56 protein-coding genes and 2 pseudogenes (2 of these 58 cut by a window edge) are annotated in these 57,671 nt (G+C 42.2%); 19 read left to right on the plus strand and 39 right to left on the minus strand.

The window, feature by feature from the left end; all coding sequences use genetic code 11:
- Positions 1–840, plus strand: the final stretch of a protein-coding gene (locus BN3769_RS12810; RefSeq protein WP_068471226.1) for a ribonucleoside-diphosphate reductase subunit alpha. The gene continues 1,539 nt to the left of window position 1, outside the view; 840 of the gene's 2,379 nt are visible here — the last part of the coding sequence; its start codon lies off the left edge, out of view; it ends in the stop codon at positions 838–840.
- A 72-nt stretch (positions 841–912) separates the two neighbouring features.
- On the opposite strand, the gene BN3769_RS12815 is transcribed toward BN3769_RS12810, so the two are convergent.
- Complete coding sequence (locus tag BN3769_RS12815; protein ID WP_068471228.1) at positions 913–2,805, minus strand: hypothetical protein; 1,893 nt, start codon at positions 2,803–2,805, stop codon at positions 913–915.
- A 380-nt stretch (positions 2,806–3,185) separates the two neighbouring features.
- The gene (locus tag BN3769_RS12825) at positions 3,186–3,698 is read right to left on the minus strand and encodes an outer membrane beta-barrel protein (protein ID WP_255354203.1); all 513 of its coding nucleotides are present in this window, start codon (positions 3,696–3,698) and stop codon (positions 3,186–3,188) included.
- 53 nt (positions 3,699–3,751) lie between these two features.
- On the opposite strand from BN3769_RS12825, the gene BN3769_RS14555 reads away from it, so the two are divergent.
- The 3 genes and pseudogenes from BN3769_RS14555 to BN3769_RS12840 all read left to right on the plus strand — a co-directional run.
- Entirely contained in the window at positions 3,752–4,105 is a 354-nt protein-coding gene (locus BN3769_RS14555; protein WP_195155583.1) for a polymorphic toxin type 50 domain-containing protein, read from the plus strand.
- A complete protein-coding gene (locus BN3769_RS12835) occupies positions 4,102–4,434 on the plus strand; it encodes a MafI2 family immunity protein (protein ID WP_068471235.1) in 333 nt (110 codons plus the stop codon). Before BN3769_RS14555 ends, BN3769_RS12835 begins: the two co-directional genes overlap by 4 nt.
- A 422-nt stretch (positions 4,435–4,856) precedes the next feature.
- Positions 4,857–5,021 (plus strand): annotated as a pseudogene (locus BN3769_RS12840) (helix-turn-helix domain-containing protein); the annotation flags it as partial.
- Positions 5,022–5,169: 148 nt separating this feature from the next.
- On the opposite strand, the gene BN3769_RS12845 reads toward BN3769_RS12840, so the two are convergent.
- The 11 genes from BN3769_RS12845 to BN3769_RS12900 form a co-directional block, all read right to left on the minus strand.
- Positions 5,170–5,823: a hypothetical protein gene (locus BN3769_RS12845; protein ID WP_068471236.1), complete on the minus strand. Its 654-nt coding sequence runs from the start codon at positions 5,821–5,823 to the stop codon at positions 5,170–5,172.
- A 159-nt stretch (positions 5,824–5,982) separates the two neighbouring features.
- Complete coding sequence (locus BN3769_RS12850) at positions 5,983–6,450, minus strand: hypothetical protein (RefSeq protein ID WP_068471237.1); 468 nt, start codon at positions 6,448–6,450, stop codon at positions 5,983–5,985.
- 314 nt (positions 6,451–6,764) lie between these two features.
- Positions 6,765–7,373, minus strand: coding sequence for a hypothetical protein (locus BN3769_RS12860; RefSeq protein ID WP_068471239.1), 609 nt, complete (start codon positions 7,371–7,373; stop codon positions 6,765–6,767).
- Between the two features lie 249 nt (positions 7,374–7,622).
- Complete coding sequence (locus BN3769_RS15090) at positions 7,623–8,279, minus strand: hypothetical protein (protein ID WP_228840701.1); 657 nt, start codon at positions 8,277–8,279, stop codon at positions 7,623–7,625.
- Between the two features lie 130 nt (positions 8,280–8,409).
- On the minus strand, positions 8,410–9,120 hold the full coding sequence (locus BN3769_RS12870; RefSeq protein ID WP_154017921.1) for a hypothetical protein: 711 nt from the start codon (positions 9,118–9,120) through the stop codon (positions 8,410–8,412).
- A gap of 212 nt (positions 9,121–9,332) precedes the next feature.
- Positions 9,333–9,707, minus strand: coding sequence for a hypothetical protein (locus BN3769_RS12875; protein WP_068471241.1), 375 nt, complete (start codon positions 9,705–9,707; stop codon positions 9,333–9,335).
- Between the two features lie 210 nt (positions 9,708–9,917).
- Positions 9,918–10,265, minus strand: coding sequence for a hypothetical protein (locus tag BN3769_RS12880; protein WP_068471242.1), 348 nt, complete (start codon positions 10,263–10,265; stop codon positions 9,918–9,920).
- A 17-nt stretch (positions 10,266–10,282) separates the two neighbouring features.
- Positions 10,283–10,687 (minus strand): hypothetical protein, encoded by a 405-nt coding sequence (locus BN3769_RS12885; protein ID WP_068471243.1) that lies wholly within the window; start codon positions 10,685–10,687, stop codon positions 10,283–10,285.
- 95 nt (positions 10,688–10,782) lie between these two features.
- Complete coding sequence (locus BN3769_RS12890) at positions 10,783–11,031, minus strand: hypothetical protein (RefSeq protein ID WP_068471244.1); 249 nt, start codon at positions 11,029–11,031, stop codon at positions 10,783–10,785.
- A 96-nt stretch (positions 11,032–11,127) separates the two neighbouring features.
- Positions 11,128–11,772, minus strand: coding sequence for a hypothetical protein (locus tag BN3769_RS12895; RefSeq protein WP_154017922.1), 645 nt, complete (start codon positions 11,770–11,772; stop codon positions 11,128–11,130).
- Positions 11,769–12,140 (minus strand): polymorphic toxin type 37 domain-containing protein, encoded by a 372-nt coding sequence (locus tag BN3769_RS12900; RefSeq protein WP_068471246.1) that lies wholly within the window; start codon positions 12,138–12,140, stop codon positions 11,769–11,771. The genes BN3769_RS12895 and BN3769_RS12900 overlap by 4 nt, the downstream gene beginning before the upstream one ends.
- A 115-nt stretch (positions 12,141–12,255) precedes the next feature.
- Between BN3769_RS12900 and BN3769_RS12905 the strand changes: the two genes are divergently transcribed.
- The 4 genes and pseudogenes from BN3769_RS12905 to BN3769_RS12920 form a co-directional block, all read left to right on the plus strand.
- Positions 12,256–12,555 carry a hypothetical protein gene (locus BN3769_RS12905; RefSeq protein WP_154017923.1) on the plus strand — a complete coding sequence of 100 codons (300 nt, stop codon included), beginning with the start codon at positions 12,256–12,258 and terminating at the stop codon, positions 12,553–12,555.
- Positions 12,556–12,565: 10 nt separating this feature from the next.
- Positions 12,566–12,778: a hypothetical protein gene (locus BN3769_RS12910; protein ID WP_068471248.1), complete on the plus strand. Its 213-nt coding sequence runs from the start codon at positions 12,566–12,568 to the stop codon at positions 12,776–12,778.
- 18 nt (positions 12,779–12,796) lie between these two features.
- Entirely contained in the window at positions 12,797–13,393 is a 597-nt protein-coding gene (locus BN3769_RS12915) for a hypothetical protein (protein ID WP_068471249.1), read from the plus strand.
- A gap of 178 nt (positions 13,394–13,571) precedes the next feature.
- Positions 13,572–13,762: pseudogene (locus BN3769_RS12920) on the plus strand (transposase); the annotation flags it as partial.
- 227 nt (positions 13,763–13,989) lie between these two features.
- Here BN3769_RS12920 and BN3769_RS12925 read toward each other — a convergent pair.
- Positions 13,990–14,325: a hypothetical protein gene (locus tag BN3769_RS12925; protein WP_068471251.1), complete on the minus strand. Its 336-nt coding sequence runs from the start codon at positions 14,323–14,325 to the stop codon at positions 13,990–13,992.
- A gap of 32 nt (positions 14,326–14,357) precedes the next feature.
- Entirely contained in the window at positions 14,358–15,263 is a 906-nt protein-coding gene (locus BN3769_RS12930; protein WP_068471252.1) for a DMT family transporter, read from the minus strand.
- Positions 15,264–15,515: 252 nt separating this feature from the next.
- Here BN3769_RS12930 and BN3769_RS12935 point away from each other — a divergent pair, with 252 nt between their 5' ends.
- The gene (locus BN3769_RS12935; protein ID WP_195155587.1) at positions 15,516–16,502 is read left to right on the plus strand and encodes an aldo/keto reductase; all 987 of its coding nucleotides are present in this window, start codon (positions 15,516–15,518) and stop codon (positions 16,500–16,502) included.
- A 66-nt stretch (positions 16,503–16,568) separates the two neighbouring features.
- On the opposite strand, the gene BN3769_RS12940 is transcribed toward BN3769_RS12935, so the two are convergent.
- The 11 genes from BN3769_RS12940 to BN3769_RS12995 all read right to left on the minus strand — a co-directional run bounded on the left by BN3769_RS12940 (position 16,569) and on the right by BN3769_RS12995 (position 27,822).
- Positions 16,569–17,954, minus strand: a complete 1,386-nt coding sequence (locus BN3769_RS12940) for a sodium:solute symporter family protein (RefSeq protein WP_068471254.1) — start codon at positions 17,952–17,954, stop codon at positions 16,569–16,571.
- Positions 17,955–18,079: 125 nt separating this feature from the next.
- The gene (locus tag BN3769_RS15160; protein WP_255354204.1) at positions 18,080–18,202 is read right to left on the minus strand and encodes a hypothetical protein; all 123 of its coding nucleotides are present in this window, start codon (positions 18,200–18,202) and stop codon (positions 18,080–18,082) included.
- Positions 18,203–18,399: 197 nt separating this feature from the next.
- The gene (locus BN3769_RS12950) at positions 18,400–18,981 is read right to left on the minus strand and encodes a biotin transporter BioY (protein WP_068471256.1); all 582 of its coding nucleotides are present in this window, start codon (positions 18,979–18,981) and stop codon (positions 18,400–18,402) included.
- A 399-nt stretch (positions 18,982–19,380) separates the two neighbouring features.
- Positions 19,381–20,499 (minus strand): hypothetical protein, encoded by a 1,119-nt coding sequence (locus BN3769_RS12955; protein ID WP_068471257.1) that lies wholly within the window; start codon positions 20,497–20,499, stop codon positions 19,381–19,383.
- A 349-nt stretch (positions 20,500–20,848) separates the two neighbouring features.
- A complete protein-coding gene (locus BN3769_RS12960; RefSeq protein WP_154017924.1) occupies positions 20,849–21,730 on the minus strand; it encodes a hypothetical protein in 882 nt (293 codons plus the stop codon).
- Entirely contained in the window at positions 21,731–23,398 is a 1,668-nt protein-coding gene (locus BN3769_RS12965; protein WP_154017925.1) for a glycoside hydrolase family 3 protein, read from the minus strand.
- A gap of 377 nt (positions 23,399–23,775) precedes the next feature.
- Positions 23,776–24,690 carry a phosphatase domain-containing putative toxin gene (locus BN3769_RS12975; RefSeq protein ID WP_068471260.1) on the minus strand — a complete coding sequence of 305 codons (915 nt, stop codon included), beginning with the start codon at positions 24,688–24,690 and terminating at the stop codon, positions 23,776–23,778.
- A gap of 135 nt (positions 24,691–24,825) precedes the next feature.
- Positions 24,826–25,500, minus strand: a complete 675-nt coding sequence (locus BN3769_RS12980) for an O-methyltransferase (protein WP_068471261.1) — start codon at positions 25,498–25,500, stop codon at positions 24,826–24,828.
- Positions 25,501–25,504: 4 nt separating this feature from the next.
- A complete protein-coding gene (locus BN3769_RS12985) occupies positions 25,505–26,305 on the minus strand; it encodes a glutaminyl-peptide cyclotransferase (RefSeq protein WP_079989566.1) in 801 nt (266 codons plus the stop codon).
- A gap of 17 nt (positions 26,306–26,322) precedes the next feature.
- On the minus strand, positions 26,323–27,045 hold the full coding sequence (locus tag BN3769_RS12990) for an alanine--tRNA ligase-related protein (RefSeq protein ID WP_068471262.1): 723 nt from the start codon (positions 27,043–27,045) through the stop codon (positions 26,323–26,325).
- 81 nt (positions 27,046–27,126) lie between these two features.
- A complete protein-coding gene (locus BN3769_RS12995; protein WP_068471263.1) occupies positions 27,127–27,822 on the minus strand; it encodes a hypothetical protein in 696 nt (231 codons plus the stop codon).
- Positions 27,823–28,054: 232 nt separating this feature from the next.
- Between BN3769_RS12995 and BN3769_RS13000 the strand changes: the two genes are divergently transcribed.
- A complete protein-coding gene (locus BN3769_RS13000; RefSeq protein WP_068471264.1) occupies positions 28,055–28,480 on the plus strand; it encodes an iron dependent repressor, metal binding and dimerization domain protein in 426 nt (141 codons plus the stop codon).
- 43 nt (positions 28,481–28,523) lie between these two features.
- Here BN3769_RS13000 and BN3769_RS13005 read toward each other — a convergent pair whose 3' ends face one another.
- The 3 genes from BN3769_RS13005 to BN3769_RS13015 form a co-directional block, all read right to left on the minus strand.
- Positions 28,524–28,895, minus strand: a complete 372-nt coding sequence (locus tag BN3769_RS13005; RefSeq protein WP_068471265.1) for a hypothetical protein — start codon at positions 28,893–28,895, stop codon at positions 28,524–28,526.
- A 194-nt stretch (positions 28,896–29,089) separates the two neighbouring features.
- Entirely contained in the window at positions 29,090–29,968 is an 879-nt protein-coding gene (locus BN3769_RS13010) for a hypothetical protein (RefSeq protein ID WP_068471266.1), read from the minus strand.
- Positions 29,969–30,087: 119 nt separating this feature from the next.
- Positions 30,088–30,558 carry a nucleoside deaminase gene (locus BN3769_RS13015; RefSeq protein WP_068471267.1) on the minus strand — a complete coding sequence of 157 codons (471 nt, stop codon included), beginning with the start codon at positions 30,556–30,558 and terminating at the stop codon, positions 30,088–30,090.
- A 111-nt stretch (positions 30,559–30,669) separates the two neighbouring features.
- Here BN3769_RS13015 and BN3769_RS13020 point away from each other — a divergent pair, with 111 nt between their 5' ends.
- The 7 genes from BN3769_RS13020 (at position 30,670) to BN3769_RS14850 (ending at position 41,666) form a co-directional block, all read left to right on the plus strand.
- Positions 30,670–31,770: a type III polyketide synthase gene (locus BN3769_RS13020; protein WP_068471268.1), complete on the plus strand. Its 1,101-nt coding sequence runs from the start codon at positions 30,670–30,672 to the stop codon at positions 31,768–31,770.
- 20 nt (positions 31,771–31,790) lie between these two features.
- Positions 31,791–32,525, plus strand: a complete 735-nt coding sequence (locus BN3769_RS13025; protein ID WP_228840702.1) for a methyltransferase domain-containing protein — start codon at positions 31,791–31,793, stop codon at positions 32,523–32,525.
- Positions 32,522–33,571 carry an NAD(P)/FAD-dependent oxidoreductase gene (locus BN3769_RS13030; RefSeq protein ID WP_068471269.1) on the plus strand — a complete coding sequence of 350 codons (1,050 nt, stop codon included), beginning with the start codon at positions 32,522–32,524 and terminating at the stop codon, positions 33,569–33,571. The genes BN3769_RS13025 and BN3769_RS13030 overlap by 4 nt, the downstream gene beginning before the upstream one ends.
- Positions 33,572–33,875: 304 nt before the next feature.
- Positions 33,876–37,130 carry a glycosyl hydrolase gene (locus BN3769_RS13035; protein WP_079989567.1) on the plus strand — a complete coding sequence of 1,085 codons (3,255 nt, stop codon included), beginning with the start codon at positions 33,876–33,878 and terminating at the stop codon, positions 37,128–37,130.
- A 254-nt stretch (positions 37,131–37,384) separates the two neighbouring features.
- Complete coding sequence (ku, locus tag BN3769_RS13040; protein WP_068471271.1) at positions 37,385–38,164, plus strand: non-homologous end joining protein Ku; 780 nt, start codon at positions 37,385–37,387, stop codon at positions 38,162–38,164.
- A gap of 90 nt (positions 38,165–38,254) precedes the next feature.
- The gene (ligD, locus tag BN3769_RS13045; RefSeq protein WP_068471272.1) at positions 38,255–40,804 is read left to right on the plus strand and encodes a DNA ligase D; all 2,550 of its coding nucleotides are present in this window, start codon (positions 38,255–38,257) and stop codon (positions 40,802–40,804) included.
- A gap of 235 nt (positions 40,805–41,039) precedes the next feature.
- The gene (locus BN3769_RS14850; protein ID WP_068471273.1) at positions 41,040–41,666 is read left to right on the plus strand and encodes a hypothetical protein; all 627 of its coding nucleotides are present in this window, start codon (positions 41,040–41,042) and stop codon (positions 41,664–41,666) included.
- Positions 41,667–42,082: 416 nt separating this feature from the next.
- Here the strand turns inward: BN3769_RS14850 and BN3769_RS13055 are convergent, their stop codons facing one another.
- Positions 42,083–42,511, minus strand: a complete 429-nt coding sequence (locus tag BN3769_RS13055) for a DUF1761 domain-containing protein (RefSeq protein WP_068471274.1) — start codon at positions 42,509–42,511, stop codon at positions 42,083–42,085.
- A 296-nt stretch (positions 42,512–42,807) separates the two neighbouring features.
- Here BN3769_RS13055 and BN3769_RS13060 point away from each other — a divergent pair, with 296 nt between their 5' ends.
- Positions 42,808–44,697 carry a hypothetical protein gene (locus BN3769_RS13060; RefSeq protein ID WP_068471275.1) on the plus strand — a complete coding sequence of 630 codons (1,890 nt, stop codon included), beginning with the start codon at positions 42,808–42,810 and terminating at the stop codon, positions 44,695–44,697.
- 163 nt (positions 44,698–44,860) lie between these two features.
- Here the strand turns inward: BN3769_RS13060 and BN3769_RS13065 are convergent, their stop codons facing one another.
- From BN3769_RS13065 to BN3769_RS13075, 4 genes are all read right to left on the minus strand, one after another.
- Complete coding sequence (locus BN3769_RS13065; RefSeq protein WP_068471276.1) at positions 44,861–45,574, minus strand: lipoate--protein ligase family protein; 714 nt, start codon at positions 45,572–45,574, stop codon at positions 44,861–44,863.
- A 3-nt stretch (positions 45,575–45,577) separates the two neighbouring features.
- Positions 45,578–47,464, minus strand: coding sequence for a tRNA uridine-5-carboxymethylaminomethyl(34) synthesis enzyme MnmG (gene mnmG / locus BN3769_RS13070; protein ID WP_068471277.1), 1,887 nt, complete (start codon positions 47,462–47,464; stop codon positions 45,578–45,580).
- A gap of 243 nt (positions 47,465–47,707) precedes the next feature.
- Positions 47,708–47,797, minus strand: a complete 90-nt coding sequence (locus BN3769_RS15320) for an AURKAIP1/COX24 domain-containing protein (RefSeq protein ID WP_075882539.1) — start codon at positions 47,795–47,797, stop codon at positions 47,708–47,710.
- A 512-nt stretch (positions 47,798–48,309) separates the two neighbouring features.
- Positions 48,310–49,851 carry an ArnT family glycosyltransferase gene (locus BN3769_RS13075; protein ID WP_068471278.1) on the minus strand — a complete coding sequence of 514 codons (1,542 nt, stop codon included), beginning with the start codon at positions 49,849–49,851 and terminating at the stop codon, positions 48,310–48,312.
- Positions 49,852–50,376: 525 nt separating this feature from the next.
- Here BN3769_RS13075 and BN3769_RS13080 point away from each other — a divergent pair.
- Positions 50,377–52,143: an NUDIX hydrolase gene (locus tag BN3769_RS13080; RefSeq protein ID WP_068471279.1), complete on the plus strand. Its 1,767-nt coding sequence runs from the start codon at positions 50,377–50,379 to the stop codon at positions 52,141–52,143.
- Between the two features lie 209 nt (positions 52,144–52,352).
- On the opposite strand, the gene BN3769_RS13085 is transcribed toward BN3769_RS13080, so the two are convergent.
- The 5 genes from BN3769_RS13085 to BN3769_RS13105 all read right to left on the minus strand — a co-directional run.
- Positions 52,353–53,222, minus strand: a complete 870-nt coding sequence (locus tag BN3769_RS13085; protein ID WP_068471280.1) for an FkbM family methyltransferase — start codon at positions 53,220–53,222, stop codon at positions 52,353–52,355.
- Between the two features lie 268 nt (positions 53,223–53,490).
- Positions 53,491–54,261: a succinate dehydrogenase iron-sulfur subunit gene (sdhB, locus tag BN3769_RS13090; protein ID WP_068471281.1), complete on the minus strand. Its 771-nt coding sequence runs from the start codon at positions 54,259–54,261 to the stop codon at positions 53,491–53,493.
- A 15-nt stretch (positions 54,262–54,276) separates the two neighbouring features.
- Positions 54,277–56,169, minus strand: a complete 1,893-nt coding sequence (sdhA, locus tag BN3769_RS13095; protein ID WP_068471282.1) for a succinate dehydrogenase flavoprotein subunit — start codon at positions 56,167–56,169, stop codon at positions 54,277–54,279.
- Positions 56,170–56,189: 20 nt separating this feature from the next.
- The gene (locus tag BN3769_RS13100) at positions 56,190–57,149 is read right to left on the minus strand and encodes a succinate dehydrogenase/fumarate reductase transmembrane subunit (protein WP_068471283.1); all 960 of its coding nucleotides are present in this window, start codon (positions 57,147–57,149) and stop codon (positions 56,190–56,192) included.
- A 513-nt stretch (positions 57,150–57,662) separates the two neighbouring features.
- A protein-coding gene (locus BN3769_RS13105) for a hypothetical protein (protein WP_154017926.1) crosses the window boundary here: on the minus strand, positions 57,663–57,671 show its end. The gene runs 1,371 nt beyond the window's last position; only the last 9 of its 1,380 coding nucleotides appear in the window; its start codon lies beyond the right edge, outside the window; its stop codon occupies positions 57,663–57,665.

Raw genomic sequence — 57,671 nt, forward strand, 5'->3', positions numbered from 1 at the left:
TTGCGCTTACCCTTTGAATCCGCTCAAGCCCGTCAGCTCAATCGCGACATTTTCGAGACCATTTATTATGGCGCTTTAACGGATTCAAACCAGCTAGCGCAAATAGAAGGCCCGTATGAGACTTATGCAGGCTCGCCCGCTTCCAAGGGGATTCTGCAATACGATATGTGGGAGGCACAGCCGGGACCGCGATGGGATTGGGAGGCGCTCAAGCAAAATATTGCCTTGCATGGCCTGCGCAATTCCCTCTTGATCGCCCCTATGCCCACGGCCTCCACTTCTCAAATTTTAGGCAATAATGAATGCTTTGAACCCTACACATCCAATATTTACACGCGCCGCGTGCTGTCAGGCGAATTTATTGTCGTCAACAAACACCTCTTACGGGACTTGGTCAAACTAGGCATTTGGAATGACCGGATGAAGCATGAGATTATTGCCGCCAATGGCTCCATTCAAAATATTGATCTCATTCCGCAATCCATTAAAGAGCTATATAAAACCGTCTGGGAAATCAAGCAAAAGACGCTGATCGACCTGGCGGCCGACCGCGGAGCCTTCATCTGCCAGTCGCACTCCCTCAATTTATTTATTGAGAATCCCTCGTTTGCCAAATTGACCTCCATGCATTTCTATGCCTGGAAAAAAGGACTCAAAACGGGCATGTACTATTTGCGCACCAAAGCGGCCGCAGATGCCATTAAATTCACGGTGGATACCTCTTTAGGAACAGGCCCTGCCCAGCCAAAAGCAAAGGCTCATGCAGATCAACCCCATTCTGCCGAGGCTTTATCCTGTTCCTTGGATCCTGATGAGCCTTGCCTGAGCTGCAGCGGTTGATCCCTTTATTGCAAGCATACTCAAATTAGGCTTTGAGTATGCTTTTATTTCTTTAATGCAAACTATTAGGAGCTATAGATCTTCAAAAAAATACTCGGCTTTGATCAAAACGCCTCCGATCTTTTGCTCTGCGTCTTCTAAGAAGGCTTCATTCCCTGCTTTTTGCAAGCTTTGCATTTCTTGCATTCCCGGTGAAGAAAGAGGCGGCGACGAACGAGCGGGTGGAACAGCGCTTTGGCTAAACGTAGACATATCATTTCCTGAAGTGTCCTTTGCTTGAGGCTCTTCTTCAAAATAAAGGGGATTTTCTAGAGAAGCAAGATTGAGATATAGGGGCAATTGCCCGCTATTGGAAACAGGCGGGGAAAAGTAACCGGATTGAATCATAGAGGGAGCAAACCGCGTTAAAACCTGTTGAGATTTGATTCTTAAAGCCTTTTTAGTGCTAAATAACGCCTTAATGCCGAATCCGGTCACCTTTTGCACTTTATCGGCAAGGAAAGAAGGGACAACCTTCTTGCAATAGAGGGAGAAAAAGCCTTGCTGGATATCCAAGAGAAGCTGCTCCTCGTCCATTAAAGTTAAAGCCTTTGAAAAAGACTGGTGGCGGGATAAGGCAAAAATTAAATAGTTCTGAATGTGAATATCCAACATATCTTGAATAAAACCTGCGTGATGTTCGCTGAGCAAAGGAAAGCCGGTCAGGCGCAGCTCTGCCTCTTTAATTTTTTGAATCAATAAAGCCGCAAGTGTTTTCGACTTTTGTTCGTCTAGAAATGCCGTCAGTACAAAATCAGCAATTTTATCCGTTAAATTTTCTGCAGGAAAGAGGTTCTGGATCCTATTCCGAATGCATGTGATCAGCGTCTCTTTGCTCTTTTTCCTTTCTTCTTCATCTCCAAACGATAATTCAAAATGGCGGGAAGCCTTTTGAATCTCCTCTGTTTTGATGATTTTGGAATAGCTCACAAAAGACCTCAAAACGAAGTTAGGCGTATAGTCCGGATTTAGAATCTGATTCAAGCCTGTTTCAATCACGGCATTCAACGCATTGCGGCTTTGATTGCCTAGGTTCAGCTCTGTTGAAAGATAACGGGAGAATTCATTCAAAGGGCCGACAATAAGCTCCGAAATGTCTCTTGCAATCCGCGTCGAGTGCTGTCCTCCACATCGCTCGGCAATGACGTGCTTTAAAAGATGGGTTAAAATAGTTTTGCTTTTGTGCTGTCGCAACTCCTCTGCGGTTTTTATGAGAAGAGGAGAGTAATAAGCCATCAGCTGAGAGGAGAGAACAGCAGTCGTCCGTGCCAGACGTAATGGATAATAAATCGGAGAAGCGGGCGGGCGGGCAAGGATTTTTTGCGCCATTTCTCCGGCAATTAGGTATTTTCCCACTTTTATGGAATAAGACTCCTCCGGTTGACTTGAATCGTAGAAAACCTGTTCGCTGCTAAACAAATATCCTCCAATAAGAGAGCCGATCATTCCAAAAAAAGTCGTCCAGACAGTTGCCAATCCCTCGCTTTCTTCCGGAGCCAATTCCGAAAACCCAGAAGTCAGGACAAGCCCGATAAGCGTAAAGGTTAAGCTGCAAAAAATTAACTTGGCCGCTTGATCCGTTTTACGAACAGTCTGAGATGACTCATCCGTCAGCCAGCAAACGGTTGCAGCAAGGGCCGCTAAGGGCACGTCCGGATACAAATGCGGCCCCATTGCAGCCGCCAGGCTGCCGCCTAAGCTGGCTCCGGTCATTTCTAAACCCGTGTTCTTAGCCGCTTCCCAGCAGAGGCTATTGAAAAACGCATGGTTGGCAATCCGCTCTTTGAACTTTCGAGCCTGATCGCTCATGTCGCTTGCAAATGTACTGTAGCTGCGGCCTGAAACTGTTGTATGGGATTGCGTCGTCTCTTCTGAAGCAACCGTCAAATTCGTATCTACCGGGGTAAGATCTGTGATTTTTACCATATAAATTTCCTTTAAATAGAGAGCGAAAAAACCACCCATCAAACGAAGGGCTAGGCAAGAGAATTGGCTAAATTTTCATTTTATCAAAAAACAATTCTTGATTGAGTCTGATTTTTAAATTTTGCCCTTTAACTGCGCCAAAACCTTAAATAGGAAAAACTCAACATTCAGCTTATTTAAGGAATAAAACGAAAAGTCATTGAAAGCAATCTTTCTATAAAAGTCGATTTTTTTATTACAAGCAAGCCTGAGCCAGCAAGTGTTGGCAAGGCGGATAAAGGAGCTAACCAGCATAGATCAAGATAGGGGGAAATGACAAGAATGGCTATTGACCATTTTGGCCTGCCGTAACGGATACCCTTACGGCAGGCAGAAAAAACTTAAAAGTAATGATTAATAAAAAGCCCTAATTTATTTACCCTGAGATTTTTATGCGTTCTTTTGTTCATGCCAAATAAAAGACAGCGATAATCCAGACACACATCAACATCTTCAAATAAGCGGTATCTAGCTCCGGCAATGAATTGTAAAGAAATGGAGCTAAGTAAGAAACCTCTTCTGATCGGATCATAATCGAGATGGGAATGAGCTAACTGCCCTCTCCATTGAGCCTTAGTGCGTGTATAACCAATTCCGTAACCAAAATAAGGACGAATGGGACAGGATAATTTAAAATCGAGCAGATTATTTAACATAAAAGATAAAGACCTGACATGCCCTCTTACATCTTTTATTTTTCTAGTGGAATCCATTTCCGCTCTTCCATAAGAGCTCTCGAATTCAAGTCGATAAAAGTCTAGCATTTTAAATCCCGCTATAGCCCCTAGGTAATATCCTGGCTTTGCCTGTTCGTGCTTTCTTGCCAAATCAAAAAAACTCACCCCGCTTAACAACCCGGCATAAGGAGTGATCTCTATCCTTACCCATTTTATTTTACCTCTCCAGGTTGAATCCTCTAAGAGAAAATTATTTTAAAAATGTTAGGATTCAGTGGGATAAGCAAAATAAACCTATTCCGGGTAAACACAATTTTTTACAGGGCAGAGGAACACTTACAATGGAGCCTAACGAGTTTGAAACATTAACAAAAAAATATGTCGGTAAAGGACAACGGGTTGAAGGATCATTTGGAGAAGCTGGTTATGTTGAAAGAGTAGAATTTGGAAAAATTATTGGTGAATACGCTGAAAAGATTAATGAAAAAATAAAATATACGCCACCTTCAAAAGGTAGAATTAAATATGCGAAAGATGGAACATTTCATGTAATACCATCAAATCCAGAGGCAATAATCAAATGACTGACTTACAAAGAGACCTAATAAAATCTACTGCTTATGAATTAGAATTAGCGAAATCAGAAATAAAAGAAGAATTATTTAATAAAATAAGAGGGGTAACAGCTTGTTGGAACGAATTAGATGAAACAGCTTACATGACTTTTTATTATGATGGTGAAGTAAAAAAAAATGACCTTGAGGCTGCTTCTGAGATCTGTGCTTATATTATTTCTCACCTTATAAAAGGCCGCTTAAATGAACAATATAAACGTTTAGATTATCCAAATCCACTTCCTAATAATGATTTTTGGGCTTATAGACGTCAGGATTATTTAGAATCAAAAAGATAAATTTTATGCGAGTACAAGCCATATAGAAAGAGTTCAACCGGTTATATCAAGTTGTAAAGAAACCGTAGATTTTGGAGAGCATCCATTAAACGGCTAGAATGATTTCTACAGAAATAATTTTCCATGTTTTATGCTCTATTCAAGGATGTTTACTAGGTCCGTGTAACTCCTAATCTAAGAGCGGTTTACGTACTTATCGAAAAAGAAACTTATCTTTTATTACCATGAAGAGCTTTCTGAAAAAGAGGAAGAACTAGCAAGTTTAGTGGACACGGAATTCATAGCTGATTTTCCATCGCCTAATTATATGAGCTGATCTAGACTTAATCTGAAACCTATATTAAATGTTTTATAAAACAATTGAGACCGAAGCCCAAGTTTTCCCCGAGGGCGTCGGCCTCCAAAACAGATATAGGTGGATTATGAATCCTACTGATCAACATAAAATGATTAAGAACAAACTGGGTCTTTTACAGCTTGCTCATATGCTTGGTAATGTGAGTGGGGCTTGCAGGGTCATGGGCTATTCACGAGATAGCTTTTATAGATACAAAGAGCTTTACGAGGCTGGTGAAGAACTCGCCCTGCAAGTGGACTTGCTTGGGGCCTTCTTGGCCAGCTAAGATAATGCAGCGGTCAAAGGCATCATAGGCAAATAGCGTGAGAACCTCTCTTGCAGGCAGCTGATCAGGCGATTTAGGGCATCATAGGAATAAGTCGATATTTAGGAATTTCTTAATCAAAAAAAGAGGCATTTTTAGACTCCCAAAATACATACCCTTCAGCATCATAGGCACCCAATATTATTAATTCAGTTGCGAGACAGATTTCTTTAACTTTTTCAAAAGTTAAAATTTTAATCGTTTTATTTAAATCTGCTGATGTCAATAGGCATAAAGAATGCCAACTAGCATTTGAAACTCTTAAGCATTCATTAATTAGATCTAGAGAAATTTCATTATTTTTAAGAAGGTAATAGGCTTCTTTTTCATAAGACAGACCATACTTATCAAATAAATAATATCCGATTAATTCATCAGCATAAAAGTTTACATCATCAAAAATGCAAGACAAATTAGTATGAGCGTTAATTTCTTTTAGAATAATAAGACTTAATTCTTCTCTTACTGATTTTTTTATTGAGAAAGTTGCTCTATGTCCATCTACAAAATATTCCTGTATAGGATTTTGAGGAAGAATTCCTCCATAATTAAACTTGTGAATGGCTTGTAGATTTGCATCATCTGGTAGCAGTGTAAAAAAGTATCCTTTTTTAAAATTTATGGTAGAGAGTAATTCAGATGATATTACATTTGTTTTATCTAAATTATCCTGTACATATTCCCATGTAAGATCGAAATCTAAAAGGTTTTTATTCAATCGCTTCATAATTTAATTTCCCAAGTTCCAGTCTCTGGCCCGCATTTTCCTTTCCATTCAAATCCTTCTCCAGGACATTCTACTTTTCAAGGTCTCTTAAGACCATATAATCATGCAATTCATTACTATTCACTTTAATTTATAAAGATATTAAATTTAAAAAAATTTCTATTCCGGAAATTCTAGATTATCTAATAGATCTTCCTTAATAGATTCTATTGTTGGATAAGCATTTTTAATTAGATCCACCAGGTCTCTATAAGGCGTATAGACATAGATATATTGATCATCAACGGCTCTTACAGTCATATCCGTTTGAGCAATCACATGAGGATAAAGCGCTCCTTTAGGATCATTCCAAGACTGTGGATATTCTTTAAATAGAAAGAAATCTCCCCAATCAAATTGAAACACTTTATCAATATCTATTAAAGCATCTTCTAGTTTAATAATTACATTTTCCTTATCAACTAAAGGCTTTATTATAGCTCCATAGATATTATCAAGCACAACGAATTCAAACTTAACAGCTTTTAATAAAAGCTGAATCAAATCAAAAATGCTTTTTCCAGGTAAGCCATTTAAATCTTGGATAATAATGAGATACCAAGGAATATTTTCTACTGTGCTTTTCATTCAATAGCCCTTTGTCAGCATGGGTTCTCAAAATCTGTAGCTTTGTAAATGAGAAAAATTTTACGAATAAAACTGTTTAAAAAGTGGTCTATTCCCGATACATACCAGGTATGAGGTTCTAAAATTTTTTGCAAAAAATTTATCCTGATAATTAATTGAAATCCTAAACAGCCCACTTCATCTGGATAAAAATTTTCTTTCTTAAGAACACGTTTGAATTTGGGCTGAAACAGCAAAAAAACACTATTTTCTTATCTTAAGAAAATTTTCTATTATGAACATCACTATCTTATACTGTAGAACGTAAAAGAAAACTATTTGAAAGAGAGGTTTGAGAAAACTTTCGAATTTTCTGCCTTCCAAAAAAGATATCCTTCGGCATCATAAGCACCTAATGCAATCAAAACAGTTTTTGTGCATATGCCCTCTATTTCTTCTATTTTGAGTTGTTTGTCTTTTTTCTTACCAAAATCAAATTCAGTCAAAATACAGAGAGAATGCCATATAGCATTTGAAACATAAAAGCATTCATTTAAAAGTTTCAGAGATGCGATTTCCGGCCTGATTAAATAATAGATCTCTTTTTCATAGAATAATCCATAATTAAGAAATAAAGGTTCCGCATAATCTGGTTTAAAAGTTGCTGAAACATCATCAAATACGCAGCATAATTTATTATTTGATTTCAATTCTTTGAAGATCTTTTCTTTTATTTCTTCCTTCTGCTTAGCAATTCCTCCCTCTTTAAAACAATTAATTTTTTCAAAATTGATCTTTTCAGGAAAAAAGGAAAAAAAAGTTCCTTTCTTGAAATCAACTAAATTGATTAGTTTAGAAGATAAAGTATTAGTTTCTATTAAGTTATCTTGAAAATATTCGAAAGCCTTCTTGAAATCCAATTCATCATAATTCAATTTTAGCATAGCTTAAACTCTCACGTATTTATCATCCTTTGATAACTGTTACCCCCTCAGCTATAACTTGGAGGAAGGGAAAACTAGTAATATCTTCTACTTGAAAATACTTGTAAAGATGATCTAAGGGAACTTTAATCTATTCGATTGATAAGGCTTCCTCAAATGTTTTTCTAAAAAATTTAATAGAAAATATGAGATTTAAAAATTTTATGATTTTTCTTAGGGCTATTGCTGACAAACACTTTCTCTGAAGTTTTAACCAAAAACACTCGCATTTTCACGTTCCCAAAACACATATCCTTCTCCATCATAGGCCCCTATCATAATTAATTTTGCATTTTGAGCAATTTTTTGGAATTGATCTAAGGATAGCGCTCGATTATCTTGATAAGTCAAACAAGCCTCTGCTAAGACGCCCAGGGAATGCCAGAAGGCATTTGATTGATTTAGACCATCAATCAATTGATCAACACTCATATGATTCTTTGTAAATAAATAATAAATCTCATTTTGATAAATTGATCCATGAGTTTCATATAAATCTGTATGAGATTCATCAGATAAACAATTTAAAACGTCATCTAAAATACAAGATAGATTATTTCGCTTATTAATTTCGTTTACAATTAATTCCGCTAATTCATCTCTGATTGTAGGAATTTCAGAGTGTGAAGCTTTTTCCCCATTGACCATATATTCTATAGTAGGATTTTGAACAAGAACCATTCCGGATTTAAATTCATACAATCTTTCTAAATTTGCATCTATTGGTAATAAAGTAAAAAAATGGCCTTCTTTAAAATTGATCCATTGGATCAGAGCTGATGATAATATGTTTACCTGATCCAATTTTTTTTTCACATATACCCAAGCTGGATCAAAATCTAAATTGTATTTCACTAATTGTTTCATATCTTAAATCATCAATTTCTATTAAATTTTTAGGAGAGGAAGGAATTAAAAACAATCTAGGTATTTCTATTTTTCTTATACCCGTAGGATTACCAAATTCATCCCTTGCTTGAATTCATTTTCCATCTCGTTAGATGTTCTCCAACTTTAACTGACATGACATTCTCTTTTCATCGACGCTCATTATATTATTTGGTTTCCAAAAAATATATCCTTCGCCGTCGTATGCCCCCATTATTATCAATACCGTCTTTTGGGCAATTTCCTGGAATTGATTTAAAGAAATTATTCGCTTATCTTTGTTAGAAAAATTTGCAGTCGTTAAAATACCTAATGAATGCCAAAAAGAGTTAGAAGCTCTTAACCCCTCTATAATTAAATTAGCATTAACATTTTCTTTAGTAATTAAATAATAAATCTCATTTTGAAAAATAATTCCATTCGTATGATATAAATTTATATAAGCTTTATCAGAAAAAGAGCGCTTTGTATCATCAAATAGGCATGATATATGTTCGCTTTCCTTTATTTCTTGGACAATCAAATCTGCTAATTGATGCCTAATCGTTGGGATTTTGGAATAGGTTGCTTTATGCCCCTTACTTATATATTCCTCAGTAGGATTTTGAGGAAGAATCAATCCAGCCTCGAATTCATATAGCTTTTCTAAATTAGATTCAGCTGGTAACAAGGTAAAAAAGCTTCCATCTTGAAATATGATTGAATTCAATAGTTCACTAGATAATGAATTTACTTGATCCAAATTGTCTCTAGTAAATTTCATTGCTTTATCAAAATCTAAATTATATTTAATTAAGCCAGTCATTACTTCAACTCCCACTTATCCTCTATTTCAAATAAATTACTAGGCTTCTTCTGACATATGAAAAGATTTATATTCAGAGTCGACAAAATCAATATTTTTTACTGCAATTTTCTTATTCATTAAATCATCCCTAGCGGGCAAAAATTCGATTTCCATTTTCTTTGAAATAGGGCAAACCTGAATTTGCATATTATTTCAGGTAGAAAACAATTATAAAAAATGAGCACCTATTCCGGAAAATCCAGGTTGTTGAGTGCATCTTCCTTAATAGATTCTATTGTTGGATAAGTATTTTTAATTAGATCCACAAGTTCTCTATAAGGTGTATAGACATAGATATATTGATTATCAACGGCTCTTATAGTCGTATTAGTTTGAGCAACCACATAAGGATAAAGTGCCCCTTTTGGATCTTCCCAAGATTCAGGAAATTCTTTAAATAGGAAAAAATCTCCCCAATCAAATTGCTTGACATCATTCAATTCTTGCAAAAATTGATCTAATTTAATAGCCATGCCCTGCTTCTTTTTTAAAGAAGATATTACCCCATCTTTTTTGCCAGAGCCTTCAATATAATCTAGTATGATAAATTTAAAGCTCATAAATTTTAATGAAAGTTGAATAATATTAAATAGGCTTTCTCCTTTTAGAAATTCAGGGTCATTTATAATAACTAGAAACCAATTGCCAAAGCCTCAAGGACAGGCCACGCTCGCCCCTCCTTGCATGGTTTGCGAGCCAAAGGCTGAATAGCCTTTCCATTGCGCTAGGCTACCATTGTATTTAGGATAAATAATTTTGCTTTTAGCTTTTTAACTTCTATCTTTAATTACCGTCACAGATTCTGCTACGACTTGAATAAAAGGAAACTTATCTATATCTTCTATTATAAATAATTTAAATGGATTATTATTAGGGATTCCACCATAAGCTTCCACTAATATAGATTTTAAAACAGGGCTGTCTTCTATTTCAAATAAATTACTAGGATCACTCCCCAGTTGATATGAAAATTGAATGACATGAGTAAAAGTAATAATCAATAGCTTTGCATCCCATGATTTTAGATATACCGTTAAAACCGCCTCTTCCGACATATGAAAAGATTTATATTCGGAATCTGCAAAATCAATGTTTTCGGCTATAATTTTCTTATTCATTCGATTATCCTTGGAAATCATTCATTCATTGGATCAAATAAATCGGGAATATTTTCCCAATAAATTTTTTCAGCTTCTATCTCAAGACTCTCGGTCTCTTGAATTCTTTGTTTTGGCGGATAATTTATCCAGGTTATATAAAATTTAACTTTGAAATGCTCTAGATCAAAATTTAAAATTTCTCCACTATCATATTGCATCTTTATTTGTTCTACTGATTTATCATTAACTTTTAGACTTTTAATTCCTTCTAAATGTAACTTCCCTCGAATAGTTTGAAAATTAGATAAAGGAATATGATCTAGATTCCATTCAGGCAATAATTGACTACTCTCCATTGAAATTTCTATTTTATTAAGATTATTTTTAATATCAATGATCCCGCCATCATGAAAAAAACTCGAATTTTTATTAATGTCCATAAAATTTCCTTTCGATTAAAAACTCCAAGTTATTCCTTCTGGTGGATATAGATGAGAGGCGTCGTCATTTTTATGCACGGGATTTCCATTTTTATCTAAATACCGATCTTTATTACTGGTGATAAGGCTTCTTCTAAGAATAAAGAGGAATTTAATTCATATAATCCCTTTGGAACATCACCTAGCCTATATAAAAACTGTATGGCATGTTTAAAGATAACTTTAAACGGTTCTTCTTGCCAAGACTTCATGTAGATCGTCAAAGTAGCATCTCTTTCCATATGAAAAGATTGATATTCAGAATCAGCAAAACTAATAGGTGGTGGTATGCGTTTTTTATTCATTAAATGGCTTTTTGGAAATATCTAGTAGGGAAAGATTGGATTAAAATTTTATGCTTTTCTTAGAGATTATTTCTAGCGAACACTTATTCTGACGTTTTAATCAAAAAAACTAACATTTTCACGTTCCCAGAACACATATCCTTCTCCATCATAAGCACGAAGAATAATTAAACCAGTTTTCAAAGCAACATCTTGAATTTTATTGAAAGAGAATGCTCTTTCATTATTATTTAGAGTAGATTGAGTTAAAACACATAATGAATGCCAACCATTATTTGAATAATGAAAACATTTTTTTAGCAAATCCACAGAAATATCTTTATTTTGTAAGTAATAATAAACATCATTTTTATAGCAAACTCCATAAGCATCAAATAACTCATCTGACCCTATAGGTAAAGGAGAAGTTAACATATCATCAAAACAACAATTAAAATTAGATTTTCTTTTTAATTCATAAAATAGCATATTCGCCACTTCATTTCTTGAAGTTTGAACGGAAGAATAACATTGCTCTCTGACATTTTCTTTCATTGATTGCTGAGGAAAGATTCCCCCTCTTTCAAAATTATGCAAGTTTTCAATAACTGTCTGATTAGATATTAATGTAAAAAAACAACCACTCCTAAAATTTAATAAATTCAATAATTCACAAGATAGAGTGTTTGTTTTATTTAAATTCCATTTAATATAATTTAATGCCTCATCAAAATTTAATTCGTATTTTTTTAATTTATTCATTTTAATTCCCATATGCTATCTAAAAATAATCTATATTCTTCTGGAAACGTACGACCGCCATAATCCCAATGTGGCTTTTTAGGCTCTGGATGGTCTAAATCTGGCCTTAACCATTCTTTAGTTTTGGGATTCGCCCAATTACCTTCTTTACTTCCTGGTTTTCCTTCACCTTTCCATTCAAATCCTTCCCCCGGACATTTTGTTGGATCATTCCCTAGATCTCTTCCATCATATTTTGGCTTTCTTGCCTCTTTTTCCTTATCTTCTTTACCTGCCTTATCTTTATAAAAACCTTCTTCTCCTTCTACACTCTCAAGGTCTTTTAGGACCATGTAATCATGCAATTCATTAAAACCCTTATAGACCAAATAAGCTGCTCCTCATCCTATTATAACACCAGCTGTAGGAAGAATTAGAGGACCTAACGCCACCCCAAAAGTAAATAAGTTTTCGTGGAAAATTTTATTGAAATAAATAAAATTTTTGAACGAATATAAAGGAGAACAAAATGAGAAATTTTTTTATAGTTTGTTTTTAACATTATCACTTGGTATTTCAACTAGCGCCTTCGCGAAAAGAATTTATATCAACGCAAAAGATGTAATGGTTGCTGAAAATGGAATTATTGTGAATTTAAATGGCTATGCGGAAATGGTGGATGCTATTTATTACGATGAAAATGGAATTTTCTTCGAACCCAAAGTAGCCTGGATGTGTGCAAATGGCCATTATGTAAGTGGGACGACAACTCGTCCAAAATGTGGCGATAAACAAAGAAGATAAGAACAATTTAATGAAGAAGCGTTTAGTTTATTTTCTTTTTAGCTTGCTCTTCATATTGAATCTAAATGGAATTGATATAAACAAAATTCTTGAATCTATCTCTGAAGAAGATAAAGGCTATATCAGTTCCTTCTTTTCCACTTTGATAAGTGATCAATTTGCTTATACCCTTTTTGCAGATAAGCCTATTTCATTATCTGCACATTTTAATGTCACTCCTTAGGAAAATACACTTGAAAGAATGAACGACCAAGATCCTCTTTTTTGGAAGAGTTGGCATGTATGGAAAAAATATGCTCCCTTATTCCCTTCAAAACACTATTTAATGATTCTAGAACCAAGCAAATCTAAAATAGCTAGCATATCTAACATCTTTCTCATTAATCGAAAAGAATTTGTGAAAGTTATTAAGGACAATCAAAAATTATTCAACAAATTTTTAGAACAAGAAGTCAAAGCAGAAGAGCTTTTGGCTAATATCGAATCCGGTAAAACCTCTCTAGCCGCTAGTATCAAAGATAATCAATTACTCTGGGGAATCTTACTCGGTTACGGAAAACACAACGCTATGCTTTATAATAAAAGAGAGCGTGGATATTTTGATTGCACTACTTTAAGTCATGTCGCTATGCAAAAATCTAGTATTAAGCTAGAACCCTGTGGAGACTATAATTATTCTCCATTGATAATTGAAAGCGTCAATTTTGTAGGTGATCTTAATCATCCAGAAACAATTGAGCTAACTCAAAAATACCAACGCCAAAGAGGACAAATATCAGCCATCTATGCCAAAGGTAATTTTTTAGAGATAACTTTATCACAGTTTACATCTGATTAATCCAAGCGCTCTTCTCTATTAAACTATCTAGGGCGTGTCGTCAATTAAATGATTGATTAAATTACCCAGCTATCGATTAAACTAACCAACTCAAGGAGTTGGCGATGAAACGATATGCTTTGCGAGATGATCAATGGGAACGAATCAAGGATTTGCTACAAAGAGGGGTAAGGGCATTGTGATTCCATCGAAAACTAATGCCAAAGAGCCTAGAGATTATGATAATCATCTATATAAGGCTAGGCATCTTATTGAGAATTTTTTTGCTAAATTGAAGCAATATCGAGCCATTGCTACTCGTTATGATAAAACTGCTCGCAACTTTTTATCAGCAGTTTACTAGCTGCTTGCGTGATCTGGCTTAATTGACGACACGCCCTAGTGCAAAGCTATATTTTTGAACTAAATTAGCCCTCTTTAATTTCAGGCCCCTTGGACTTACCCCAATTTCCGCACCATTTTTTTTAGGGAACAGATCACGCTTTTGAACCGTTTAAGGACTTGCTAAAAAAACTTGCAAGCGCACTCAAAATGGACATTTTGAGTGCGCTTGCGGCCATCCTGGCAAAAGGCAAGCTTTTGCCAGAAGAAAAAAGCTACCGCCTCTGAGACTCCAACCGCCTCTCTTCGGCCCGCCGGTCTTCAAGTTTTCTATCTTGAATTCTATCCTCTATGCGCTGCTGCTCTCTTCGACTGGCATCGATGCGTGCCTGTACGCGTTGCTGCTGCCGATGACTTTCATCAACGCGCTCTTGCTCGCGCTGGTCCGCTTCTTTATTCTCCTCTTCTTTCTTCTGCTGGCGCCACCACTCTTCCCGGCTAGCTTCCCACTGCTTATCATCCTGTTTTTGCCAGTCTTTTTCTTCCGCCTGAACAGAAGACAAAGAACTCATGAAAACGGCAAAAAGCGCGTAGTTAATTAAAGCTTTCATAAGAGCTTTCTCCTTATTGTTAGGTCCTATTTTTAATGTTTGCCCTGAATATTAAACGGAATTCTCTGCGACTTCATCGCCTCTCGAATAATTAAGAGACCGGCTATGATCACCAGCAGCACTCCCAGCAAATCAGAAAAAGGAGGGACTTGGTTCCAGATCATCCAATCCAATATCCCAACAAAAATCACGGAAGAATACTGGAATGTCCCCACTTCAGACGCACTGGCATATTCATAGGCTTTCACCAGGCTTAATTGCGCCAGGAAAAAAGCCGCGCCTGCCGCAACCGCTTCTGCAATAACCGGATAGGACGGCATAGGACCGAGAAAGGGAATAAAAACCGATTGAATGCAAGTTGCAAAGAAGAAGAAATAAAAGAGAATCGCCTCTAAAGAATCCGTGGGAGCCAGCTTTTTAATAAATACATAGGCAATCGCAAGCGAGATGCCGGAGGCCAATCCAATCAGATCCCCCACCTGATCGAAAATCTGCTGAGTCGGCTTAATGATGATCATAATGCCGATAAAACCGATCAAAATAGAGATCCACGTGCGAAGGGAGGCGCGCTGGTTGAGCATAAAAATGGCTAAGATGGGAATAAAAAGCGGAGTCGTATTAAAAAGCAAAGTGGCATTGACCAAAGGGATATAGCGCAAAGATAAAGTATAAAGCAGGCTGGCTGCCAAACCAAAGCCGACCCGTCCCAAGTGATAGCTCAAATGAGAGGTTTTTAGAAATTCGGTTCCTTTTTTTTTCAAGATGGGCAGCATGAGCAGCAACCCGACCAGATAAGAAATAAAACTGACCCAAAAGATGGAGGCATGAGCAGCGGCCGCTTTAGTCAATACGCCAAAGACAGCCATCAAAAAGAAAGCGGCTAGCGCATACAAACTTCCCCTAAATAAGCTCGAATGAGGAAGGGCATAAATGGCCATGCCTTATTTTCCTCCTGCCGTTAAGCTGTCCTGTCGATCGCAAGAATTGTTAAAATAAAAAGCGCAGCATAAATCCAATAATAAAAATGCGTCCATTCTAATTTCCTTTCCAATTGACTATCGCATTTTAAGGCTTATTTCTATTGCCATCATTCTATAAATTTAATTTTAATACAATCTATACCGAAGGGAGTTCAAATTCAATTTTTTGACGGCTCTTCGGTATATTCCACAAAGGAGGATAGGATGTCTATACCAAAAAGGCAACTAGGCAAAAGTCCGTTGACTGTTTCGGCCATCGGACTGGGCTGCATGGGCATGTCGGAATTTTATGGTCCGGCAGAAGAGCAGGACTCCCTCAATACGATCCAGCGGGCCTTGGACCTGGGCATTAACTTCTTAGACACAGCCGACATGTACGGCAACGGCACAAATGAGGAGCTCGTCGGCAAAGCCATCCGCCAGCGTCGCTCCCAGGTCGTTTTGGCCACCAAATTCGGCATTGTCCGCTCTCAGGATTCTCAAACCCGCTCCATTTCGGGAAAACCGGACTATGTACGGACAGCCTGCGAAGCAAGCTTGAAGCGTTTGGGCGTAGACACCATAGACCTTTACTATCAGCATCGGATCGATCCCCATACGCCGATCGAAGAGACCGTAGGCGCGATGGCTCAGCTTGTCAAAGAAGGCAAGGTCCGCTTTTTAGGCCTCTCGGAGGCTTCCTCTAAAATCATTGAACGCGCCCATGCCGTCCATCCCATCACCGCGTTGCAAACGGAATATTCTTTGTGGACGCGCGATCCGGAAGAAAATATCCTTACCACTTGCCGACGACTTGGAATAGGCTTTGTCGCCTATAGCCCTCTTGGCCGAGGCTTTTTGACGGGTAAAATTAAGCGCATCGACGACCTTTCAACCGATGACTATCGGCGCTTCACGCCCCGCTTTCAGGCAGAAAATTTCCAGCGCAACCTACAGCTGGTTCACGAAATTGAGAAATTAGCTAACCAGAAACATTGCACGCCTTCGCAGTTGGCTCTTGCCTGGGTCCTGACACAAGGCCAAGATATCATTCCCATTCCCGGAACCAAACGCATCCGCTATTTAGAAGAAAATGTCAAAGCGCTTGATATTCACCTGTCTCAAGCCGATTTGGACCAGTTAAACCGCATTGCCCCGCGCGGAGCAGCTGCCGGCTTGCGCTATGCCGAAGCAGCCATGCCCAAAGAGAGCGGATAAATAAAACGAGCCATTAGAGGGTGTATCAAAACCGCTAATGGCCCATCTGCTTCAACGCTCATCCTTTCATTCGCATGTCATGGCAGCTTTTTCGCTTGAGCGCGCCTTCAGGCTTAGCCATGCTTCGCCCAAGCCATATCCGGCAGCTGAAAGGAAAATGCTCAAGATTTCACGTGGAAACTCAACTTCCCAAACGCGAAATAGCACAAAGCCCATTCCGCCAAACGCCATGGCCAAGCCGGCAGATACGGTATTCCCTTTAGCCTTAAATAGAGCTGCAAAGACAGGTACAAATAGGCAGCAAACGGAAAGCTCATAGCTTTGAATCAAGAGATCGACGATTTCTCCAAAGTAAAAGGAGCCGCCAACCGCCAATACGCCAATGCCAGCTGTCATCCAGCGCGAGCCTGTGACGCTGCGCAACTTTTGGACCAATGAAAAATCAAAGTCTTGCGTGAGATTGGAGCTGACAGCATTGAGCAGGGAAATGGCAGTGGAAATAATGGCCATCAAGACTGCACACCCTAAAAAGGCCGAGAGGGCCGGCGTCGTCAATGCTTGGGCGACATCCATGAAAACGCTGGATCCTGCAGGCACTTCAATGCCTGCCTGCTTGCCCAATACGCCAAGAAAAACGGGAATAATGCAGATCGCCAGCGTGCAAAAGGCCGCGCAAGCTGCCGCCCGCGTAACGACGCGAGGCGATTGCGCCGCAAAGCAGCGCTGGGCCATGTCCTGTTCAATAACCATGAACAGCAAAGGCATGAGCAGCCAGCCGCTTAGCTTAGAGGCATTGAACTCAAATGCCTCGCCGCTCATTCCCGACTGCAACGTAGAGGCAAAAGAAAAATCACTGGCATATAGCACATAGCCAAATCCAAGGGAAAATATGAGCATGAAAAACAAGGCTTGAATGATATCAATGGAAACGACCGCCTTAAGGCCCCCCATGACGGTATAAATAACGACGACAACCCAGAAGGCAATGAAAAAGGCCGTTTGATCAAATCCCAAACTCACCATAAATTTTTTAGAAGCAATGACTTGCGCAACTAAGATCATGAAAAGCGAAAGAATGGAAAGCAAAGAGGCGATCTGCTTGAGCATGCGTGATTGATAGACCACTTCAAATAATTGCGCGACTGTCGAGACCTGGAATTGGGCCAGTTTTTTGCCGATTCCCATGGCAAGCAGCACAAAACCCAAGCAGGCTCCTAAGGGATAGAAAAGCACTGTCCATCCAAATCGATAGGCCTCTTCAGCCGAACCAAGGACCAGCCCACCTCCGATTTGAGTTGCCACAAAGGTCATGAGGAGCGGGAAGAATTGCACGTCTTTTCCCGCCAAGAAATAATCTTTTTGATTTTGTAAGTTTTTAGATGCCCGTTTGCCTGCCAGAAAGCAGATGATCTGCAAAACAATCAAAATTCCCGTAAATAATGTCATGTTCATCTTTTTATTCCTTCTCTTAGTATAGCCTCTTAGGCAAAACAGCCATACAATGAAAGTTGAAGCTGTTAGAGCTAAGGGCGAATCAGAATGATTTATTTAAATGTAAAAAAATTCAAAAAGGCAAATTAGCAAGAATGGAAAAAATGATGATGACGATGATGGGAAGGAAGAACGCAAAAGAAAGACGTGCAAGAATTGATTTGATCTCTCGGCCGATAGCCGTTTTTATTAGAACAGATAAGTTGCATGTTGAATTCCTTCTTTATAAGTTTTTCACTTCCCCATTCCCGCGCTTAACAGACAAATAAGAGAATAGGAACATGAATGCAACTCATTATAGCAGGCTTTTTCTTGAAAGTCAAATGAATTAAAGAAATTGATAGTTGTCAAGAGCCATGCTAGAGTGAATCATTGGCATGATCCACTCTAAACAGCAAGCAAGCTTTTAAGATTGCTCAAGGGGCAAGCGGGCTGTACGCTTGAGAAGGGCGCACATTGCTAAGATCTTGAGGATTTCTCCTGGAATAAACGGATAAACTCCCATGAGGAGAACATTATTCCAGCCAACAAAAGGAGCTAGCATGAGAACGCCTAAGCTCATCTCCAGGGCACAAGCGACTAAACCAGCGACAAAAAACGCTTGCGTGTTAAACTGTTTCATTCTCTCGGCAAACCATCCCATGCAATAAGCTTGGAGCAAAAAGCCAAGGACATAACCGCCTTTAGGTCCAATAAAGACTAAAGGATCAACTGCCGCACCGGACAAAACGGGCATTCCCATGAGAATCTGGGCGAAATACAGTAAGACGGCCCCAGCTCCTTTACGGCTGCCTAAAGTCGCTCCTATCAATAAAACTGCCAGTGTCTGCAAAGTCAGAGGAACAGGAGTGAACGGCAAATGAATTTTAATTTGGCTACAAAGAGCAATGAAAAGAGACGCTCCAACAACCTGAAGGAGAGAACGCCAGCTTTTAATAAAAGGGGTTGGCTCTGCGGCTGCATGGCCAAAATCAACTGTGATTACCATCGTAACACCTATCAGATTTGTTTAGAAAAACATTCTCCATTGTATGCATATCTTTCTATAGTCGTCAACTATAACTATCTTTATTTAATTTTATTCCTCTATGAAAGAAAGAAAATGCCAGGCTCGAATCTGTGCGAAGAGGGTATCAAAACCCCCTTATCAATTATTTTTCTAATCCAAAAAAAAATTGCCGTCTAATTGCCATGGCCTATTGAAATTAAGAGGCCCGAATAAAGGAGCCATATGATTTAATATGACTCCCTTACCCGGGCCTTCTTTCATTCGAACTAGGACGTCCTGCGCTTTAATACCCTTTAAGAAAAAATCTGATTGATCCCGCTTGCTTCTTACCTATCAAGCGAGTCAGCTCATAGCATCAGAGGACTGCTCGCACAACTCTCAAAGCAGGTAATCAAAGCTATCGAAAACACGCCCAACTTGAGATAACGGGGCTTTTACCAGCTTTTGAATGCGCTCTATATTTGGCCTCCAAACGGACAAACTTAATTTACCGTCTGCAGGCTGTCCGTAAATTCTTTGATTTCTTGAAGGCTGTTCCTGAAATTCTTCCCAGGTGACTTTATCATCTTTCAAGGAATCAACAAGATCACGGCTCTTTTGCTCATTACAGCATAAACTATTAGAAAAGGTTTTTGACCATATCACAGCCGGGAGAAAGCCTTCTTCTATAGGATCTTGATTATAAGCTTCATGAAGTTTCTGTTCGATCTGCTGGCTATTAACCCCTTTCGGCGACAACCCTAGTCCTAAATAGGTGTGGTTGTTTTCATCTAGACACAGGACGTTAAAGCCTCGCGCTTCACCAAAAGGATGCTTGAATACATAGTTGACAATCGAAGCGAAATGGCAAATATCCCCTTTTTTAATCTCACTTTCATTCTTGATGGATACGTGATCAAATAAACCATTTAAAGAAGAATCTTGTTTGAAAGATAAGCAAAATCGCCGTTTCGAATTGGCAGAAAATAAAGCGTCGAATTTTTCCGGAGTGATGAGATCTCGCAAGGCGCGAGCTGCAGCTAGATGACAGATAGTTCCGCAATCTAATAAGCTCATGGTCTCATTAAAGGCATCTAAAGCGCGAGAGGGCTGTATGTTGTCTTTAATTTTAAACGTAAACATCTTCTTTCCTGAAACCGACCTATCCGTGTCTTCTACATACGAGAAGAATTTGAGCGGAGACAACCCATGATAAAAAGCACATTGCTTAACAAGCCATGTTAAACGGTCTTCTTGCTTGAATTTTTTTAATGCCCGATAATAGTCGTAAGGATACCAACAGCCCTTACTCAACACATCTTTAGCTTCAGAAAAATTAAGCGAACCATCCCCCTCTTTGCAAACTTGCTGGCGTTCGTAGCTGTCCTGAGCAATCGCTTGAAAATAAGCGACGAATAAAGAAATAAAATCTGGAGTACCCGTTTGACTTTTTGCCTCTGTTGGAAGCAAAGGCATCAAAGGTGCTGAAGAACTTAAAGCAGATATTGTTGAATTCATAAACACTTCTCTTACAAAATAGAATAAATACAAAACAATTTAACAAATAAATATTTATCAATCAAAATAAAAAAAAACAAACAATCACTAAATATTAGTATAATCATTTATTAATCTAATCAACTAAGCAACTTAGTTATTTGATAAAAAAATTGGATAGAGAAGGATACGGCTAACAATCGATCAATAAAAAGGCCGTTTGAGAGATTGGATTAAAAATGCTAAGATTAATCCTTGAAAACAAGGAATTTAACATCCTCTGAAACTACTTTAAGCCCCGTCACTTGCGTGGTTTGTTCAATCTAGGAGGGCGTTTGCTTATCTATGTTACCTGAGTTTTAATATCTTTCTAAGTCGCTGCTTTTTGCCCTTCTCCCTGGCTTTTTTCCATTCCTATTCTAGATTCGCTCATGGATTCGAGAAGGGAAAAGCGCAGATAAGAGTCTAGACGATTATGCCATCCTTTCAGCCAGCGCTGCTCTTTTCTTTCTGGCGGCGCATTATCAACGCGCTGGGCTAAGATGGCTTGGGCGCTTTGAATGAATTCTTCAATGGCAGTTCTGCCGGAAGCTGTTCCGGACATTTTTTCCAGCACTTGCAAAAGTCCCCATCCTAGCCCGTTATAGCGCTCATGCGTGGACAGGCCTTCCCCTTTAAAGTTGATATAGTCAAGCAACACAAAAAGTCCATGCGAGTGGTGGGCTAAGCGATGGAACTGGTAAGCGATGTGCTCTTGCTGGCCCACTGTAAGATTTTTTAAGAGGGACGGTAAAGCGCGCTGCAGACGCTCCACCATAAATTGCACTTGCAAGTCAATATGATCGATAAGAAGCTGGCGTAGCTCTTCCATGAGAGGGCTTTGCTGGGCTTGCTGAAATTCTTGGCGCGTTTTCCAGGGGCATCCGCGAGCCTCTCGAAGCCAATCAGGCAAATCGACCCCTTGTTGCAGGAAAAAAGCGAGCAAGGAGGGAAACGTTTCTTTAAAGACTCTTTTCTCTCCTTCATCCGGATACCAAATGAAATGGCCGATTCCAAGAGAAGCGAATTCCTCCCCTTCATTCCATGTCGTCAAGCCCGCTCGTTTGCCCGCGCATTCATTGTGCCAAATTTGTTTCCCCATATAGTGCGCTTCTTCAGAGGAAAGATGGATGGAGTGGTCGCAGGGAAAATAGGTGCCAATTGCGGCAATTAAGACAAGCGGGACAAGTCCGCTCCACCAAGCTTTATTCATTTACATTCCATTCATTAAAACATTTTTAGCCGCTTCAAGAGAATAAGCTGTCGTACCGAAAGTACAGACAAGAACAGCAGCAGACTGCAGGAGAACCGCATCAGTTGGATTGCGAACAGCAATCGCAACAGCCTGGGGGCATTTTTTGCATATGTGCTCAAATAATTTTACTTGCTGGGCATGTTTCCAGCAATTATAGGAAAAGAAAAAGCAGAAGTCAGCCTGGCCGGCTATTTTGGTTAGTGCTTGAACTTGTTCGCTTGAAGGATTTAAGTCATCAAAGTAAAGTAATTTTGCCTGCCCTTCCATAGCTGTCCACTGCGTCTGCTCCAGCTCTTCCCGCAAAACAGCAGGCGCAATAACGACAATTGATCGATCTTGCAGATTTAAGGGAAGAGGAAATTGACTGGAAACCACATTGATAGCCGTGCAAGCGATTTTTTCAGCCAATTGATTATGCTGTTCAACCAGCTGATCTAAGCAAGTCCCATCAGGTTGCGGATCAAGCAACCTATAAGCCTGCTTAAGGGCCAAAATACGCTGAACCGATTGATCAAGCCGCTCTTCGGCCAACACTCCTTGCTGGACGGCATTGACCAAGAAGCGGTGAATTTTTAAAATATCTTCGGTGGTCAATTCCAATCCCTGCTGATGGCTCAGCAGTTGCTTTCCTCCCAATAAAATAATATCGTGACCCGCTTGCAGGCTATTCAAAGCCGCTTCTTCTATAGAAGGGCACTGATCCAAAAGCCCTTGCATGACTAAAGAATCGGTTAGGACCACCCCCCTATATCCCCATTCCTTTCTTAACAGACCGTCAATAATGGCAGAAGAAAACGTGGCGCAATGCTCCTGATCTAAAGCAGGGATAAGCAAATGAGCTGTCAAGATGGCTGGCGCTTGATGGCTCAACAGATAAAAAGGAGGCCATTCAGTCTGTTGCAGATCGTGCCGCGATTTATTCAAGATGGGCAGGCTCTCATGCGAGTCGATTTTTACATCTCCATGCCCAGGAAAATGCTTCAGGGTCGCAATAATGCCGGCGCGCGTATAGCCAGCAAGCGCCCTAGCCCCAAATAAAGCGACTTGTTCCGGATCAAAGCTAAAAGCGCGAATGCCGATAATGGGATTAAAGGGATTGCTATTGACATCGACAACGGGAGCTAAATTCATATTGACGCCAACAGTCCTAAGCTCTTGGCCAACTGCATAAGCGCATTCTTCCGCCCAATCAGGCTGATGGGTTTGCCCTAAGGCATAGTTGCCTGGAAAAACCGTAAAGCCTTTTTTTAAACGATTGACAACGCCTCCTTCTTGGTCCACTGCAATAAACAACGGAATTCCCTTTGCCTTTTGCAGGGCAGCTGATTGCAAGCCGGCGCTAAGAGCACTGATTTGTCCGGGAGAATGCAGTCCATTAGCCCATTGATAATAAATGAACCCGCCTACATGAGCCTCTTGAATGAGACGCTCCGAGTCCACGTTGTTGATTTCCCCGTGAAAATGGACAAGAAGCAGCTGACCGACTTTTTCTTCTATTGTCAATTCATCTAAAGAAGGAAACAAACTGCTATTGAGCGGTGAGAAAAAGCAAATCAAGGGAATGACGCTCCATCTTAGGAATAAAAAAGCCAGATCTAAAAAGAAGCCGATCGCGGGACGAAACATAAAAAGCAAATATATAAAGATGAAGAAAAGACGTTTAGAGATTTCTTAAAACTCGCAGTTGCCTCTATTCGAGATAATTTTCTCCCTAGGAAAAGAACTCGAATCCAGGCTCTTAGAGGGTGTCTTTATAGCAAATCTCGCATTTCAGGAAAATAAAGATGAGAATAAAGATCTTAAATACCTGAATTTGGAGTTTTTTTGCTCTTTAGACTGCGTCAAAGCCTCAGGGATAAACAATTGGCAAGCGCTTTCACATCAGTCCAAAGGGATAAAAAAACTCCAAACCCGGATTAAATAGAAGAAATTCTTACTTGACCCTATCAATTGAAAAACCACTCTTGAATTTACTTCGGTAGAGAGTTTGAAAGCCCTATTGCTTATAGATTAGGGGCGGATTGCTGAGCCACCCACTCTGACCAAGAAAGACGGAAATCCGGAACTTGCCGGCAATAGGTATAAAAATCCCTGACGAACCTTAATCGTTCTACAGCCGGTTCCTGTTTATAGCTGTCTGGCTTGCTAAGGTCAAAAAGATCCGATCCCCTTAAAGCTTTCTGTCTATCCAAAATATCCTCGAACCGCACCTTCGTGGCATTTAACATCATATCATACAAAGCCATAAAAGTCGTTGTCCGCCCCTTGCCCCCTTTGCAATGAAAATGAATCCAACTATTGGAAGGAAGCGCCTTGACCAAGGCAATAAATTGATCGACGGCTTGGTCGGAAGGCCGATGATGATCGGTCACCGGCAACCGTATATAGGTAAATCCAAATGATTCGATCAATTCCCTCTCAGTTTTTACTTCTTTTACTTCAACTTGATAGGACTTTCCATGTGGATCAATAAGAATCGTGCCGGATTGAAGGGCTAGCTGCAGCCGTCTTTGCTCATCGGCCTCCACTTCCTCCAAGGATTTTCCCTTATTTCCGTAGTTCGCTTTTCCATCTGTCCAGCTTACGGCCAATCCATTGATCAACCCATGCGATTCTTCTCTTAAATCCAAGACAACGAGATGGGAAGTCGGCACTTGGCAAACTAAGGATAAAAAACTTTCCTCTGAAAACTGCGCGCTTCCCGATGCCTGCAGACCAGTCAATCCCTCTAAACTAATTGACTCGGATTGCTGAACAAGAGAATCAGCCTCTGCCATTGTTCGCCATTTCGACGGCAAAGCTTCCGAAAGACGAGGATCAAAGATCGGATACAAGCTGGGATGAGACGGACAAAGAAAAGATTGGCCGATCAGATAGGAAGAGAGAGCCAAAATAATAGTAAAAATAAATGATTTCATAGATGGTAATTAATATTATTTAAAGAGGATTTATTTTAATAATAAAGTCGTATTATAACAAAATAATTTTTTAAAGTAATGTAAATTATTTATTAAGAAATATTTTTAATAAATTCAAAATTGATTCAGTTTAGCCTAAATAACGCGAACGACAGCCAGACCATCTAAGCGGCCACTCGGTCCGACAAGCGTGGGAATGACGACTGATTCCAAGCGAGGATGACGCGCCAAATAATCATTGAACGCGTAAATGACCTCAGCCTCTTGATGGCTAGGATAACCGACCTTGGGTCCTTTAGGAATCAGATTATCGATTAAGATAAGAGAGCCTGGCCGTGAAACATGCAAGGCCCAATCCAAGTATAAGGCATTATTTTCCTTATCTGCATCTATGAAGATTAAGTCGAAAGCGGAAAGATTCTCAGCTGCCAGCTGGGCGAGCTGGTCGACCGCATGTCCTAGCCTGATTTCTACGCAGTGAGCAAGGCCGGCTTGGACAAGATGATCTTGGGCTATTTGTGCATAGAAGGGATTGATCTCCAAAGACAATAATTTCCCTTGGGGAGGCAGCGCCCGGGCTAGGCAAACGGTGCTATAGCCGCCAAGAACGCCAATTTCCAAAATGCGTTCTGCCGCTTGGATCTTGGCCATCAAGTAGAGGAATCTGCCTAAATAAATGGGAATTTGAATTTCAGGAAGCCCTTTTTCTAGGGAATGCGTGCGGATAGCGTGCAAAAATTCATCTTCTTGCCCAAAGCGTCGGTCCAGATAATCTTTGATTTCATGGGTAGGAGGAAGAGACTCGTTCATAGAATTATTTGGCAACGGGGACAAAGCGGACTTCAAAAATCAAGGGCCAATATTTGCCTGTAATAAAAAAAGTTTGCGTAGCTTCGTGATAAGCAATCCCATTTAAGACAGCTTCCTTTCCCAACGCTTTCCGTTCTTTGGCAGACAAGAGGCCGGATGCATCAATCACAGCTGTGACCTTACCGGATGTTTTATCGATTCGAATAATATAATTTGTTCTCCATACATTAGCATAAATATCATTTCCCACACAGACCAAATCGTTTAGGCGAGAAATTGTTTGCCCTTTGAAGGAGACATTAAGCGTTTTTTGCACAGCCAAAGTCGAGGGATCTCGTTGTAGAATTTGGCTCGAGCCGTTGGTCATCAAAAGCGACTGCCCATCCGTGCACAGCCCCCATCCTTCTCCTTCATAAGCCAGTTGATATAAAAGAGCTAAAGGCTTAGGTTGATAAACTAAAGAGACTTCTTCTTTCCATGTCAATTGAATCAAACGTCCCTGCCAGTAAGTCACGCCTTCGCCGAATTGATCTTCCGGCAGCAGGATCTGGTCGAGAATTTCTCCCGTTTTTAAATTCAAGCGCCTTAGGCTAGACTTGCCATACAGGCCCGTGCTCTCATAAAGATCCTCTTGATCAATGAGAAGCCCTTGAGTAAAAGCAGACGGATCATGAGGCAGCGTAGAGATCACTTCGGGAACTAAATGATCAACTTTTTCCCCGAAAAGCGGAGTCAGGCTTATGTGTATCAACCAGGCAACAAGGAGTACCAACCACCCGGCCCATAGAATGCTCCGCTTCCTCATCGCAAGCCCAAGCCCCTCTATTCTTTAATCTGATAATAAATTTGCGTAGTCCCTTGTTTTTGTTCAATAGATTTAATGCTTATTTCTCCAATTTCCCCCGTTCGCGAAACAATTGTTCCTCCATCTGCAACGCTTCCTACGCCTTCCAAGTGCAAAGCACGCAAGGGTTTATTTTTAGGCAGCCCCGGCTGCAGATAGATGGCCTCTTCTTGAAGGTTTTCTAAAGATTTAAAGGACCAAGTAAAACGCAAATTGCGCTTAACCAATTCATTAGCGGCAGCTTCCAATTCTTCTTTAATATCCCCTGCTAAAATACCCTGATAGAGAATCGAGGGCTTCTTACCATGATCGCCTTTTAAAGGATAAAGCGGATGAGGACAATAGCCCATTTGGTGCAAAGCAAAATCAATCACATGTCCGGCTGAATGAATGCGCATGTGTTTAAAGCGCCTGGTCCAATCCAGGCGTTGGATCACGCGTTCTCCCTCTTTCGGCTCCCTCATCGATTGAAGGAAATGAACAGGCCGCCCTTCCTTCATCAAAACTTGGTAAACAAACGCCTTCTCTCCATCAGCAAAAAGAAACTCCCCCTGATCCGTTGGCTGTCCGCCCCCTATGGGATAAAAAATCGTCTGATTGCAAATAACCTTCCAGCGCCCTCCCTCTTCTAATGCCACCTCCAGCAAGACCGCTTCCCCCTCTTGCAAATAGGGATCTGTTAAATAGAGAAGCTCTGTCATAAAAAAATGTCCTTTTCAATTGAGCGATCCAAATTTATACATATTGTATATTTTTTACAATCAATATAAACTTTAACTATTTTACACCTCGATAGACTGTTTTATTGCGGAAGGCAACGGGCTCATGAGGCCATATTGCGCCAGCTCCTTTTCTCGCCTTTTATATAAAAAGTCGCTTTGCTCCTTAGTCAATAGCGGATCTTCCAAGCAAGGCCGGTAGATTTTTTCAATGATTTCTCCTGCCGCCTTCTGATAGCTTTGTCTGATTAAAAGAGTCAAGGCGCATGCGGTTATTCCCAATCCTTCCCATATATACCCGACAGAGTGGCCTGTATTGGAGTATAGTTGAGTAGCTTCATTGGCCACTGCCGTATCGGAAGAAAAGATATCGTTTGGATTTTCAAGACGAAAAGGATTCAAGCAAGCCATTGCGCTTAAAACGAGAGGATATAAAAATAAAATGGAAATGCCGACTAAAGAGGCTTTTCCCATCGTTGTCAAAGGCTGATTTCTTAACTCTTTCAACAATCCTTTTAATACGAGCGGGGCCAAGCGCTTCAGAGTCAGTTTTCGCGCTTTTCTTTCGTTAATTTTTATGAGCGTAGGCTGCAGGTCCTGTTCAATTTGAAATTTAGCCAACGTGCGCGTGCGTGCGTCCGCCGTCGGTCGAATATCTATGCACACATCTTTTGTCTCACTATTCACAGATTCTGAGATGCCTTCTTCCTTTTGATTCATTTCAAAAACGGAAGACGAAGAAAGAGATAAAGTTGTCATAAAAAAACCTTGTTTAATTGCGATTTGTGTAACCAAGGCTACATGTATCCACAGTTACATGTCAAGCTAACGACTTAAAGGTTTTACAATTAGGTAAATACGAATATCAAAACGGGAGGGAGGAATAGAGACAATGCGCAATTTTTGGATTTTTAGATTGGATTTCAGTTAAAAAAAGCATAAAATGAACAGCTTTTAAGTGAGTTCCATCCTGTTTGATAAAGGACAAAAAATGACTTCGGAAACAGTCTCCGGCAGCCAAAGAGCGGCGCATTTTAAAGAAACAAGACTCCAGCGTTTAACCGAGGTAGTAGAAGACTATACGGAATTAATTGGAGATTTGATTCAGGCAAAAGGCCATGCGCGCGTATGCGATATTGCTAGAGAAATGGGTATTTCGCATGTCAGTGTCGTGAAAACGCTTAAAAAGCTCATGCGGGACGGGTATATCCTTAAAGAGGAGCATCATATTTATTTAACGCCTAAAGGACAAGAAATGGCCGCTTTTTCAAAAAGGAAGCATCTCATCCTTTTTGAGTTTTTAATCAAATTAGGCGTACCGGAAAGCATTGCGGCAATAGATGTGGAAGGAATCGAGCATCACATCAGTGCGACAACCTTGAGCGCAATCGAGGCTCATCTGCAGACCTTGCAATAAGACATGTCAAATTAAAGCAGCTCGATTATACAACTTTGAGAACTTAACCAATTTGGCGAGCAGGCTCATCGATGATTTGCGTCCATTTCACATTTCCCCAGCAAACCCCGGCAGAATAGAGTGTGCCCAGAACAGGAATCGCCCGGATAATTCCAATGAGCATATATAACGTATGAAGCTCAAACTGATAACCGGGAAGGGACAAAATGCGCTTTTCAATCTTTTTCAGTTCAGCGGGAGCATTGAGAGCTTGTGCTCTTTCTTCATATAGGGCGGACGAGTTTTTCCAAGTTAAAGTAAAGAGGGCTCGCGCTAAATCATAAATCGCTTTGACAGAATTGGATAAAATAGTCGCCACTCCGACAACCTGTTGAATGCCAGGGAATATGCAAACAAAATCTGTAGATATTCTCATTCTTACCTTTAATTGAATGATGAGGAGCGGTTTTTATCGTTTCTTAATTGCTCTTTAGCCGGCTCTAAACCGCATGGATCCTTTAAGAGGGTGTATTAAAACCCATAACAATCGATATTTGAAGGTATTTTCTCCTATCGCTTCCTAGGGGAAAAGAACGCGAATCTAGGTCATTAGCGGCTTTAAGGCATCCTCTAAGGCAAAAAGCGGTATTGCTTCATCAAGTTAAGCGTTTTATCCCGGTTCATTCTCATGACCTTGGCCACTTCCTTTTCCGCCTCTGTTTCGGGCTCTTTTTTCCCTCTGCCCAACTCCGCTAAATAGTGTTGGTTGTGCTGATAGGCGGCACGGATTAGATAGGCTTGCCTGCCTAATTGGATTGTCTGAAGCAAACTGTCATCCCCCTGCTCGCTTGCCAGCTGTTCCAAACGGTCGAACTTTTGCAGGTTTAAAGCAGCCTCTTCCGCCTCTTTATCGGCATCGGTTAGTTTTTTACCGGAATTTTCTATTCCTTGGACTTGGACGATAAGTCTTTTGAAATGGTATTCAAGGGCCACCTCTTGGCACTGCTTGAGAAGCGGCGAAGAAGCGGGTTCTTTTGAATAAATAAGCTTGTTGTTAAGGAAAATTAGGGCTTGCTTTTGTTCAGGAGAAAGCGTCGGTGCTGCCAAGTAAGCTTCAATAATTTTAGCAACGGGATCTTGAGGATAGGCTTTAGCAATTTCTAATAATTTCTGGTTGGTCTCTTTTTTTATATTCTCTGATTGCTCTTTAAAAAGATTCGCTTGTTTTTCGAGATCTTTCTCTGAGCCATATTGTTCAAGGGCCTGTTCCGCTTGCTGCTTGAGCGCTTGCCAAGCGCCCTCTTGCTTGCGCTGCTGATAAGTCTCGTCTATCTGCTTAAGAATGCTTGCATAGCGCCCTGATTGATAGCCTTTTTCAATACCTTCCACCCACTGCTGGCCAATCGCCCAGTCTTGAGCATGCGCTTGAGCAGCTACATAAAACGGCAGGGAGGCAGCAGACAAAGCGCTAGCCAAGCCAATCATGAATAAATAAGATTTAATGCGCATTATTTCCTCTTCATTATACAGTTAAGAAGGAGAAGGACTCTATTGGAATCATGTATTATAGAAGAGGATTTTCTTCCTGTCAATCGATCCGACTGAGCAGAAAGAACGCAACACTCAATTTAATATAAGCGACGTTGGAGCTGGCGCCACTTAGCAAACACTTCTTCGCATGGTCTCGAAGACTCAGATTCAAATTCAACTTTAACATCCCGCTCATTCATTGGAAGCTGCAGCTGTTCGTAAAAAAAGGCGTCGTCAAAACCATAATCCGCTGCACAATCCCGCTTCACTCCGACATAGACTTTTTTGATGCGGGCCCAATAGATAGCAGCCAAGCACATAGGGCAAGGCTCTGCCGTTGTATAAAGCACGCAGTCAGATAAAATATGGGTGCCCAATTTACGGCTCGCTTCGCGAATGCAATTCATTTCCGCATGGCAAGTCGGATCGTGATCCTTCAAAACGGTATTATGCGTAATTGCCAGGATGTTTCCTGTCTTGTCAACGATGCAAGCGCCGAATGGGCCTCCCTCATCTTTCTCTATTCCTTGGTGGGCGCTCTTGACTGCTAAATCCATATAGTGGGACATGACTTTTCCTAATGTTAAAGTGATCAATAATTTTATATCATTTGCATGGTTTTAGATGACCTAAAATTTAACCTATGCATGATATAAAAAAACAATTGAGCGAAGAAAAGTATGAAAGCTTGGATTTTAGGGTTAGCCACCACAGTTCCTCCTTATCAGTACAGTCAAGAAGAGGCAGCGGAGAAATTTATCCACATTCTTTCCCCTCCAGAAGACAAGGAACAATTTATCAGAAAGATGTATCAAAACTCGGCCATTCAGACGCGCCATTCTGTCGTCAATGATTTTAAAAAGGAAAGGGAGGGGTGGCATTTCTGGGGAAGCGATTATCCTAAAAATGCGCCCGGCATGTCGGAGCGCAACGAGATGTATAAAAAAGAGGCGCCTAAGCTCGCTTGCGAAGCCGCTAAAAAAGCGTTGCAAAGCTGGGGCGGCGATCCCTCCCTTATCACGCATGTCATTTCCGTCTCTTGCACGGGCGTTGTTGCTCCGGGAATTGAATTCGACTTAATCCGCTTAGTAGGCTTAAAGCCTACAGTCAATCGATTGGGAATCAATTTCATGGGATGCTTTGGAGCCTTCAAAGGGCTATCCGTCGCCCAGGCCTTTGCCAAGGAAAATCCGGCCCATCGCATCCTTGTTGTCTGCACGGAGCTCTGTTCCCTTCATTTGCAATCTGATCTTGACTTGGAAACATTGACCGCCAATGCCTTATTTGCCGATGGAGCGGCAGCGGCCGTCATTGGAATCCATCCCCATCCACAAGAGACGCCTTTATGGGAAATCGTCAATACGCACTCAATGGGACTGGAAAAATCTTTAGACAAGATGTCTTGGGAAGCAAGCGACCAAGGATTCCTCATCCGCCTATCCCATACAGTTCCCGTCTTAATCGGCAAATCGATTAAGGCTTTTGTTCAGGAGCTTCTTCCTTCCGATCTTAATTATTATACCTGCGACTGGGCCATCCATCCTGGAGGAAAATCCATTTTACAAGCCGTTGAGAAAGCTATGCAGCTTAATGAGGATCAAACGCGCGCATCGTGGGAGATATTGGCCGATTACGGGAACATGTCAAGCGCAACTTTTCTATTCATCTTGGAGCGCTTGATTGCGCAGCCAAAACAGAAGCCTTGGTCGGTTGGCTTGGCTTTTGGCCCGGGCTTGTCCATTGAAGGCATGCTCTTGCGTCGGCCGATTGAGCGAGAATAAACAAAAGAGGCATCGATCAAATGATGAAGCACAGGCTGAATCAGCCGGAATGGATCGACTTGGGTCCCGCTTACTATACGCCCTCCCAATACCGCGATTGCCTCTATCAGCTCGATCGTGTCGGACGTTGGTTGGGAGGGGACCGCGCCACTTATTGGGCCTTCGACAGACTTTCTTCTCCCCGCTCAATTTTGGATGTGGGGTGCGGAGGGGGCCTATTTACCATGCGCCTAGCCGAACGCTATCCACATGCACAGGTGGCCGGCATCGACCTTTCGCAAGAGGCTATAGATTTCGCTCAAGAGCACTTAGTCTCCAGGCATCCCCCTTTATCTAATCTTTCTTTTCAGGTTCCACCTTCTCCTCATTTGGACTATTCCCCTGGCGCATTTGATATCATTACCGCAACGCTTGTCTGCCATCACTTGTCGGACAGCGAGCTGATTGATTTTCTCAAGCAAGCATTCCGTATTGCCAAACAAGCCATCATTTTGAACGACCTTCACCGCCATCCTTTGGCTTGGCTAGGATTTTCCGCCATCATGCCTTTTCTATTTCCCAATCGGCTTGTGTGGCATGACGGGCTTCTTTCCATCCAACGCGCCTTTAAGCGCAAAGACTGGCTATTTTATCTTCAGGCAGCAGGAATTCCGCTTGAGCGTTGCTCCATTAACTGGCATTGGGCATTTCGTTGGATGATTATCATAGACACAGCCAACTTGCCCCTTAAAGAGAGAGCGCTCGACAAGATATGAAAACAACGTTTACCATTTTAGGGGGAGGCGTGGCTGGACTTTGCGCAGCCATCCGCCTAGCCGAGCTAGGCGCTGATCCTTTGCTCATAGAAGCCGGGATCTATCCATCCCATAAAGTATGCGGTGAATTTCTTTCTCCTAGCTGTCTGCCTCTATTAGAGCGTTGGCAGATTTCCCCCATCCTACTTTCCCATGCGTGTTTTCGCACACCATCCCGCTCCTTCACTTTTTCTTTTCCCTCGCCGGCCGGCAGTTTATCCCATTGGCAGCTGGATCCGGCTTTGGCCGCTCATGCACAAAAACTTGGCGTTCAGCTATTGACGTCCACTAAAGTAGAAGCCTTGACCCCTGCTTCCGGCGCTTCCCATTTGCACGAATTAACGCTAGAATCCGGACAAATTATCCGGACGGCTCATTTGCTAATCGCAACAGGCCGCCTGCCGGGTTTCAGTCCGCTCCCTTCTTTTCGCTATATGGGGCTTAAAGCCCATTTTAAGGGCTTACCTATTGAGAATGCATTGGAAATGTTTGCTTTTCCTGGCGCTTATCTCGGCATTTCGCCTATTGAAAATGGCCATTTTAATATTGCTTGCTTAGCCCGCCTTGAACACTTTCAGCAAGCAGAATCTTCAGACACTTTCATCCACTCTTTGCGCCTTCTTCATCCCGTTCTAGACGATTATCTTTCCAAAGGAGAAAACCTATTTTCAGGTTGGATGCAAGCCCCCATTCCAGAGCTTGGCATGAAAGCTGTTCCCAACTGGCCCAATGCTTATTTTATCGGAGATGCGGCAGGGACTATTCCGCCAGCTTGCGGAAATGGCTTGGCAATGGCCATCGCTAGCGGCTGTTTAGCGGCCGAGTATGCTTTAAGAGGAGATGAAAAAGGTTTTAAGCATGCTTGGAAGAAGCGTTATCAACTACCCATCCGCCTTGGTAAATATTTGCATCAGCTTATGATGCATCCTGCGTATGGCAATTTTGCCTTGCAGTTAAGTCAATTTTTTCCTTCCCTGGCCAATGCATTTTTTAACTTTACACGCTAATCAATTCGCTTTTAATAGCTAGAGCGTATTCCTTAGCTCGACGTTTAAAAATTTCTTTTCAAATATTTTCAAATGATGCAATACAAAGAAATAACTTAAGCCTCCTTATTTAAGGGTGCTTAAGAAACCAAAAGGGCTTAGGAAAAGCAGGCATAACGTCTATCTTTTCTAAAGCCTATCCCCTATCAAAACGATAGCCGTCATGCGAATGGGCCTGCCCTATCGCATTCTTATTATCTAAACTTAAAGGGAGGGATATCACCCTTTGATTTAAATCTTCCAACTTTTATTGGAGGTCATCATCATGACATGGAGAGACTATTTAACCCAACACTCCACAAGCTGGGGAATAGTAGGCACTGCGCTTAGTTCAATGTTTTTATTTGCAACAGCTCATGCCGCCTTTATTCCCATCGGGGCCGGAGGGTATACAACAGACCTTCCTGCCGGTAGGCAAGTTCCCTCAGACAGCAATAACAATCCTGCAACACCAAAAACAGTGTCCAATTTTCCGCTAGCTCCTACGACTAATGATTGGTGGAGTTCTCTCATTTGGCGATTCAATCCATCAAATGCCTGGTCGGATAACATGTTCGCCCATCCACTTTCTTTTAAGGCCCAAGCAGCAGGATTAGAAGTGGGATATCCGACAAATCATTTTGTCACTCCTTATAACCCGATTCCTGATGGAACTAAAGCGCAGGAATATCATTTTCCGCATACAGCGGATCTTGTCTTAAGCTTAGTTGGATTAAGCTCGCCTGATACAAAAGTCAGCAATTATACAGATTGGACTGTAACAGCCAATTGGGCGGCTAACGGACAAAGCATGCAAGCGACTTTTGGAGAAGGTCTGCCTTTTGTCTATGTGACTAAAACAGGAGGCAATGCTCAAATCAATCTTTCAAGCTCTCCTAGTATATGGTACAACAACAACGGAGTAGTTGGCGTAACTGTTAATGGACATCAATATGGAATCTTCGCCCCATCCGGCTCAAGCTGGACGGTGAGCGGTAACACTTTGCAGTCCAATTTAAATGGGAAAAACTACTATTCGGTCGCTGTTCTACCAGATAAACAAGCTTCAACTTTGGAATTTTTCCGCCAGCATGCTTATGCTTTTGTCACCAATACGCAAGTATCTTGGAACTACGATCAAGCGCAGGCTTTGATGAAAGCGACTTATGCGGTCCAAACAACTTTGCAAGAAACGGGACCTAATAATTCGAATGTCAACCGCCCTCTAATTGCCCTTCGCCGCCACCATTGGCTGCACTCAAGCGATCCGGTTACCGCTTATACGTACACCTCTCCTCACGGCTTGATGAAAGTCGTGGATGCAGCCCAATTTACCACCAGCATTCCTTTTGCCGGCGTTCTGCCCTTCTTGCCCAATGTTGCCAAAGATGGCGTAGACAGCTATAGCACCAATCAGCTTTATGGCTATATCGATGCGATCTTCAAACAATCGCCGCAAGACAGATGGAACGGAACAAACGCGGGAACGGATACCTATTGGATGGGAAAGGCTTTAGCTAGAATCGCCCATTTGATTCCCATTGCCGATCAAGTTCAGCACACAGCCGCACGCGACCTCTTTCTGGCGGAAGTCAAAACAAGGTTAGAGGCCTGGTTGAGCGGGAAAACCGGACAGCTTTTCTACTACAACCAGACTTGGCACACGCTAATTGGCTATCCAGCCAGCTATGGAAGCGATACGCAATTAAATGACCATCACTTCCATTATGGTTATTTTATCATGGCAGCCGCCATTGTAGCCAATTATGATCCCGCTTGGGCTCAAGTCGGGCAATGGGGCGGAATGGTCGAGATGCTGATTAAAGATGTGGCCAACTGGAACCGAAACGATCAAACGTTTCCTTTCTTGCGCTATTTCGATATCTATGCCGGTCATAGCTGGGCAGCAGGTCCTGCAGCTTTTGCTTCCGATAATAACGAAGAGTCTTCTTCAGAAGAGATCAATTTTATTTCGGCCCTGATCTTATGGGGATCCATTCTTGGAGACCAAACCATTCGCGACCTGGGAATTTATCTCTATACAACGGCAACCACCGCTATTCCGCAATACTGGTTTGACGTCGACAATCAAGTTTTCCCTTCTGATTTCATTCCCATTACTTTGGGAATGGTCTGGTCAGATGGAGGCGCTTATGCCACTTGGTTCGGCGGACCGGCCCAGGCTTTCCATGGCATCAACTTCCTGCCTATCCAGCCAGGGATGCTCTATCTCGGGCAATATCCTGACTACATGAAGGCCAATCAAACTTTCATGTTAAACAATGGAGGCTCTGCCCATCTAGATTATTGGCGCGATATTCATATGAGCATAGAAGCTTTATATGATCCTGCCACGGCCATCAATCAATTCAATCAGAATGTAAACTATGGCCCGGAAGCTGGCGATAGCAAAGCGCATACGTATCACTGGCTGCACAATATTGACCAATTGGGCAGAGTCGATACAAGTGTGACGGCAAATATTCCCACTTATGCTGTCTTCAACAAGAATGGCGTACGCAACCACGTTGCTTACAACCCCAATAATGCTGCCGTCACGGTGACTTTCTCAGATGGCGTCCAGCTGAATGTTCCGGCTCATGCCATTGCGGCTTCAAATCAGACACCTACTCCCCCGCCTCAGCATCAATTTACTGATCAGCTGGCCGATGGAGGAGAAGTGACCTTCTCTTTTAAACCTAATTGGCCGACTCAGTATGTCAAACTGAATTATGCCATCAATAATGGCACGGCCAATACTGCCAACATGGTCAATCAAAATGGCATTTGGCAATACACCGTCGTTGGCCTTAATAATGGAGATACGGTCAATTATTATTATACCTATGAAGACAATGGCAAGGCCGCCAATAGCCAGCCAAGCCAGCATGTCTATAAATGTGGAGACAGCCCTAACCCCCCTCCGCCTAATCCCAATGTCATTGATTCGACCAATGACTTTACGGCGACGGTTGTTCCAGGAACAAATAGCTTGCAGATCTCTTTTCAATCTAAAGTGCAGTCCCATTTCGTGGATTTGCACTACATTGTCAATAATGGGGCGCCCATGAACGTGCGCATGCAAAATAACAATAATACCTGGACCTATACCATTACGCCTTTAACGGACGGGGCGACCATTACGTTGATGTTCACTTATGACAACATCAATTACTCCGCTACCAATACAAAATGGTATAACTATCTATTCCATCCGGCAACTGCGGCGAAGCTGATTGCAGACAACGCAGAAGCTGAGGAAACGCACATCCCCACTGAAAAATTTTATTTTCAAAAAGGATTAGATCTCCTAGATGACCAGTTTGCCAAGTTCTGGTTTATTCCTTCGCAGGAAACCCAAGCCGTTCATGTGCACTATCAATTAGAAGATGGCACGCTTTGCCATGGCAGAATGAATCCCTGCGGCGAGCAATGGGAATTCGTCAGACCGATTGCTGCCGAATCCGTTGTGGACTATTCTTTTTCCTACGAGAAGAAAGGCCTCATGCACGAGGCGCCTTCAAGTGCAACGCTTGATTAATTCTTTCCGAGCAAAGCCCTAGGGCTTTGCTCTCTCTTTTTCTCTTGTCTACCGAAAGGGGCCTCTTATTTGAGATGATTTTCTCAATTGGTTCGCTAATAACCTGAGTTTGGAGTTTTTTGCCCAAAAGATCAGGAACAAACCAATTGGGCAAAAACCCGCATCTCACATACTGCCAGTTAGGCAAGAGATCTATTGACCTTTCTACTTATCTCTGTTATTCAAAAAGTAATTATTATTTTTAGGAGGCTTTTATGCGCGCTCTTTGGTCCGGTGCTTTGAGCTTTGGGCTGATTAATATTCCCGTTCGCCTCTACAGCGCTACACAAGATCATGGATTGAATTTTGATATGCTGCATAAAAAAGATCTTTCTCCTATTCGTTATGCGAGGATCTGCAAATCCGATGGAAAAGAAGTCCCTTATGAGGACATCGTTAAAGGGTATGAATACCAAAAGGGCGATTATGTTGTCTTAGTCGATGAAGATTTTAAACGCGCAAATATAAAAAAAACAAAAACCATTGATATGGTTGATTTTACCGATGAGAAAGAGATTGATCCCATTTATTATGAAAAGCCTTATTTCCTAGAACCCGGCAAGGGAGCGGATAAGGCGTATGTGCTTTTGCGCGAAGCGCTCAAAAAATCTAAAAAAATCGGCTTAGCTAAATTTGTCCTGCATAACCGCGAGCATATGGCGGTCATCAAGCCCCATGACAATATTTTGATTTTGAATCAGCTGCGATACAAGAGTGAATTAAAAGACGCCGGCCAGCTTCATATTCCTGAAAAAGAATCAGCCTCAAATAAAGAAGTCGTCATGGCGCTTAAGTTAATCGAGCAGCTGACGACCCATTTTCATCCGGAGCAATACCACGACACCTATACAGAAGAGCTCAAATCTATTATAGAAGACAAGGCAAAGGGAAGAAAGCCGCGCACCAAAGGGCATGAGCCGAAGATTACCGACGTAAAAGACATTATGACCATGCTCAAGGAAAGCTTGGAAGGCCACCATCGCAAAACGGCCTAGAGCATGTCCCTAGATAGAACGCAATCTCCCCCAATCTAAGGATCTGCGATTGGAATAGGGAAAACTTCAACATACCGGCTAAGGAACAACATGGGACTTAAAGAATATCAGCGCAAGCGCAATTTTAAAGAGACAGCGGAGCCTAAAGGTGAAATGAAGCGATCTAAGGCTAAAGGATTGCGTTTTGTCGTACAAAAGCATCAGGCCTCTCATTTGCATTACGATTTCCGCCTGGAAATGGAAGGCGTGCTAAAGAGCTGGGCAGTCCCCAAAGGCCCCTCCCTCGATCCTGCCGATAAAAGGCTTGCTGTCCAGGTCGAAGATCATCCTTTTGATTACCGCACCTTTGAAGGAACGATTCCCGAAGGCAATTATGGGGCCGGCGAGGTGATTGTATGGGATGAAGGGACCTATGAGGCGGTAGGGACATCTTCTAGAGAAGAAAGCGAGCGCTTATTATTAAAAGGGCTGGAAGAAGGACACTTAAATTTCATTTTAAATGGACATAAGCTTAAAGGAGAATTCTCTCTCATTAAGATAAAAGGCAGAGACAGGCAGTGGCTGCTCATTAAAAAGAAAGATCCCTATGCCAGTCGCGAAGATATTACCGACCAAAATGAGTCGGTCCTATCCGATCGCACCTTGGGAGGAGAAGAAGAGCAAAAGCCTTCTTCGAAAAAAACGTCTAAGCGCAAAGTTTCTCCCAAGTCGGAAAATAAAGACGATCTAGGAGATCTGCAGCAAACGCCCATGCCAAAAAATGTCAAACCCATGCTTGCCACTTTAGTGGAAGAGCCGTTTGATGCCAAAGAGTGGATTTTTGAAATTAAATGGGATGGCTATCGGGCCCTGGCTGAAGTCCAGCAAGAGACGGTCAACTTATATTCGCGCAATGCCCAGTCATTTAACAAACGTTTTCCTCTCATCATTGAAGATTTAAAAACCTTGCAAGTCGATGCCCTTTTAGACGGAGAAATTGTCGTCCTAGATGAAGACGGTCGCCCTTCTTTTCAACTTGTACAAAATTATCAGCGAACGCAAAAAGGCGCGCTAGTCTATTTCATTTTCGACCTTCTTTATTTGGAAGGCTATGATCTGCGCCATCTTCCGCTCATCGAAAGAAAAGAACTATTAAAAAAAATTATTCCCCACGCTCCCCACATTCATTTTTGCGATCACATCGCCCAGAAAGGGATCGCATTTTTCAAAGAAGCCTTAAAGGAAAATTTTGAGGGCATCATTGCCAAAGCGGCCAATAGCCTCTACCAGACAGGACGCAGCGGCGATTGGCTGAAAATTAAAACCCATCAGCGGCAAGAAGCGGTTATATGCGGCTTTACGGCCCCAAAAGGAGCCCGGGAACACTTCGGCGCACTCCTATTGGGAGTTTATGATGATGAGGGCCGTTTAACCTATGTCGGCCACACAGGCAGCGGATTCGATCGCAAGAAATTGGCGGAGGTCTACGACCGCCTGCTCCCATTAGTGCAGAAGAAATGCCCCTTTACCCCTCCTCCTAAAACCCGCTTTCCCGCCACCTGGGTCAAACCGGACACTGTTTGCGAAGTGAATTTTGCCGAGTGGACAAAGGATGGACAAATGCGGCAGGCCATCTTTGTGGATTTCAGGGAAGATAAGAATCCCAAAGAAGTGGTTCGCGAGAAAACGGTCTCTGTCAAAGATGCTTTAGAAGATTCTTCTTCGGAGAAGTCTTCGCCTTCTTCTACTCCCAATTCCCCTGTTTCCCGCTCCAAGGGCAAGAGCAAAGCCTCTTCTTCCCAATTACAGCTGACGAATTTAGATAAAATGTACTGGCCGCAAGAAGGCTATACGAAAGGTGATTTAATCGAATACTACCGGCAAGTGTCTTCCTTGATCTTACCTTATCTAAAAGACCGTCCCGAGACTTTGCGCCGCTATCCCAATGGCATTGAAGGATCGAGCTTTTATCAAAAAGAAGCAGATGCCCCCTCTTGGATACGTACAGAGGTTGTCCGTCACGAAGACCATGACGTCCGCTATCTTTTAATTGAAGACGAAGACAGCCTTCTATACGTCGCCAATTTAGGTTGCATTGATCTCAATCCATTTAACTCCCGCATTCAATCACTGCTTTACCCCGACTATATGATTTTAGATTTGGATCCAGAAAATACGTCATTCGATCAAGTCATTGAAGTTGCTCAGACGATTCACAGATGCTTGGAGGAATGGAGCATTCCCAGCGTTTGCAAAACATCGGGTGCAACAGGCATGCATATTTATATTCCTTTGGGAGCCCAATATACGCATGAGGAAGCGAATCAATTCGGCAAATTAATTGCGTATTATGTCCATCATCAAATTCCCGATCTTACCTCCTTGGAGCGCAGCCCTGGAAAGAGGCAGAAAAAAGTCTACATTGATTATATGCAGAATAACTTTGGCCAAACAGTTGTCGCCCCCTATTCCTTAAGGCCTAAACCAGAAGCGACTGTCTCGACCCCCTTAAAATGGCCAGAAGTCAAGCCGGGACTGACACCTGTTGAATTTACAATAAAGACAGTCTTAAAGCGCTTTAAAAAAGTCGGCGATTTATTTCAGCCCATTCTTGGAAAGGGAATTAATTTGCGAAAAGCTCTCAAATCGATCAAGCTTTAAAGCCTCTATCCGCCTATTTTCCTTTAAGAGAAAAGCTATTCGCTTACTTAGCTAGATAGCTAATTTTTCCTCCGGCATCCGATTGGATATTTTCTTACCTGAAGGCCACTTCTATTTTTAAACCCTTTCCTAAAAAAATAAGATCGCTATAGAAGAGATTGCCATCCCTTCTGTAGCGATCTTACGCTTAATAAAAAGAGCTCTCTTTCATTAAAAAGAGAATAATGATCCCAAGATGCCTGTTGAGCTCTTAGAAGATTTTTTTGATTTGCTGCTTGAAGAAGATTTCTTAGCAGGAGCTTTTTTAGCACTTGCGCTTTTGGAGGCTGTACTTTTCTTAGCTGCTGTACTTTTAGAAGCAGAACTTCTAGCCGCTGTACTTTTAGAAGTAGAACTTCTAGATGTAGGGCTTCTTGATGCTGAACTTTTAGACGCTGGACTTCTAGCTGTCGTGCTCTTTTTTGTTCCTGTTGATTTTGTTGCCGTGCTTTTCTTAACCGCGGTGCTTTTGGAAGTCGCGCTCTTTTTCGCTCCTGTTGAAGCTTTTTTGCTTGCGCTTGCGGCTTTAGTTCCTGTTGAGGCTTTCTTCTTAGGTGCCGCTGCAGCCGTCTTTTTCGTCCCTGTTGACTTAGAAGCCGAACGAGCAGCTGTGGAACTTTTCTTAGCTCCTGTCCCGGTTGAAGAGGGCTTTGTTTTTGAAGCACCAGCCTTAGATGCCGAATGTGAGGATGTGCTTTTCTTAGATCCTGCAGCAGATTTTTTAGCTGAAGTGCCGCTGGATGTTTTCTTTGCAGAACTTGATTTAGAAGAGCTGCTTGAAGATTTTTTGCTGGCCGATCCGCTCTTTTGTCCGCCGCCATAAATTTTATTTACAGTTGCCCAAGCTCGCTTCTCGGCTTCTTTTTCATCAACACCGCGCTTTTCATAACCTTCTTCAATGTGTTCAGCTTGCCTTTGCTGCTTATTTGAATAACTCGATTTATCGCCCCGTGACATAATAATCCTCCTTTGTTTGGATGTTCAATTTTCATTAAAATATTTTCTTTAAATTCATGCAATTTATTCTTGTTGAAAATAGCCTGAAAAGATGAAATGCCATTATTTTTTTCACACGCGGATCAATCCAAATAAAAAAGATTAAAAGAAACCCAGCTCGATTGATGTTAGAATACTCTGCTAAAAGCTATTCTGAACCGATAAACGGGCTTTAAATGGATAGAATCGAAAAAAGGAAGGAAGAAGGAAGGCTGAAAAAATTTATTTCTCAGCCCATGCATTTTAAAAGAACCACGCTTTAACAAGTGGAATGAGTGCGCCCATGATTAATAATCCCAATAGCATGAAGCCCGCATGAACAAAAAAACTTTTTAAAGTCTTGCGGCCCCATAAAACAGCTGAAAAATGTGTGGTGGCAATAAATCCCAACCAAATCCATAAAGCCAAAACGATGCCTTCTAACATATCGGTCGTATGGGTAACTTCAAAGAGCAAAGCCAAAATATAGGCAATAATTAAAGCAATAATGACTTCGCCAATATAAGCAAGTATCGTGGGTGTACGATGCCTTTGCTCTTCTTGCCCCCATTCATGCTTCATCCAACGACTGCCAAACATGGTGGGTGCATACCAAATCGCCCCTAAAATAAAGTAGGCTGCCGCCGCAATTACAACAGCCACGTAATTTACAGAGACTGCATCTGAAAGCATAATTTTTCTCCTTGTGTCAAAGTTAAATTTGTGAAATCTTTTTTTTACTTAAAATACTGAACCAGGTCAATGGCTAATTTCCCTATCAACCGAATCTCCTGCCATTAAATAAAAGGATTTATTAGTAGAGGAATTGATCTCGCGCAACCAGTCCACCTCTTAGCAAATGCCTGGCTAAAATAGAAAAACAATTGCAACTAGCAAAACGCCATTTAAAATGGCTATCAATTAACAGGACATTTAAAATAATTTAAATTATTATCATTATTAAGTAATAACTTGATTAAGTAACTTTCATGCAAATCAATTCTGTCTGTCCACTTCTTTCTTTTCATTCTTTCCCTTCTTTAAGGGAGACAACTCCAAGCTTAATCCAGCTAATTTCTCATCTTGCCCACAAAGCTTTGGATTTGCTGAGATATTTATTCTTCCATCTTCCTTGTTCACTGGCTGCCCGCATTAAACGCACACCCTTTTTATGCTGTTCTCCTGCTTTGCCTTCAGACATGGAACAAACGGTTGAATTATCTACTAATCGCATGCAGATCAAAGAACCAGCTGGGCAAATGCAAATTATTAAACCCTCTTTTTCCGAAGAACTAAATAAACTGATAAATGATCAAAAGAAAAAGATAGAGAAAGCGCAGAAAATAATAGAAGAAAACCATAGGCAACTAAAGGAGTTATCGGAAAAAATCAGTCCAGAAACAAGTATGAATCATATTGCCATGCAATTGATGATGGATAAATTATTCATCCCGGAAAGAAAATACGAAGGATCCTTGGGCATCATTACAACTAAAAAATTCTTGGATGCCTTTGAGAAACTGGATGACCATCAGGCCAATTGGATGTTAACCGAGGATTTTAGGCAAATCTTATCGCATTTAAGAATACGGTTCACTCCCTTATTACAAAACTTCATTGAATTGCATCGCATGCGTTTCTCTATTAATATGAAACCTCTCTTTGAAAAAGCTATTCCCGAAGTTTCCTATACAAATCATATTTTGGAAATGCTAGCTAACTTACAAGTAAAAGAGAGCCTGCTCATTCCCTTAGGATGTGTAGGCCATCTGACAAGTTTGCTTGTTCAGAGAATTTCCCCCGAAAAATTTCGCCTAATCCATTACAATACGGGATTAGGCCTTCACTGGCATTGCCAATTGGAAAATTTTTCTCACCGCTATCAAACCTACATTGTTATCGACGAGGTGCCTGCCGCTTCCCTTCTCAATAAAAATCATTGGGAAACAAAGGATATTGTCTTAGGAAAGGCCGAGAACATAGACTTTGTTTATAACTGGATCTATGATGCCATCGGACAAGGCGGTATCCTATTGCCCCCCTCAGAGAATGAAGAGGATTACGATGCCGCCCAGAATGCGGGAACATGTACTATGCAGAACTTAATGGCTTTCTTCCGCCATCAAATTATGCAAATGGATTCGACGTCTCTATCTTTGACGGAAAAATGGGCGCTTTATAAAATCCTCAAAGTGCACCTATTTTTACAATATCTTAAGGACAACCAACCGCAATTAGACGAGCATATTCAAGCCTGCCTGCCCTCCATCGTCGCCAAATTAGAAGCTGAAAGAGTTCTTATGCAAATAGCGAAAGAGCCGACTGAATTTCAAGCAGCCCTTGATCATTTTAAATGCTTACTTGATCGATTAGAACAAGAAGCCTTTGTTTTCTCGTGCGGATCTAGCGATTTGATAAACTATGCGCATTTAAGACATCTCTCCCTTGCCTTATTTAGATTCTTTATTAGCCATCCCGATGCCCTTCAACCAGATATGCTTGCTCATCCGGCTTTCCATTTGGTCAGCACTAAACTTGCTCACTATAAAACAATTCGACAAAATATTTCGGCCCGTTTAGCCAAGCATTTTCAAGAGAATAATTTCTCTGCTTTCATCAATGAGGTGATTTTTATTCTAAATAACACTCCCCATCGAGACTTTGCTTTAAAAGAAGCCACTAAGTATTTAGGGCTATTAGATTTTCCAACTCCCTCCCCCACTCCCCATCCTCTTACCCTTTTTCTGGAAAAACTGCACGTGAAGCATGAAGACAATGAAGCCCTCGTACGCGCTTTTATACAGGAATTAAAAAATCAGGGCGCGGAAGCGCGGGCCGATTGGGTCAGCCGAAGATGGGAACAGTTGAGTGCCTCTTAGAGGGTGTATCAAAACCGCTAATGACCTAGATTCGCATTCTTTTCCCCGAGGAAGCGATAGGAGAAAACGGGCCATATTCACTCAATATGGCCCGTTCTCTTCTATTGCCTCCTAGGAAGAAAATAACCTCAACTATCGATTATTAGGGGGGTTAAATCCCCTCTTAGGAGCAATCGACCAAAACCGTCGCCTTGCGATGCGGACGTACAGCAATTTTTTCCAATTCACCTTGCTCACAAACTTGAAGAGAAAAGCACTGTTCTAGGCGCTGAAGCAAACGCTCTTGAAATTGCGTTGGACATGGCAAATAATTGCCAAGGCAACAAAGAAAATCGGCATGCGAACGCTGCTGCCGATAAGCGGGCATCTTGGGAGGCAGCCGTAAATAGCTCATCCTTTCTGGAGTATAGTCCCATAGAAGAGAGCTATGATGTAGCCAGCGGTTTTTACAAATAGACTGAGCATTGCCGCCAAACTTTTTGTGATCAATTACATAATCATTTTCGCGCAAGCTAAACGCATGTGGAAGAAAAAGCGGCTGATACAGCTCTTCTGTCCAACGCATAATGGGCAAGGGATAAGGAGGAATGGGAATAAAGGAAGTGTTGCAAATAAACGTGATAAAAAGCGTCTGCTCATCCACGACAACCGTGCCTCCTCCGCTAAAGCGACGGACGACGGGAAGCGGGGCTTGCCTTATTCTTTCCAGATCGATAAGCTCTGCCCATTTTCCGGAAATGCCCATGACTATCGCCGGCGGAGAACCTTGGTTAATCAGGCACCAGTTGCGCGCATCCGCCCGCAATAAGGCCTCTTCCCACTGCAATTGCTGGAGGATAGGCACTTGGCTAAGCTGAACAACGTGCAGAACTTCCATGCCTTACTCGAGATCGCAGCACCCTGCTGAAGGAGCAGAGGAATCAAACGGACTATCTGCCTGCTTTGTCTGGCGCATGAGCGCAATCATTAGAATGGAGATATCGGCAGGCGATACGCCTGAGATGCGCAACGCTTGGCCCAGATTTTGCGGAGCGACTTTGCTCAATTTTTGTCGCGCTTCATTGCGCAGCCCATGGACGCTTGCATAATCAAAGCCTTCAGGAATGACCAAGCTCTCCACATGGGCAAGCTTAGCGACTTCGGTCGTCTGGCGGTCAATGTAGCCTGCATATTTCAAGCTCAATTCAATTTGAAAGTTGATTTCTTCCCCATAGTCTTTGACAACATCCGGGTAGTCCTGTAGTAAAGAAGCATAGGTATTTTCCGGCCGGCAAAGAAGCTGGGCAATTGTATAGCCTTTGCCACCCACTTGCTTGAAAATTTTTCCCAAACGGACATTCTCTTCTTTAAGGATCCGCTCTTTTTCACAGACACGTTCATAGCGTGCTCGATCAATCAGCCCCGCTTCATAACCAAAGCGACGCAACCGCAAATCCGCATTGTCTTGGCGCAGCAACAAGCGATGCTCGGCTCGGCTCGTAAACATTCGGTAAGGCTCATCCAATCCCTTGGTGACCAAGTCATCAATCATGACCCCAATATAGGCCTCGGAACGCTTTAAAATGAGGGGCGATTTGCCCATTACTTTGTTGGCGGCATTGATCCCGGCGATAAGGCCTTGGCCGGCCGCTTCTTCATAGCCTGATGTTCCATTAATTTGGCCTGCCAGGAACAGCCCTTCTATTTTCTTACACTCAAGAGAAAAGTCAATTTGCCCGCTGGTGACGTAATCGTATTCGATGGCATAAGCCGGGCGCATGATCTCTGCGTTGCGGAGGGCTGGGATGCTGTGGATAAAGGCCAGCTGCACGTCGAAGGGTAAAGAGGAAGAGACGCCATTGACATAGACCTCTTGCGTCGATAAGCCTTCAGGCTCCAAAAAAATCTGATGCCTTTCTTTATCGGAGAAGCGCACAATTTTGTCTTCGATCGATGGGCAGTAGCGCGGTCCAATGCCTTTAATCTTCCCCGAATACATCGGCGAGCGGTGGATATTGGACAAAATGATTTGCTTGGTTTCTTCAGTCGTATAAGTAATGTGGCAAGAAACTTGCGGCAGGCGCGGAAGCCCTTCCTCATCAAATGAAAATTTTACTCCCGGCTCTCCAGGCTGCTCTTCCGTTTGGCTATAATCGATGGAACGCTTATTGACGCGAGGAGGCGTCCCCGTTTTGAGACGGCCTAATTTCAATCCATACTTTTCTAAGCTGGCCGACATGCCAACCGAAGGCTGGTCCCCCGCTCGTCCTCCCGAATAATTCGTCTCTCCGATATGCAGGAGGCCGCGTAAAAAAGTTCCGGAAGAAATGACAATTGCCTGACAGTCATAGGCAATCCCTTCCTTTGTAATGACGCCGCAAACGCGGTCGTTGACCACAACTAAATCTTCAATGGTCCCTTGCTTGATCTCTAAGTTGGCCGTTCTTTCCAGCCTGTGCTTCATCTCTGTTTGATATGCCAATTTATCCGCCTGCGCGCGCGGAGCCCAGACAGCAGGCCCTTTGGTGGCATTGAGCATACGGTATTGGATACCTGTGACATCGATGACTTTTCCCATCTCGCCGCCTAATGCGTCGATTTCGCGGACCATATGGCCTTTGGCAATCCCCCCGACAGCAGGATTGCAGCTCATTTTGGCAATCGTATCTAAATTCATGGTAAGCAGCAGCGTACGCAGTCCCATGCGGGCAGACGCTAGCGCAGCTTCACAACCGGCGTGTCCTCCGCCTACTACAATGACGTCATATCGAACGGGAAATTTCCACATGTTAGCTTATCCTTACTTACAACTTAGAGTGCTTATTACACGGTTTATACGATTAACGAAAAAATATACGGGGAAACCCAACATAAAAGAAGGAGAAAGACTTAAGAGAATCTAATGAAAAAATCATCACTGAGAATGAGGGCGATATCGATTATACTTCAAAATGGTTTGCGGGCTAAATGCTTAACTCAGCAAAGTCAGCCCGCAAATGAGAAAAATAAAACTTAGCTTAACGCTTAAGTCCTATCTTCCCTTGTGCCGATCACGTCGGCTACGCTTCTTGCGCTTGTGCTTCGCAATTTTGTACTTGCGCTTCTTTTTAACAGAAGACATATCCTCTCCACTACTTATTCAGGTTATTTGCTTAAACTTGCAAACATGGAACTATACTAAAAAAAAAACGATAAAATGTAAAGACTAAGAATTTAAGTATGAGGAAAGAGGGAGATTGAAAACAAAGAAATAATTTAATTTTAAAGATAAATAAAGAGGAGATAGAAAAAAAAGCACCGCTAAAAGGGACTGGAATGTGCTCTATCAACACATTTTGTAAAAGTGGGTCCGCTTCCCAAAGTTCCGGTTATAATAGGTTTAAACCTAAAACTTTTCCCTTGGCGTCGTGGTCCCTAAAAAAATAGATTATCGTTGATTGGCTTATCGTCCGAATATCCCAATTAGCAGTGACTTATAATCATTATAATGGATTTAAAATTGTTTGCCTAGCATTTGTTTCCATCGTCATAAGCGGTTTTCAAATGAAACCGGGCACGTGCACCTGTTAGAGAGTGCATTAACCGGAGTTTGGAGAGTATTTTCTCCCTACTTGGATCTCCTAGGGCATGTCCCTAATATAAGTCAGGGTCATCCGGCTGATGGGATTGGCAATTCTCGCATTTAAAGAGCAATGCCCCTTTAACAACTTGCTGCCGATCATAAAATAGAGGAACAAATTCCAAGAATTCCACCGTTTCAAAATAAGGCTTTAGTCGGTCCAAATAAAAAACCAATTTGCTTTTTCCTTCCCTTTCCAAGTGCGGATGGTTTTCTATCCAAACAAAATAACCGCTTTTTCCTTGCTGTTCTTCCGGCAAACTTGGCCAATAGGAAAATTGATTCTTCCGCACTCCATGCAGGTTGAGAAAATAAGCGCGCTTCTGCCCTTCATTATAAAAGCTTAAAATACTTGTCGTTTGATATTTATCGCTTAAAAGGAAATGTTCTTGCGGGTCATAGCCGTAATGGGATAAAGCCTCTTTTAAATGCGCCCACCCCACATTGTGCTTAAAGGGATTTAAGCGATAAGAGAGAATGGCAGGCCGCCGGATGGAAGACGCATACAAAAAAGGTAACAGAAAAACAGAGATCGTCAAGCAAAGGGATAACGCCAATCCGGCTTTCAACCACCCCTCTTTTATCACATGCGCTTCAAAAACAAACCACCCTAAAAAGATCAGTCCTGTGGGATAAGCGAAAACAACCCAGTTCCCTTGAATTTTTTGAAAAAAAGCTGCCAATATCCCAGCGCTCAGGCAAGCAAGCGTTATGAACCCGCAAAAGAAGAGCGGGGAAGAAAGGTGCCGACGCTGTTTGAGCCAAGCCCGCATCCCCAAGCATAAAAGGATAAATAAAAGCGGGGAAAGTAGAAGGGCTTGCGATCCGATAAATTCTAAAACATTGCCGCTTTGGGAACCGTGCCCCCCTTGTACCGTAGAAGACACATGGCGAAATGTGGCCCAATCATGCGACCAGTTCCACCAAAAGCTGGGTAAAAGGCCAGCTAGCGAAAAGGCCATTCCTTGCAAGCTTTTACGCAAAGGCTGATGCGGAAACCACCAATGGCGCGCCAATAAGAAAAATATCCAAAATAGATAAATGGGCCACTTAAAAAGCGCCCCCCCCAATATGCATCCGCCTATTAAAAGAGGATTGGCTTCTTTAGACTCACGCAAGGCAGAGACCATAAAAAGGACAGCCAATGTCCAACAGAGCAAGAAGCCTCCATCCGTAATGGCCAATAAAGACCCCAACATGCCGATGGGGCAAAAAGCCATCAATACGCCGCTCCAAAAAGCCGTACGGGCCTGCAAACCGGCCTGAAGCGCTGTAAAGAAAACTGCCAAAGCCTGCGCAATCGACAAGATGACAGACAAGCTACGCACACCCAATTCCGTGTCTCCAAACAAGCGCGTGCCCAACCAAATCTGCCAAGCAATGCCAGGCGGCTTGCTGTAATACCCCCAATCAAGCTGCTGGCTCCATGTCCAATACTGCGCCTCATCCGGGCTTAGCCCTATGCCGGCAAAAAGAATGAAGGCAAGCATTAGGCAGGCCTTGCAGGCCAGCAATAAAGAAAGCCGCTTAAAATAGAAAGAAGATGAATATAACATAAACTGCGCTCAAAATTTAAAACAGGCAAATAGGCATTTGATTTATTGGCATCCGGCATATGGCATCAATGAAACAATGCCCAGATTCGAAGGGATTTTCTTCCCAGAATTTGAATACACGCCATTGTCTCATTGATGACACGCCTAATAAAATGGAAAAGTTAAGGCGCCCGATCATAACATGATCCAAGAGTATTTGCTTACAAAAAAAGTGCCCTTCTCTCCCTTTCACCTCTCTTAAAAATTTACCATTACCCTTTCTTAGAGAGTCTATTAAATTCCATAATCATCGATATTTGAGATTCTTTTCTCTCAAGGAGAAAAGAATGGCCATTAGCGGTTTTAAGACATCCTCCTAAAGCCTTGCAAAGGCTTTTCTTTATATAAACCTCATAAAACAAAACAAATATTTTATTATTAATTAATAAATCAATATTACAATTTATTTATTATTGTTTAATAAACTCGTTAATCAATTAACAAAAAGAAACATTTTCGTAATAAATTAATAAAAAAGGTTTGTTTATGAACAGTATACATGGAAATTATCATCCCTACAATCCAGGAAATTTTTATCCGCATATAAATTATCCGCATCAAAATTCTTATAGTTCTTATGTCTCCAATCCTTATGGAGGCCATTTTTTTCATTATCCCATTATACAGCCTCGCATTCCGACAGTTGAGGATTTTGAAAATTCATTTTACCGCTTGTATGCAAGCATAGCAGATAAGAAGGGCCAATGGGAAAGCCACGTACAGGCAAATGCAGGGACTATAGAGAAAGTTCAAATGTTGCAAGCGGGCATTAAGGAACTTCAAGAAGAGTTAGGTCAAGTTCAACAATTGGACGCTCAAATTAAGGTTTTAAGGCCGGAGAACCTATATCAGCAAGAATTTCGCTATCAAATTGAAATTGATCCCACTATACAAAACGTAACATACTATTCTTATGTTGATTATGTGCAGCAGAAAAAAAGCGAGCTTATAGAGCAAATTTACCATTTGGCGCAGCACACGATTTCTTGGTTAAGCTCTAGTAGACAAACCGTTTATCATTTAAAGCAAGCGGAAAAATCTTCTACGCTTAATTCCCCTTCCTATCCCTCTTTTGAACCTTCTCGCATACAGGCCCGACAGCTGCCTCATCCAGAAGCCTTTGTTCGCCCCTCTTCTGCATTTCAGCCAAGCTCGCTTCCCATTAACAATCCTTCTCCCCATGCCTCGATTTCTCCATCTGAAGCGGTAGGAACAAATATTGAACCTAAGCCTTTATTCAAACAAGTGCTGGCAGATCTCATCCAGCGCCAATCTTCCAATCATTTCAAGAAGACCGAAGCGAGCGCTGTTCCTCCTTCTTCGCAAGAAAATTCGTTCATCCCTCAGCCATCCCTTTCTCCGCTACGGGAGCGAGTCAAAGTCCATCATCGGCCATTGCCTCCCGTTCCAGCTAAAGAAGAAAAAAAGACGCCTCCCCCTCTTCCTCCTAGAGAAAGAAAAAGAACGCCTCCTCCTTTGCCTCCCCGCTCTCTTTCATCTCCTAAGGAAGCTACCCAAGAGCCTGCTGGATTAGCTCTTCCCCCTTCTATCATCGAGGGACAAGCAATTGGGGCTAGCAAAATTTCTCTTCAACAAGCTCTTCCAACGATTGAACAACCAGCTATTGAATTTGAGGACAAAACAAGCGTGCCGGCTATTGTCGAACCAATAATAGAAGAGCAAACCTCTAATCGGCCCGCTCAGCTGGAGTCCGCCCGCAAAACAGTGGAGATCGGACAAGACATTCTCCATCCACAATCAATTCCCACCCCACCCCCCTTTATTCAGCTATTCTCGCCTCAAAGCAGGCATATAGCCGAGACAAAGGCATCCGAACCCATTGCTACGGAACAGACAGACGGGGTTTTTGATTTATTATCAAGTCAATTGGCTGCTAGAAGACAGGCGATTGAAGAAGAAAGCGAATATGAGAGTGATGACGATAGCATTGACTTGCCAAAAGTCAGCAAACCGGAAACGCAAAGCGTTCAATCCCTCCCCTCTTCTGTAGAAGAGCGGCCAACGATCAACCGCTATGAGGATCGCTCTGATTTGCTATCTTCCATCGTCAATTTCAATAAAAATAATTTAAAAAAATTATCGGAAGAAAGTCCAGACCGTTTTTCTCAAGCAGAAAAGAAAGATGATCCTTCAAAGGCCGGAACAGACTTTGCTAGCCTTATGCAAAGCATTATAGATCGCCTACCGGACGAAAATGACACTGAAGAAGTAAGCGATATAGACTGGGAATAAAAGTTTTTAAATACGCTTGAAATTTAGCATTAGCTATTCGAATTTATTTAAAAAGGACTCACTTCCCCTCTGTCCAAGGTCGACGCAGAGACGCAATGGCGCAAAATTAAAAGAGCTTAAATTTTGCGCCATTCCGCCTGCGTTAACTTTGTCTCTGCCCTAATTGGGTTAATTGATGGCAGCTTTGGGACAGCTTCTTAAGCCTAATTTTACTTTTTAAAGTGTAGAAGCCGGACTAATGGCGTAAGCGTCACCTCTTTTATTAAATCAAACCCGCTTTCTTGAAATTTTTTACGGACTTGAGCGTCGATCTCGGGGCTATGCGTCTCTATAATCCAATAAGAAATAGCTTGTAGATCAGTTGCAGGAACATCTACTAAGTATTGCTCTCCTCCTTCGCAGTCAATTTTCGCTATATCGATACGGTGTTGCTTGAGAATGTGTTTCCAAGTCGTTCCCTCGCACTGAATTTGATAGCTCCCCTTTTCCATTCCAAATCCGAGAGAGCCCCCCGGCGTATTGGAAGATAAGTTCAATACCCCTTCTTCCTTAGCTACCGCTTGTTGATGAATGCTGATTTTATTTGTAAAAGGCTGTAAATTATATTTTAGGGACACCACATTTTCGGCCAAGGGCTCATAAATGATGACCTGGCTGGCTCCCTTCTCTAAAAAATACAGGGCAGAATCGCCAACAAAGCCTCCGATATCCAATACCGCTTTATTTTCCCATTCGCACTCATACAAATTATCGAATAGACCGGACAAATATTCCGCATAGATGCCAATAAACTGCATATAAGTCGCGCAAAACGTGCGATTTCCATAACGCCACAAATAAAAATTCTTAGCCAGCCGCTGCTCTCGGTAAGGCAAAATTTTTAAAAGTAATTGGATATCTTGCATGCCCAGCTGATGCGTCATTTCGACGGCAGTCGAGCGCCTATCCGCATAGGCAGCGAAGGCAATGAGCCAGTGCTTTGGCTTGACATGACGGACTAAACGAAGAATATCAAGCGCATAGGCCTCTTTTGATAATTTCCGGGCATAATGCGGAATCTTTTTCAATTTCTTTAGCATATATAAACTCAGGTAAAGCAACTTAACTTTCTTCTTGGCCGGCTTGCTAATAGTTCTTGATTTGCCTGGCGATCTTACCGATTCCGCATTCCTTTGACAATCCTTTCTTTTATAAGCGAAGAAGTTTTGAAAGAAAAATAGAAGGGAATTTAAAGAGGATCGCAGCGCCTGCCTATCTCTTGAGCATTAAAGTTATTTAGACATTTGAATCCATGCTAAAGGCAGACATGCGTGGGATCCCTTTAAAATTTTAATTTGAGAGTGATCTCTAGTCTTCGCGCTCTGGAAAACTAAAAAGGTCTTCTATCGCTTGGATCGTCGTATCTCGGCTCATAGCCGCGATAGAATCGGTAAGAGGGATATTCTTTGGGCATACGCGGACACAGTTTTGGCTGTCGCCGCAGCTGCTAATGCCGCCCTCCTCCATCAAAGGACGCAAGCGCTGGGCCTTTTGCGTTTTCCCTACCGGGTTGGCATTGAAAAGGCGCACTTGAGAAATGGGGGCCGGGCCAATAAAAGCCGAATGCGCATTGACTTGCGGGCAAGCCTCGGAGCAGCAACCGCACGTCATGCAAGTCGATAGAGAGTACATGACCTTTTGCTTCTCCGGGCTAATCTTCGGTCCCGGTCCTTGAGAATAACTATGGTCGACATCAATCCATGCATGGACTTTTTTTAAGTTCTCAAACATGCGGCTGCGATCGACAATTAAATCACGTACAAGAGGAAACTTGGTTAAGGGAGCGACAGTAATGATCGATTTGCCCGTCTGTTTCAAGATCGGTTCAATCAACGCCGTACAGGCCTGGCGTGGGTAGCCGTTGATGAGCATCGAACAAGAACCGCACACTTCTTCCAAGCAGCCCGATTCCCATACCACCGGAGTCACCTTTTCTCCTTTGATATTGATGGGATTTCTTTGAATATCCATTAAAGACGAGATGATGTTGGCAAAAGGAATCAATTTAAGCTCAAATTCTTCCCAATATTGATGACCGGGATGTCCGCGGAAAATTTTTAAAATATAGGTTTCACTCATAGCGCATCCCTTGGTTTAAATGGGCAGAACAATATTGTTCGGGACATTTTCTAACGTTGGCTTAACTTTCTTCGTATGCGCATAATCGCGCAATATTGGCTTAAGGTGCCGTAAATTGATCGGTTCGTAGGTAATGATAGGCTCGTCCAAACTGCGGTTATAGGTCGCCAGCGTCGTCTTCAGCCAGTTTTCGTCATCACGTTCGGGAAATTCCGGCTTATAATGCGCTCCACGCGATTCATTGCGCAGCAATGCCCCTTTTGTAATGACCATGGCTAGCTCAAGCATCGGGCCGAATTGATTGGCAAAGGCATAGGTTTGATTGGCAAACTGGCTCTGGTCATCCAACGAAATATGCCGATAGCGTTCCCTGATTTCTTTTATTTTATTGAGGGCTTTTTGCAAATCGGCATTGTTGCGCTTAACTGTCACATCATTGACCATGATTTCGCCAAGCTCATCATGCAAGCGATAAATGTTTTCTGGACCTTGGCGCGAAAGCAAGTCTTTTTTGAGGTCTTCTTCGATTTGCAAGGCATGCTCGAAAACTCTTTCGGGAACATTGTGATGGCTGGAATTCAAATTATCTAAATAACGGGGAACTTCTTGGCCGGCAACCAGCCCGCTAAAGATGCAGGACAAAAGGGAATTTGCTCCTAAGCGGTTTGCTCCATGGTATTGATAGTCCGACTCGCCTATATTGAAACATCCGCGCAGATTTGTCATTTGCCGATAACGCTCAAAGCGGTCCGGCGCATCAGCTGCAGGCCAATCCACCCACGCGCCTCCCATGCTATAGTGCATGGCCGGAAAGATCTTCATGGGAACTTTGCGCGGGTCTTCTCCCGTAAATTTTTGATAAATTTCTAAAATTGCCTGGAGCTTTTCCTTCTTTTCTTCGGATAAATGGCTGACATCCAAGTACACCTGCATTCCGCCATCTATCCCCAATCCCATTTCGCACACGCGCAGGACTTCGCGCGATCCGATATCCCTTGGAATCAAATTTCCCAAAGCCGGATACATGTCCTCTAGAAAATACCAAGGCTCGCCTGTAACGCCGCAAGGGATTTGCCTGCCGTCCGGCGTCTGGATGGTCTTGGAAGAGTCGCCGTATACCCAAATGCGTCCCCCCTCTCCGCGGGCCGACTCAGACATGAGCCGCAATTTATCATGTCCTGGAATAGCCGTCGGGTGAATTTGAATAAATTCCCCGTTGGCGTATATCATCCCCTGCTTAAAGAGGCGTCCATTAGCCGCGCCTGTGCAAAAAGTTGAATTGGTCGATTTTTTGAAAATCATGCCAATTCCTCCGGTTGCCATGACAACCGCATCGGCTTTCAATACCTCCAACTTCATGTTGAAGAGATCCATAATGACAATGCCGCGCGAAATTCCCTGCTCATCTAGAATTAAGCGCATGAATTCGTGCGATTCGAATTTTTCTACGCACCCCAATGTCTCGTATTTGCGCACTTGCTCATCCAAAGAATAGAGAAGCTGCTGGCCGGTGGAAGCGCCGCAAAAAGCCGTTCGATGATAAAGCGTGCCCCCAAAACGCCTAAAATCCAAATTTCCTTCGGGAGTGCGATTAAATGTGCATCCTAGCCGGTCCATTAAGTGAATAATTCCCGGAGCTGCCAAGCACATTTCCAAAACAGGAGGCTGATTGGCCAAAAAATCCCCCCCTTTTATGGTGTCATACGCATGAATGAGAGGAGAATCTTCTTCGCCTTTTAAATTGATGGCGGCATTGATGCCTCCTTGGGCGCACACAGAATGAGAGCGCTTCACTTTTGTAACCGAAACAAGTTTGACTTTGCAGCCATTTTCCGCCAGCTTCATTGTTGCAGACAACCCTGCAAGCCCTCCTCCGACAACAATCACTTCTTTATGTTTATGCGCCATATTTCTGTATTCCTATTCCTTTAATGCGCTAGATTAAGCCAATACGTTCCCCAAATCGCTGCAAGACCCAAAAAGGTAATGATGACCATTAAACCGGTAGCAAATGCCCGCATTAGGTTTTGAGAAGCGGCTGTAAGAGTCACTCCCCATTTAAACATTGCCGTCCATAGTCCATTAAAAGCATGAAAGCAAGCCGCCAAAACCAAGCCCGTATAAAGCAGAATCATAACAGGGTTCTTAAAGGTATCGCGCACCATCAGCAGCTCGGCCACGCCGAATGATTTGGAAACAGCCAGAACTTCATGAGCGCCCAACTGCCATTTGTCCATGGCAGTTACCCATGCCAGCTCTTCTCGGCGCTTTTGATCGGCAACGAGTTGCTCTGGCGAGCCTGGTTCAAAGTGAGGGACATCTTGACGGGAGATAGCAGCTTTGAGATGTTGAACTTTAGAAGCCGTGTACAAATCAAATCCCAAGCGATCCCCTAGCGTATACAATCCATTATCTACGCTGAGGCGGACAATATATAAATGCTGGCTTCCCAATTGAGCAGATGTGGGATACTCAATAAAGCGCATGTGGATGACGTGGGCCAAAATGCCGATCAATAAAATCCAAGACGTCAAGCGCTGCCAAGTATAAGCCTGGTTGCGAGAATATTGCGGAAGAGAAGGAGAAGAGCCGTCGGTTGGAAAAGCGTTATATTTAGCCGTCCATAAGTAGCGCACCCCCCAAATCCCATGGACGAGAAAGGGAACACCTAAAAGAAAGATTTCAATGACTGGAAGATAAGGAAGCGCTTTTAACGAGTTAACCGCACTGACAAAACCGTTTCCATCATCTCCGATGAAAAGAGCCGCTTGCGAATTCGTTAACAAATGTTCGATCAAAAACAGAACAAGCCATATGCCCGTCAAAGAATGCGCACGGCGCCAAATAAACGCCCGGGGAATAGGCGGGGCTGGATAGGTATAAGCCATGAATATCTCTTGGTTGCTTGTCTTCGGCTTTACAGCCTCTTGGCGATTTAAGAGAGAAATTCATTGTCTCGATTCGTCTAAGAGGAGGGTGTTTACAAGGTTATAAGAGGGCGTATTAACCGCCAATGGCCTAGATTCGAGTTCTTTTCCCCTAGGAAGAAATAACCTCAAATATCGATTATTATGGATTTTAATCCACCTCTAAGTCCCTCTTCATGCCATATCCCTAGAAAACGCATTGTAATGACGATAAGCGAATGCAAAGCGATGCAGGCAATGAGAACTTTGAAACACAGCCTAAATGTCCTGCATTATTATCAGTTTTTATTTTAAAATCCAAGGATTGCAAGAAAAATATATCAAATAGCTTAGAGCGTTTCTTAAAACTGCTAATCACCTAGATTTGAGATTATTTCCTTCTAACCTGAGTTTCTAGGGAAAAGAATTCGAATCTAGCTGGGCCATTAGCAGTTTTAAAAATCCTCTTAGAAATGATTACCCTCTCTTATCCTCTCAATTTGA

Origin of the sequence: Candidatus Protochlamydia phocaeensis (assembly GCF_001545115.1) — a bacterium.
Classification (GTDB): domain Bacteria; phylum Chlamydiota; class Chlamydiia; order Chlamydiales; family Parachlamydiaceae; genus Protochlamydia_A; species Protochlamydia_A phocaeensis.

What these genes read in the sequence shown, in the direction of transcription:
- BN3769_RS15090 (WP_228840701.1), bottom strand. Translation starts at nt 8,279, where the DNA reads ATGAAACAATTAGTGAAATACAATTTAGATTTTGATCCAGCTTGGGTA.
- BN3769_RS13065 (WP_068471276.1), bottom strand. Translation starts at nt 45,574, where the DNA reads ATGGAAGTTCTGCACGTTGTTCAGCTTAGCCAAGTGCCTATCCTCCAG.
- BN3769_RS13015 (WP_068471267.1), bottom strand. Translation starts at nt 30,558, where the DNA reads ATGTCCCACTATATGGATTTAGCAGTCAAGAGCGCCCACCAAGGAATA.
- BN3769_RS12985 (WP_079989566.1), bottom strand. Translation starts at nt 26,305, where the DNA reads ATGAGGAAGCGGAGCATTCTATGGGCCGGGTGGTTGGTACTCCTTGTT.
- BN3769_RS13085 (WP_068471280.1), bottom strand. Translation starts at nt 53,222, where the DNA reads ATGCTAAAGAAATTGAAAAAGATTCCGCATTATGCCCGGAAATTATCA.
- BN3769_RS13100 (WP_068471283.1), bottom strand. Translation starts at nt 57,149, where the DNA reads ATGGCTTATACCTATCCAGCCCCGCCTATTCCCCGGGCGTTTATTTGG.
- BN3769_RS12910 (WP_068471248.1), top strand. Translation starts at nt 12,566, where the DNA reads ATGAAGAAGCGTTTAGTTTATTTTCTTTTTAGCTTGCTCTTCATATTG.
- BN3769_RS15320 (WP_075882539.1), bottom strand. Translation starts at nt 47,797, where the DNA reads ATGTCTTCTGTTAAAAAGAAGCGCAAGTACAAAATTGCGAAGCACAAG.
- BN3769_RS13020 (WP_068471268.1), top strand. Translation starts at nt 30,670, where the DNA reads ATGAAAGCTTGGATTTTAGGGTTAGCCACCACAGTTCCTCCTTATCAG.
- BN3769_RS14850 (WP_068471273.1), top strand. Translation starts at nt 41,040, where the DNA reads ATGCCTGTTGAGCTCTTAGAAGATTTTTTTGATTTGCTGCTTGAAGAA.
- BN3769_RS13000 (WP_068471264.1), top strand. Translation starts at nt 28,055, where the DNA reads ATGACTTCGGAAACAGTCTCCGGCAGCCAAAGAGCGGCGCATTTTAAA.
- BN3769_RS12880 (WP_068471242.1), bottom strand. Translation starts at nt 10,265, where the DNA reads ATGAATAAGAAAATTATAGCCGAAAACATTGATTTTGCAGATTCCGAA.
- BN3769_RS12960 (WP_154017924.1), bottom strand. Translation starts at nt 21,730, where the DNA reads ATGAATAAAGCTTGGTGGAGCGGACTTGTCCCGCTTGTCTTAATTGCC.
- BN3769_RS13030 (WP_068471269.1), top strand. Translation starts at nt 32,522, where the DNA reads ATGAAAACAACGTTTACCATTTTAGGGGGAGGCGTGGCTGGACTTTGC.
- BN3769_RS13010 (WP_068471266.1), bottom strand. Translation starts at nt 29,968, where the DNA reads ATGCGCATTAAATCTTATTTATTCATGATTGGCTTGGCTAGCGCTTTG.
- BN3769_RS12980 (WP_068471261.1), bottom strand. Translation starts at nt 25,500, where the DNA reads ATGAACGAGTCTCTTCCTCCTACCCATGAAATCAAAGATTATCTGGAC.
- BN3769_RS12940 (WP_068471254.1), bottom strand. Translation starts at nt 17,954, where the DNA reads ATGAACATGACATTATTTACGGGAATTTTGATTGTTTTGCAGATCATC.
- BN3769_RS12975 (WP_068471260.1), bottom strand. Translation starts at nt 24,690, where the DNA reads ATGAAATCATTTATTTTTACTATTATTTTGGCTCTCTCTTCCTATCTG.
- sdhA (WP_068471282.1), bottom strand. Translation starts at nt 56,169, where the DNA reads ATGGCGCATAAACATAAAGAAGTGATTGTTGTCGGAGGAGGGCTTGCA.
- BN3769_RS12875 (WP_068471241.1), bottom strand. Translation starts at nt 9,707, where the DNA reads ATGAGCTTTAAATTTATCATACTAGATTATATTGAAGGCTCTGGCAAA.
- BN3769_RS12885 (WP_068471243.1), bottom strand. Translation starts at nt 10,687, where the DNA reads ATGGACATTAATAAAAATTCGAGTTTTTTTCATGATGGCGGGATCATT.
- BN3769_RS15160 (WP_255354204.1), bottom strand. Translation starts at nt 18,202, where the DNA reads ATGCAACTTATCTGTTCTAATAAAAACGGCTATCGGCCGAGAGATCAA.
- BN3769_RS13005 (WP_068471265.1), bottom strand. Translation starts at nt 28,895, where the DNA reads ATGAGAATATCTACAGATTTTGTTTGCATATTCCCTGGCATTCAACAG.
- BN3769_RS12955 (WP_068471257.1), bottom strand. Translation starts at nt 20,499, where the DNA reads ATGAATTCAACAATATCTGCTTTAAGTTCTTCAGCACCTTTGATGCCT.
- mnmG (WP_068471277.1), bottom strand. Translation starts at nt 47,464, where the DNA reads ATGTGGAAATTTCCCGTTCGATATGACGTCATTGTAGTAGGCGGAGGA.
- BN3769_RS12895 (WP_154017922.1), bottom strand. Translation starts at nt 11,772, where the DNA reads ATGAATAAATTAAAAAAATACGAATTAAATTTTGATGAGGCATTAAAT.
- BN3769_RS12950 (WP_068471256.1), bottom strand. Translation starts at nt 18,981, where the DNA reads ATGGTAATCACAGTTGATTTTGGCCATGCAGCCGCAGAGCCAACCCCT.
- BN3769_RS12925 (WP_068471251.1), bottom strand. Translation starts at nt 14,325, where the DNA reads ATGAAAGCTTTAATTAACTACGCGCTTTTTGCCGTTTTCATGAGTTCT.
- BN3769_RS12860 (WP_068471239.1), bottom strand. Translation starts at nt 7,373, where the DNA reads ATGCTAAAATTGAATTATGATGAATTGGATTTCAAGAAGGCTTTCGAA.
- BN3769_RS12965 (WP_154017925.1), bottom strand. Translation starts at nt 23,398, where the DNA reads ATGTTTCGTCCCGCGATCGGCTTCTTTTTAGATCTGGCTTTTTTATTC.
- sdhB (WP_068471281.1), bottom strand. Translation starts at nt 54,261, where the DNA reads ATGAGTGAAACCTATATTTTAAAAATTTTCCGCGGACATCCCGGTCAT.
- BN3769_RS12990 (WP_068471262.1), bottom strand. Translation starts at nt 27,045, where the DNA reads ATGACAGAGCTTCTCTATTTAACAGATCCCTATTTGCAAGAGGGGGAA.
- BN3769_RS13080 (WP_068471279.1), top strand. Translation starts at nt 50,377, where the DNA reads ATGAACAGTATACATGGAAATTATCATCCCTACAATCCAGGAAATTTT.
- BN3769_RS12850 (WP_068471237.1), bottom strand. Translation starts at nt 6,450, where the DNA reads ATGAAAAGCACAGTAGAAAATATTCCTTGGTATCTCATTATTATCCAA.
- BN3769_RS13035 (WP_079989567.1), top strand. Translation starts at nt 33,876, where the DNA reads ATGACATGGAGAGACTATTTAACCCAACACTCCACAAGCTGGGGAATA.
- BN3769_RS13025 (WP_228840702.1), top strand. Translation starts at nt 31,791, where the DNA reads ATGATGAAGCACAGGCTGAATCAGCCGGAATGGATCGACTTGGGTCCC.
- BN3769_RS12815 (WP_068471228.1), bottom strand. Translation starts at nt 2,805, where the DNA reads ATGGTAAAAATCACAGATCTTACCCCGGTAGATACGAATTTGACGGTT.
- BN3769_RS13060 (WP_068471275.1), top strand. Translation starts at nt 42,808, where the DNA reads ATGCAAATCAATTCTGTCTGTCCACTTCTTTCTTTTCATTCTTTCCCT.
- BN3769_RS13055 (WP_068471274.1), bottom strand. Translation starts at nt 42,511, where the DNA reads ATGCTTTCAGATGCAGTCTCTGTAAATTACGTGGCTGTTGTAATTGCG.
- BN3769_RS12930 (WP_068471252.1), bottom strand. Translation starts at nt 15,263, where the DNA reads ATGGCCATTTATGCCCTTCCTCATTCGAGCTTATTTAGGGGAAGTTTG.
- ligD (WP_068471272.1), top strand. Translation starts at nt 38,255, where the DNA reads ATGGGACTTAAAGAATATCAGCGCAAGCGCAATTTTAAAGAGACAGCG.
- BN3769_RS12890 (WP_068471244.1), bottom strand. Translation starts at nt 11,031, where the DNA reads ATGAATAAAAAACGCATACCACCACCTATTAGTTTTGCTGATTCTGAA.
- ku (WP_068471271.1), top strand. Translation starts at nt 37,385, where the DNA reads ATGCGCGCTCTTTGGTCCGGTGCTTTGAGCTTTGGGCTGATTAATATT.
- BN3769_RS12915 (WP_068471249.1), top strand. Translation starts at nt 12,797, where the DNA reads ATGAACGACCAAGATCCTCTTTTTTGGAAGAGTTGGCATGTATGGAAA.
- BN3769_RS12835 (WP_068471235.1), top strand. Translation starts at nt 4,102, where the DNA reads ATGACTGACTTACAAAGAGACCTAATAAAATCTACTGCTTATGAATTA.
- BN3769_RS12995 (WP_068471263.1), bottom strand. Translation starts at nt 27,822, where the DNA reads ATGACAACTTTATCTCTTTCTTCGTCTTCCGTTTTTGAAATGAATCAA.
- BN3769_RS13075 (WP_068471278.1), bottom strand. Translation starts at nt 49,851, where the DNA reads ATGTTATATTCATCTTCTTTCTATTTTAAGCGGCTTTCTTTATTGCTG.
- BN3769_RS12845 (WP_068471236.1), bottom strand. Translation starts at nt 5,823, where the DNA reads ATGAAGCGATTGAATAAAAACCTTTTAGATTTCGATCTTACATGGGAA.